This window comes from Mesorhizobium sp. M1078 (assembly GCF_040318615.1).
In the GTDB taxonomy this organism is placed as follows: domain Bacteria; phylum Pseudomonadota; class Alphaproteobacteria; order Rhizobiales; family Rhizobiaceae; genus Mesorhizobium.
Genome location: NZ_JAMYMP010000044.1, coordinates 1 through 40,659, shown reverse-complemented (window position 1 = coordinate 40,659; position 40,659 = coordinate 1). Strand labels below are relative to the sequence as shown.

Here is a 40,659-nt window from a genome sequence, read left to right as displayed (position 1 = left end):
CGTGCACAGCGTCGAAGGTGTCGTCAATGTCGAGTACGATCCGCTTCGGCACTTGCCGGAACGAGGCGCAATAGAGATCGACCATCGCCCGCCCCATCGCGACCAGCTCCCGCACCCCGGGTAGGTTCTCCAGCCGGCACAGCGTCGATTGCGACGCCAGATCCCGACCCGACGGCAGCGCATCCTGGGCCATCTTGAAGACCGGATCGCGGCGCAGCCGGTTGGCGTCGTTGCCGTCATCGTAGCCGGCGGCGATCACCTTCATGCGAAAGTCGATCATGTCCGCCAGGCTGTGGACGACCTGGTCCGGGCAGCACGGATCGTCGATGCAACGCGCCAGACGCTCGGCCACCCGCAACTGCTTTTCCACCTCGGCCAAGGCCAGAACGCCGCTGTTGGACGACAGCATGCCGCCGTCGAAACGGGCGACGACGGACTAGCCGCCGACTGATGACAAACCGCTCAGCGGCAGCGCAAGATCGTTCATGGTGCGTGTGGTCTCCGGGAAATTTCGGATCGGCTTAAGCAACCAAATCCTACGTCATTTCAACGGGCTTGCGCCACATCCACCAACCCCCATGAATTTTTCAGGCTGGCAGAGAGGGTGCTTGCGGTGCACTCACTGACACGAGATCGCAAATGGAGGCGCGTGACCACCAGAACTGGCGACACCCAAGGTGGTCCGCTGGACCCGCAGGAGGAACCACAAGGTGTCAGCGGGCAGAGCGCAAGCGAGTGGCTACTTCGATCTTTCTAGAAGCGCGCCGGCAGCCTGGGCGGGGGGCTTGGGGGTCAGACTGCCGGCGCACGCCACTCACGAAGAGCGGCCCCTTTTCCTGGTTCGAACGCCCATAGTCAACCCGGAAACGTCAGGATGCCCGCCATGTTACTTTCAGAGCGGCGCGACTTCGCCATGGTGGACGATTCAGCCTAGGAGTAGCCACTCTCGTAGGCCGAGTTGATGCTCAAGCCAGCATCGCCTTGCCGAACTAGGAAGAGTTCGCCGTTAGTCCTTCGTCGCGAGCCGATGCCGTCGTGCACGTTTCGTAGCACTCCGGGCAGCTATATCGCTTTGTTGTTCGGTGAGCTGCGCCAGAAGGCATCGCATCAATCGAATCAAGCGTCGACATCAGCCGCAAGCTTCACATCACAACAGCTAGTCCACCCATTGCAGATCATCCGATCTGTTCAGGCGGCGTCCGAAATGTCCAACTCCGACTCAAGAATTCCCACAGGTATGGAAAGCGATTTCGCTATCCGATCCCGATAGCCCTTGCTGTACCTCAGACCTCGCTCGATGTTTTGGATTTCCTCAGCGGCCAGCCCGCACGCGACCGCCAGGTCGTCGATCGAATATCCAAGGTGCTCGCGATAAGCGCGGACGATGTGGGTTCCCTGGGACATAGCCGTCAAGACTGGTTCGGGAATGCGCGAATCCTTCATAAACATCTCCAAGAACTGGGAGCTCCCTCGGAGATTCCTCCCCGAGGCGCACACTTAGCAATAAAAAAAATTGGTCGTCCATTCGGCCGAACCGGCCTCATGCATGGGATGGGCCGCTGAATTGGCCGGGCCGGAATATGGCGGCTCACCTCCTTCTGATCAAGTATCAAGGCTGCCCGTGCTGAGAGCCTGGTCGGCGTAGCGCATGCGACCTGCGATCCTTCGTGGACCATTCTCGCCGATGGCTTTCTTGAACAGCAACTCGAACTTTCGGCAGGACACTGCTTCCTTCGGCCAATCTCCACCGGCGAGGCAGCGAAAGACCCGCTCGTAACCGCTACCGAGTTTCGCAATTGCAGCAAACAATGGTCATCTGGTTTCATCCGGGCTTCGGATCCAGACAAGGGGTACCGCTTTCCTGGAGGCGCATCGCCACCTGTACAGGTTCACAATCATTCGACCGTGACCGATTTTGCGAGATTGCGCGGCTGGTCTACATCCGTCCCCATGAAGAGCGCCGTGTGGTAGGCTAGAAGCTGTATCGGGAGCGAGAAGATCATTGGCGCGATAATCTCGTCGACAACCGGCAGCACGAGCGTGTGCATGGTTTCGAGTTTCGATACGGCTGCCCCTTTTTCATCGGTGATGAGGATAATCCGCCCTCCACGGGCAGCCACTTCCTGCATGTTGGAAACGGTCTTGTCGAAAAGACGGTCATGGGGCGCGATGACGATCACCGGCATGTTCTCGTCTATCAAGGCGATCGGCCCGTGCTTCAATTCACCCGCTGCATAGCCCTCGGCATGGATGTAGGAAATCTCCTTGAGCTTCAGCGCACCTTCCATCGCTAGCGGGAAACTGGTGCCACGGCCGAGATACAGGACGTCACGACACTTTGACAGTTCGCGCGACAAGAACTCGATTTCCGGCTGGATGCACTCGAGTACGTGGCCCATCACGCGCGGCAATTCGGCGAGGCTCCTGACGAGCGCCTGCAGCTCGTGTTCGGGGACGGTCCCGCGGGCTCTGGCCGCGCCGATGGCGAGTGCTGCTAGAACGGCAAGCTGGCAGGTAAAAGCCTTGGTAGAGGCGACGCCGATCTCCGGTCCGGCAAGGATCGGGAAAACCGTATCGGCCTCCCGAGCGATGGTCGATTCGCAGGCATTGACGATAGCGCCAATTTTCAGCCCACGCTCCTTGCAGTACCTCAATGACGCAAGCGTATCGGCGGTTTCGCCGGACTGCGAGATGAAAAGAGCCGCCGACTGCGGCGGCAACGGGATCTCGCGGTAACGGAATTCGGACGCAACGTCGATTTCAACCGTCAGGCGCGCATAGCGCTCGAACCAGTATTTTCCGATCAGTCCGGCGAAATAGGCGGTCCCGCAGGCAGAGATCGCCAAGCTCGGGACCTTGGCGAAATCAATGCCAGGAACCATGTCGCGACTGTCTATGATGTTAATGTAATGACGGAGAGCATGGGCGATGACCTCGGGCTGCTCGTAAATCTCCTTCTCCATAAAGTGGCGATGGTTGCCCTTGTTGGCGAGATCGGCCGCGGCCGTGGAGATATGGCGCGGACGCTCGACGGGACGGCCGTCGACATCGAAGATATGGGCGCCCGAATTGCCGACAACGGCCCAGTCGCCGTCGATGAGATAGGTAATTTCATTGGTGAAGGGAGCAAGGGCGATCGCGTCGGAGCCCAGGAACATCTCGCCGTCGCCGTGACCGATCGCGAGCGGTGGTCCGTTGCGCGCCGCCGTGATGGTCGACGGTTCATCTTCGAAGAGGATGGCAAGCGCATAAGCGCCCTTGACGCGTTTCAGCATGGCACGCGTGGCCTCTTGCGGCCTCATGCCCTCTCGGCGGTATCTTGCCAAGAGATGCCCAACGACCTCGGTGTCGGTGTCGGTCTGGAACTCGGCGCCATCCGCCGCCAATTCGTCCTTCAGCTCGGTGAAATTCTCGATGATGCCGTTATGGACTACGGCGACACCGTCGCTAAAGTGCGGGTGCGCATTGCGTTCGGTCGAGGCCCCGTGGGTTGCCCAACGCGTGTGGCCGATGCCGACGTTGCCGCTCAGCGGCTCTTCCTTCAGTCGCGTCTCGAGATTGACGAGCTTGCCCTCGGCGCGCCGGCGGTGCAAGGCACCCTCGATGATCGTCGCAACGCCGGCGGAATCATAGCCGCGATATTCCAAACCCTTCAACGCGCCGATCAACCGATCCGACACCGGCTGTTGCCCAACGATGCCAACAATCCCGCACATGTTCGTCTCCGCATCTTTGCGGGCAGCACCAGCCCACGCGAGACGGATACCCGTCCGGCCGCTTTAAGTGGCGGCCTTGTAGTAGAATTCCATAATATTGGTAAAATTGATTGTTGTGATAACTACCATCCACCCGATGGATAGGTCGGCGGCTGTGGAGCCACGACCCAAACTTCTATTCGCGCCTGACGCTCTTATGAGGATCGCAAACTCACACCCGCGGCAGGATCACGGCCTCGGAAAGGCCAGGAGGGCTTGGACAGTGGACGGACGACGGGCCTGCGACCCTTTGTCAGGCAGTCGGCATCTAGGAGCATGGTGCCGCCGACTTGGGCATCGGCGATGGTCTGTCTTGGCGACAGCCTGAGTTCGCTTCAGGACCGTCGTCGTCTCGCGCGGCTGCCGGTGTCAGTTGACGATAACAAATGTCCGCCGGGGGCGAGCGCCTCGCGCACGGCACGTGCCAGCCGCGGTCGGTCCGGGACGCCGTCGAAGGCGTTGGCCGTGAAGACTCGACGGGGCGTGACACCAGAGTAGCGAGTTCGTAGCGCGTAGCCGGCGACGAATTCGCAATTGGTCGCGCCGGCGCCGGTCAGCCGGCGCTGCGCGGCCTCCAGTTGGTCGGCGTAGTGCGACGACATGGCGGGCGATCGTGGCGATCGGCACAGCCGCCCCGCAACAGAGGTCGACCACCTCCATGCCCGGCTTCAGCCCGGTTGTCGCAAGCGCCATCTTCGCTGCGGTCGCGCTTGTCATGCTGCTCTTTCCTGGCCTTTGCAAGAACACGAACCTCGGCTTCGGTCGGAATGGCAATGTGGCGAAGGGCGACCCGATCTGCGTCAAGCTCATCGCCAGGGAAGAGGCGAATGATGGGCAGCCCCACTACCGCCTGATCACCACCGGCGGCCGCCGATGTTCCCAGCATTCGCGTTCCAAGGTCGGCATGTCGTGCTCCTCGCTGGCATAGCCGAGGCAGAAATAGCCGATCAGCGTCCATTCGGGCGGCGTGTCGAGAATTTCGGCCATCTCGGTGGCATCGAGGATCGACACCCAGCCCATGCCGATGCCCTCCGCCCGCGCCGCCACCCACAGTGTGTGCACCGCCATGACGGCCGAATAGTCGATGGTCGCCGCCATGGTCATGCGACCGAGCCCATGGCCTTGTCGGGTCGTGCGGTCGGCGAAGACCGCGAACTGACAGGGCGCCTCGTCGAGCCCGGCAAGCTTCAGCCGGGCATAGAGTGCGGCGCGCTCTCCCGAAAAGCGCGTGAGCGCCTCGGCATTGCAGCGCTCGAAGCAGTCTCTCACGGCAGTGCGCCGCTTGAGGCTCTCGACGACTACGAAGCGCCAGGGCTGGCTGAGGCCAACGGAGGGCGCAGTGCTGGCGAGCTCGAGCAGGCGTTCCAGCGTACCCTCCGGCAGAGCCGTCGGCTCGAAGCGCCGCACATCCCTGCGCCAGCGCAGCAGCGTGATCAGCCCGGAGCGAAAATCGTCGGTGAAATCTGGAGGTGACGGCATGGCGGTCTCGTTAGGTATGTATTGGACACTAGGGAGTACAGTGTGGACAGCCTACTGCCGATTGCCAAGCTGGCTTGTTGCGTCCGACAATCGCGTCATGCGGCCCCAACCGCAAACGATAGAAAAATGTTTCCTGATGGGCGGCGCTATTAAGATGCAATCGACCAAGCCAGTTTCGATCAGCTCGCACGGCGGTGAATCGCGTACCAGGCCGTTGGTAGATGCGCCATTGACACTCAGGCGCACCCGTATCGCTCACCAGGCCTCGGAATGCGGAGAACGTCGGCCTGGAACGCGGAGACGGCGACAGGCGTCTCAGCTTGCATATACTCGTTCCTGCCGCATCGCCTGCAACTCAGTTTGCTTCCGACCACGTCGGCCTCGACGTCCCCGAAGATTCCCCAGGTCATTCGGCCGATACCATCGTCTGACATCATAGTGCCGCAGCGGACAGCACCAGCTGCCCAATTTCATTTGGGGCATCGCTGAGCTTCCAGTCGCCACCGCAATTTCGTCTTCCACCAGCGTCAGGCCTGACCCAAATTGCAGCTCATCCCTCTCACAGTCAATTCGCGCTTGAATTATATGTTCTACTTTCGTTCACTGTTCGGACGACACATTAGAAAGAGCTGGAATGGAATCTATCATCAGCCCTCGACAGCCGCCAAAGGTGGCCGCTGTTCAAGCCCGCCGAAAAGTTTGGATGCCGTTCACAAGGGGAGAGCATTGGTGGGACCATGCCGGCGCCATCTACCTCTTTGTTCTTCTCGGGGAACATCGCCCGGGCCAGTGGTCTCAATCGTGACCGGAGAGTAAAAATAACGGACGCGCATCAGGGCTCGCGCACGTGGAACGCAATGAGCATCCCCAGTTACTGGCACATTCTACAATCAGCTACCAACTGACAAACGTATGGCAGGAGACGGATGAGACGTGGACGGTGTTCGACCGTCGTACCGCAGAGTCGCCATAAGTCGCATTTAGGAGGTCCTGATATTTGATGCAAATGGCTGGGAACGTTGCTCACCCTCAACTCGGAGGTGACCGTTACCATAAACAGCGGATGGGCTGGTGCCGTCATGAAGTTGGAGGGCGACTTGCCTCCTCTAGCCGTTTTCGCAACCTATTCCGTCGCCGTCTCGGTCAAGATCATAGATATCGGTGCCTACGACAGAGACCGGCCCGTGTACGTATGCGGGACCATTGCCCTTTCCGGAGGAACAGTCGACATCGCTGGCGATTGGAACACAGGCGCCTGTGTAGTTAGGGTCGCAGGATTCTTGGCCATGAGCGCTGCTGATGAAGGACGCCAGACCCAGAGCGACCGCGCCTAGACGATGAAACCGCATCAAACACCCGCCAGCTAACACCCAAGAAATCTTAGCGGGCATTTTAGCTCCATGCAATATTAGCACTGGCTTGAGCGCCTATATATCACCACCAAGCTCCAAAGAGATAAGTTATTGCCCCACTGCAATGATCAAGATCGCGTTGAGGGTCGCGCGATGGCGGGCTACTTGATTTCGGTTTGGCAGATGCGTGGCCAAAGACCGACGCGTGCTGCCAGGCATATGCATCTTCGGCGGGGTTTGACTTTTGATATTGCTAGGCAGGAAGGTCGCTAGCTGTACAGACCAGCTTATTACCGAGGTCGAGAATCCTAGTACCGATCGGTGGTAGTGCATCCACAGCAGTCTGATTTGACAGCCGTCGTCGAGCCGGAGTTCGCATCGCCCTCTGCGGTGAGGCCTCCGTAAGCGTCTGCGACGACCGACAGAGTCGACAAGCACGCGCTTCGTTCAGCGCCCCGAGGTGATCATGGCTGAAAGCGGCCCTACAAGGGCGGCCGATAGTAGCCTTCAAGGCCTACAAGAGGCAAACGCTGTGGAATCGTGTGCAGGGCGAGGTCGGCGGTCCCGAAGGAGCATAAGAAGAACAAGGCCGAATGGCTGAAGCCGGGACTGGTCCGCCGGTCACGAGGTCGGAGGGCGAAGAGAAGCTGCGCCTCGCGAGGCTACGGATTTCTGGGAGGATAACCAAAGAGCGCGGCCAGTCTTAGGTATATTGTACGATTGTTACCCAAGCGGCGGCCGCATGGACTCTCATCATCTTGGAACTACATTGCCAGAATGGCACAGCTCTTTGAATCCGCCCCAATGAGCGCTTCATTTCAGATGATCGTGGACCACTATGAGACAGCGGTTTCACTCCAGGAGCGCATTGTAACTCGCGCTCGACAAGTCGGCTTGGCGACCAAAAGCGATGACGAATTTCTGGAGCATCTGAATGCCGCGTTAGAGCGGGTGCGCCAAAGCTTGGCTCGGGCGATTAACGTAATTGATTAAAAAATGGGACATCCGCGGTCGGCAGGCATACAGTGTGCCATCGACGGCAACTCTAAGGGCGTCCGTCGGCTGTGAGCGATCAACATGCTTCCGCCCCAATAGGGAGAGGGAGCTATGACAGACTCCAGTTCACAAACTCACACTGCCGCGCAACGCGACACCGGCCAAAATTCGATCTATCGCAATTCGCTGCTGCTACGAATGTGCTCGGCAGATTTGGCATTGCTGCAACCTCATTTCGAAAGCGTCTCCCTTGGGCTGAAGACGCATCTCGAAGTGGCGGGGTCACCAATCAGCACCGTGTACTTCTTCGAGAGCGGTCTCGGGTCAGTGGTGGGCGAGCTGCGGCCTGGTATCGAAGCTGAGATCGGAATCATTGGTTGTGAGGGCATGACCGGCTCAGCGCTTATCATGGGCGATGACCGGTCAACGCACGATTGTTACGTCCAATTAGAAGCCCGAGCCTTTGTTATCGACGCGGGCCTCTTCACCAAGGCGCTTCTGACAAGCCCAACCTTGCGAACCTTTCTGCTCCGCTACGTTCACTACTTTCACCTCCAGGCAAGCTTCACCGCGCTCAGCAATGCCCGGATGAACATAGTCGACAGGCTCTCAAGATGGCTGGTGATGTGTGATGATCGCGTCGACGGGAACAGCTTTGCGATTACGCACGAGTTCTTATCAGTTATGCTCGGTGTCAGGCGGCCCGGCGTCACCATAGCGCTGCAAACCTTGGAGGGCCAAGGTCTGATACGCTCAATGCGAGGAGAGGTAGTCATTCTTGATCGCGCGCGTCTAATTGCGCTGGCAGATGGGTCATATGGCAGGGCTGAAGCCGAATACGCTCGGCTAGTCGGCAAACTGCATTGATCGCAGGTGCCGCGGCGTCCGTAGCGCCGCGACGGTGATCGCCAACGAATGTGCTCGACAGGAGATGGTCGATCTCCTGCATTGGAGTCACGTAAGCCGCCTAGACAGAGCCTTCACCGCCGACGTTGCCGAGCATCGGGATCCAAGACGAAGCTGTCATGCCGGCACCGCTGCATGCGCCCCGCGAGGAACAAACCGCCCCTCGCCTTCGTTCAGGATCCCGAAGCACGATACGGCTGTGCACCACCTTCCGGCCACTCAAAGGAGACCCGAGACGACTTGGTCCGTAAAGGAGGTTTTCGAAGAGCATCTGAGGCTTCGCGCGGCAGGCGATATCGAGGAGGATCTCTTGGGCGCACTGCCATCTAACCTCGATTAAACAGGCACTGATGCGCTGGCTGGAGCAATGGCGAGACTCATTGCACCAGCCAAGTTCAGGGCATGTGCAGACAACCGCTTTTGGCCCGGAACAGATCGATTGGCGGCATAGCCTTATCTTTCCCTCACAACGGGAAGGCTGTTTCGGGACTTTTCGAAATCAGCGGATCACAGGCTCGCCATGGAAGCGGCGGCGCGATGGAGGAGAAACGCCGAAGCCAACTTCCATCATCAGCCGTGGCCTGTGCGACGGCACGGTGCCCATATGGAACCCGAACGGATCCTCGACGAAACCGAAACCGGCCTTGCCGGTCAGCGTGACCGGACTCTGCTTGCCGTAGACGTTCAGAATCTCTTGCGCTGGATGGCCGACGACAAGCGTAAATTGGTGCTTGAGGGCGCGGCGATCATGGCTGCCGCGAACATAGATATGCGGGCCGGTCCCCTCGTCGACGGGCACCAGATAGAAAAAGAACTTCAGCATCCGCCAGTCGTCCAGGTCGAAGTGGTATTTGCCGAGCGAAGCCAGGTTCTTGTCCGCGTCCGACGCCTGGCCGGTCGGGAAGCTCCACCAGACGCGCGTCGTGATCAGCGTCGCCTGGCCGCCGAGATAGTGCGCCGCGATATCCATGAGCAGCGGATCGTTTTGGATGGCAACGGCCGACTTACAGCCCAGAATGCGCTCGAAATAATGGCCGCTGAGCAACGGACGGCCAAATCGCGCCTCAGCCTCCGCATGCTCCGCCGGCATGAACTCGAGTCGGCGATCGAAATTGCCGAAACAAGGTGTGCACCTGGCGAATGCGGCTACATCTTCAGCCACCATTGCAGGCAGGACAAGGCCGGGAAAAAGCCCATCCATCCGCAGCGCGTCGACAACGTCGTGGCAATTGACACCGGCAAACATCGTGTCCTGGGCTCTTTGCGGCCTTCGGACCGGCTTTGCACCACGCCAGTGCATTCTCCGTGCCGGCATGGTGCGCGCCAACATGAACATGGGCAGCCACGCCGGGTTCTCGCGAATATCCGACAGGTAGGTCGGAATGCGTACGGCTATGCGACGCAGCATGCTGCCGTTTCGCGCGATTGTCTCAAGGCTTGCAGCGCCGGCTTTGTCGGAGTTCATAACGGTCATCGGGGTCCTCAGGTCATGAATGCACTTATCGACGAAGTTGGGTCCCGGTGTTTCGCCGAAACCCGATTCGCCGCGGAAGAACTAGGCGCTTGCCACGTTTTGTGCAACGCACCATTGCAGTGAGAAAATGGAGGTTGCGCGTTCGTATAAGACAATCGCAACCACTCCAATTACCTCAGGAACTGTCTGTAGCCGCCGCCCATCAGGTAGCGGCCGCGTTGGATGGCGCGACGTACCTGATCGCGAAGATGGCCGCCTGGATGACGCCAATCTTCTTCGACACGGCGTCTCCCGAACAAGGCAATGGCGACCTCCTGATGAGATGCTCCCGCCAGCGAGCCATCCAAAGCCTGCAGTACAATACGCAGACGCGCTCCGCGGTGTTCCGGCGGAAAGCAAGCAGCTGACACGCGGCGGCAATCATTGATGTCGTTCAGGAACTGAAGGGCAGCGACATGGAACTTGAGGTGCTGCGGCTGAAGGATTGCGTCGACATATAGCCGCAACGGGCGGAGGACGGACGCACCGGAAACGGCGATCTGCAGACTCCGGCAGTTCTCCCTCAGCAGCACGTGCTGCATGCCCGCAGCTGTCAGCAGGATGTCCTTGCAGCATGAGAGCGAAGAAAGGTGAAGCGGTTCAAAATCGTGGTCGAGCCCCAGCGGCTCCGCGGCCGCTCGTAGAATACAGGCGCAATCGCGCGGATCCCAAAAGACCCTCGCCGATGTAGCGTCCGACTGTGGCGCGTCCGCGAAAAAGGAGGCTCCATTGTCTTAGGAAAGCTGATTCTGTCGTCAACTCGATTATCTTCATGTCGGCCTGGGTTCCGACGAAGCAGGCGGACGGTGCCATTTTGGCGTGGTCGCGCTGGAATTGTGGATTGCGCCGAAGAAACTCCCAGGCCCAGCCAGTGCGTGGCAATCGTCTGGCGTAGTGGTAAGCGTCCTGGCGACGCCAGTCCGGCCAGCATACAAGGCCGACCGTCGCTTCCTTGGGCAAACCAGCATCCTTCATGGCACAGGTGTCCACAATGGCGCTATGCTGACGGGCCTAGAACCGGTTGCCACAGTACCGGTCCGCTCAGACGTCCCCTGCTGCGGATGCGCAAAAGGCTCGCGTGGGAAATCTCGAGAAACCCAGCCACCGCCTCCGTTTTGCCGACGCACTTGGGTTCTCCGATGCGCGACAATGGCCACGTAGCAAGGCGGAGGATCCGCTCCATGCGCGTGTCCGTCACCGTTACGATCCGGGTCAGATCCTTGGCCAAGCCGAACTCGATCATGCCCGCGAAGAGCTCGTAGGTCGCCTGAGCCAGCCCGCCCGCTGCCTTGGGCGCCGACGGAGGAAGATCGAGCGCGAAACGACTGCTCTCCCATATGTCGGTGGTCGAGGGCACGACGTCAGCACCCAGCAGCACCGGGAAGGTGTCGCGCAACATTGTGGGTCCGGTGCTGGGCAAAAGACGCACGCAACCGCGAATTCGCCAGTCGGATCCTTTGAGGAGCAGATAGACAGGCTTGAGAGCATCAAACGGATCGGATTCCATCTGGTCTTCGGTATCAACTTCCCAATCGAGCCTTTCCTTGAACACCCGAAACCTGAGCCCGTGCATCTCTTTGAGCTCGCCTGCAAAATCACTGTAAAAGTCTGGTGCTATCAGTTGCATCATGGTCGCCTCCATGTGGGATGTGTTCCCGCCATCGAAGGGCAAAGCTGACAGCGATGCAGCCTGTAGAGGTTTACAGGTATCGTGGCTGAGAATCAGGATCTCGTCAGGCCGGAGGCAGCCATTCGTGCAACGGCTTGGTTGATCGTTCGAACGCCAAACTTTGCCTTGGCGTTTTCCAGATGAAAGGTCACGGTGCGCTTTGAGACGCCGAGAAGCTGACTAGTATCCCAAGCCGACTTGCCGCGCGCCGCCCATTTCAGGCACTCGAACTCCCGCGGGGTGAGCGTTACACCATCCACCACGCGATGATCGGCGAGCCTTCGCCGGACATGGATATGAAAGTTGATGGCCACCAGCTGCAATGCTTTTTCGTAACGTGCCAGTGACCGCAACAGAGGCGGACGGGACTCGTCGGAAGCAAAGGTCAGGGCAGCAAACCGGCCGAGATGATCATGCATGGACATCGTCAGGCCGCCGCAGATGCCAAACTCAGCCGCACTCTCTAGAATTTGTTGCTGCGAATTCGGCAGACCGTGCCGAGCGCGATCCACACCCCAATCGAATGTATCCCAGCCTTGCAGCCCGCGCAGGATGACCGGATCGAGACTGTGGTACCGCTGTTGCAGATAACGTGACGTCCAGGATGAAGGATAGTTTGAAATCAATTGGGGGGCGTCGCCGGAGGCTGACGGGTAGGTGAAATAGGCGAATAGCGGGAAGTCGAAGCCGGCTGCAGCGGAGGCCATTGCCTCACCGAGATCGGCAGCATCAACACTTGCAGACAGTTGCTCGACGAAGTTCTCAAACACGCGATGCATGTGTCCTGTGCGTAACCTCCGTAACGCTCAATGCCAGGCAGAGACCTTGTTTTAGATGATCCCGGACGAATACGGCGCGTGCCGAGAACGTGGCTAATCTGTTGAACCAATCCGAAATAGTCTGACGTTGTCTATGAGCCGTGTGCCGCCGAGCCAGGCGGCGGCAAGCAACCGTGCCGGTCGATCGAGGCTTGTTATCGGGTGCAGATCTGCCTCATCGCGAAGTTCCAGGTATTCGACCTCGCGATAGCCTGCAGCCAGAATTGCTGCGCGAGATTCTGCAAGCGTTGGCAGGATGGGTGAGCCGCGCTCAAGCCGCTCAGCCGTCTTGAGCAGGACCGATGATAGCTTGGGAGCAACAGCGCGTTCCGCTGGCGAGAGCCGCACATTGCGCGATGATAGCGCAAGACCGTCGGCTTCACGGACTGTCGGACAGGCAACAATGGTGATTGGAATATCCAGATCCCGGGCCATGCGCCTGACCAGGTGAATTTGCTGAAAGTCCTTTTCGCCAAAGAAGCCGAAGTCAGCGCTGGTCTGCAGGAAGAGCTTGGCGACGACGGTCGCCACGCCGTCGAAATGCCCCGGCCGGAATGTACCGCACAGGCCTTCGCTGACACCGCAAACCGAAACGGTGGTGGCGAAGCCCGCCGGATACATCTCCTCTGCATCTGGCGCATAAAGCAGGTGCGCGCCAACCGGTGCCAGTTTGGCGGCATCCTCGTCCTCGGTGCGGGGATACGCGGCAAGATCGGCCTGGCTGTTGAATTGCTTCGGGTTGACGAAGAGCGTCACTATCACACGGTCTGCCTTCTCGAGTGCAGCGCGCACCAGGCTGAGATGGCCCTCATGCAGGACGCCCATCGTTGGCACCAGGGCTATCCTCACACCTTCGCAGCGCCATGCGGCGACGCTTTCGCGAAGCTGGTCAACGCTCCTGACGATCGGCACGCTCACGCTGCTTCTCCGCTCTTGGTGGCGTCCGTGTCGGCGGGCTTGGGCGCATCGGCAAACACGTGCTCTGCGGCGGGAAACTGGCGCTCCTTCACCTCGCGCGCATAGGAAGCGATCGCAGCCGCAGCCGCCTCCCGGAGTTCAGCATAGCGCTTGACGAACTTGGGCCGGAAGTCGCCGAAGAGGCCCAGCATGTCGTCGACGACGAGAATCTGGCCGTCACAGGCTGCCGAGGCACCGATGCCAATGGTCGGGGTCGCCACCTCCTTGGTGATCCGGCGGGCGAGCGCCTCAGGAACCTTCTCCAGGACGACCGCAAAGGCGCCCGCTTCGCCCACCGCAATTGCGTCGCGCCTGATGCGCTCGGCATCCCCGCCCCTGCCCTGTACGCGGTAGCCACCGATGGTGTTGATGGCCTGCGGCGTCAATCCGACATGGGCCATGACGGGCACGCCGCGTGCGGCGAGGAAGCCGATCGTCTCTGCCATCGCTTCGCCGCCTTCGAGCTTGACGGCCGTGCAGCCGGTCTCGGCCATGACGCGCGCGGCATTGCGGAAAGCCTGCTCTGGGCTTTCCTCGTAGGAACCGAACGGCAGGTCGACCACCATCAGCGCCTGCTTGATGCCACGGCGCACCGCCTGGCCGTGCGTGATCATCATCTCCAGCGTGACGCCGAGCGTCGAGGGCAGGCCGTGGAGAACCATGCCGACGCTGTCGCCGACGAGCACCACATCACAATGGGGATCGACAAGCCGGGCGACTGGGGTGGTGTAGGCGGTAAGGCAGACGAGCGGCGTCCCACCTTTGCGCGAACGAATATCCGGCGGTGTGATCGCCCTGGTGTCACCATAAGCGCTCATGGGACCCTCCTTCCCCTACGTTACCAGCTGCGGCTGTCGCCTTTGGCACATTTTTGTGCAGGTGCGAAGAGCAAAAAAATGGCCATGCAGCTGCGGGGTGTTGACGTGCCAATTGGCACGCTTACACTAAATCGATTAAGGTGCCCCCGAGTTGGCCAAATAATGGACGATCAGGCAATAGGACTCAGGAAAGACAGAGCCGCCGGCAAGGCCGACAACGTCAAAGTGGACTTGATCGCCTTTGTGGTCGCCGTAAACGGCAGTCAACCCTGTGTCCTCACCATCGGCCAGGCGGACACCTTGCCCTCCGGTCCCTTTGCGCTTGAGCACCGATCGCTGCAATCCGGCTTGAGGGGGTGGGTCGAGCAGCAAACCGGCCATCGGCTGGGGTACATTGAGCAACTCTACACGTTCGCGGATCGGGATCGCATCGGCGCCGAGCGCCAGCAGCGCGTCATCTCCATCAGCTATCTCGCATTGACGCGCAAGGAACAGGCAGCGGGCTCGCCCAAGTGCGGATGGCAGAGTTGGTATGAATATTTTCCATGGGAGGACCACCGCTCCGGCACGCCTGCGGTCGTGCTGGACGTTCTGCGGCCGCGCCTGATCGAATGGGCAAACGGGGTTGGCGATTCGGCCACGCGACGTGAACGCTGGCAGCGGGCGACGATAGCCTTTGGCTTCGACGACCGCCTTTGGAACGAGGAACTCACGCTTCAACGCTATGAGTTAGTCTACGAAGCAGGCCTGGTCCAAGAGGCCGTTAGAGGGCGGGACGCAGGACCCCCGCCGCTGGTGCCCAGCAAGTCCATGGTCGCCGATCATCGCCGCATCGTGGCGACCGGCATTGCGCGGCTGCGCTCCAAGATCAAATACCGCCCAGTCGTCTTTGAGCTGATGCCGCCGGTCTTCACGCTTTTGCAGCTGCAGCGAACCGTGGAGGCGCTCGCCGGCAGGCTCATCCACAAGCCGAACTTTCGCCGACTGATCGAACAGCAGGAGCTGGTCGAGGAGACCGGAGAGGCCACCACTGAGACCGGCGGCCGACCAGCGAAGCTTTTCCGTTTCCGCCACGCCGTTCTGGACGATAGGCTCATCGCCGGGACAAAATTGCCGCTGGCGCGGGGTTGACATCCCTTATACTCACAGCAAGTATATGCTGGTTATTTTCAGTTAGAGTATAAGCGGGAGGGGGTCGATGGGCGCCATGCTGCCTACGGCCGCGTTGCTCTACGAGCGCGTCCGACGAGTGATCCCGCCGATTGAATGGCCGGCTTTCGCCGAGGATATCGAGGCGATCCTTGCGCTGAAGCGCGAGCGCAACGCGATCATCCTGGCGCACAATTATCAGACGCCCGAGATCTTCCACTGCGTGGCCGACATCGTCGGCGACAGCTTGGCACTAGCCCGCACGGCTGCGACGGTCGAGGCGCAAGTCATCGTGCTGGCCGGCGTCCATTTCATGGCCGAAACGGCCAAGCTCCTCAATCCGGGCAAGACCGTGCTCATTCCGGATCTCAGCGCCGGTTGCTCGTTGGCGGACTCAATCACGGCAGAAGACGTGCGCTTGATGCGCCAGCGTTATCCCGGCGTTCCGATCATCACTTATGTAAATACGTCCGCCGAAGTGAAGGCCGAGTCGGATATCTGCTGTACATCCGGCAACGCCAAGGCGGTCGTCGAATCCCTTGGGGTTCTCCGGGTGATCATGTTGCCGGACGAATATCTGGCCCAGAATATCGCCGCCCAGACAGATGTGCAGATCATCGCCTGGAAAGGGCGTTGTGAGGTGCATGAGCGCTTTTCACCGGCCGACATCCGCGAGTTGCGCGAAAGCCATCCCGGCGTGGTCGTGCTCGCCCATCCCGAATGCCCGCCCGACGTCGTGGCTGAAGCCGATTTTTCCGGCTCGACGGCTGCCATGTCCGACTATGTCGAAAGGCAAAGGCCGCCACGTGTCGTGCTGATGACGGAATGCTCAATGAGCGACAACGTCGCGTTAGCCCACCCAGAGGTCGAGTTCATCCGGCCCTGCAATTTGTGCCCGCATATGAAGCGGATCACGCTTGCCAACATCCGCACGGCGCTCGAGCAGAACCACCATGTCGTAACCGTCGAACCCGGGATCGCCGGGCGCGCGCGGCTAGCGGTCGAACGGATGCTGGCAGTTTGAGCGCCGACCCCCGCAGCTTCTTCGGGCGGCCCATCATCATCGGCGGCGGCATCGCCGGACTGATGACCGCGCTTCAACTGTCGCCGGAGCCGGTGCTTCTTCTGTCAAGGTCGCTGCTGGGAGCTGACAACTCGAGCACCTGGGCCCAGGGGGGCCTGGCTGCAAGTTTCGGCGAAGACGACGATCCGGCAATGCACCTGGCCGATACGGTTGCCGCCGGGGATGGTCTCTGCGACAGAGACGTGGCGAGCCGCATCCTCCAAGCCGCGCCTAAGGCCATAGAGGGGCTTGCGGGCTTTGGGGTTCGCTTTGACCGCACGCCGGAAGGATCACTGTGCCTCGGATTGGAGGCCGCACACAGCCGACGTCGCATCGTTCATGCGCATGGGGACGGCACCGGGCGTGAGATCATGCGTGCGCTGATCGCGGCTGTGCGTTCCACTCCGTCGATAGTTGTCGTGGAGGGCGTGGAAGCGCGCCGGCTCGCCGTGCGAGAGAATGCGATCCGAGGCGTCTGGGCGAGCTGTTCGATCGCACCTTTCTTCTTCGGCTCACGGCGGGTCGTCCTCGCCACCGGTGGCATCGGGGGACTGTTTCTCGACACCACGAACCCTTGGGGCAGTTGCGGACAAGGCCTTGCGCTTGCGGCCCGCGCTGGAGCTGTCCTAGCCGACCTCGAATTCATTCAGTTCCACCCGACCGCGCTTGACGGCCCAGAACGCCCTATGGCGCTGGTCAGCGAGGCTGTGCGAGGCGAAGGTGCTGCCCTGATCGATGAAACCGGCCAGGCTTTTCTCCAGAGCGTGCCCGGGGCGGAACTTGCGCCTCGCGATGTCTTGGCCCGCGCCGTGTGGAACCATCTTGCGGACGGCCACCATGTTTTTCTCGATGCCCGACAACGGCCAGGCCCGGCATTCGCTCGACATTTCCCGACAATCGCATCAGCCTGCCTTGGAGCGGGCATCAATCCCGCGCGCGATCTCATCCCCATTCGTCCGGCCCAACACTACCACATGGGTGGCGTTGCCGTGGACAGCTCGGGCAGGACCTCCGTCAAGGGGCTGTGGGCCTGCGGCGAAGTCGCTTCGACAGGACTGCATGGCGCCAACAGGCTCGCCAGCAATTCCTTGACGGAGGCAATCGTGTGCGCCCGCTGGGTCGCTGAAAGCGTCGCCGGAACGCCTGCGCGCAGAACAAGGCCTGCGTTTGCGAACGTTTACCCACCGCCCGCTCCGATAGCCGTGCGCGTTTTTCTGTCGCGCGCACTCGGCATCGTCCGGGATGGTCAAGCGTTGAAAGCAGCCGCGCGTGCCTTATTGCCGCTCGCCGAAAGCAAGGATGCGGCCTCGGATCCGGCGGCTGTCGGGCTAATGATTGCTGTTGCCGCCTTGTTGCGCGAAGAAAGCCGCGGCGCTCATTACCGGACAGATTTTCCTCATCATGCGACTGCCGCCCGACGGTCCGAAATCACGCTCGAAGCCGCCTTGGCGGCTGCGCGGGAACTCGGACACTCGCCAAGCTCCGAAGGTGCAAAGTGATGATGCTCTCACCGCTCCCCACGGTCCTGCTTGAGCCGCTTGTACGGGCATCTCTTCTTGAAGACCTTGGCAGAGCCGGCGACTTGACCACGGACGCCATCGTCCCGAAGGAATGCCAAGCGGGAACCGTGTTGGTGGCGCGACAGTCCGGAGTTGTCGCCGGCATCGATCTGGCGATGCTCGCTTTCGGCTTGATTGATCCTGGTGTCGAAATCTCCGTGGAGCGGGCAGACGGCTGCAATGTCGTGGATGGAGAGGTCATTGCATCAGTGGTTGGCCCGGCCCGGGCCATTCTCACAGCCGAAAGGACGGCACTCAATTTTTTGTGCCATCTGAGCGGCATCGCCACAGCAACGGCATCGATGGTCGCTGCGGTTCGTGGATATGGCGCGAAGATCGTCTGCACCCGCAAGACGACGCCCGGATTGCGGGCAGTCGAAAAGTATGCCGTGCGCGCAGGTGGCGGGTCCAATCACCGCTTCGGCCTGGACGATGCAATTTTGATCAAGGACAACCACATCGCCATCGCAGGCGGCGTCCGGCCAGCGCTCGAGCGAGCACGAAGAGCGGCCGGTCATCTCGTCAAGATCGAAGTCGAGGTCGATACTCTGGCCCAGTTGGAGGAGGTACTTGGCTTCGCTCCCGATGCGGTTCTGCTCGACAACATGTCCCTCCCCGATCTTCGCCGCGCCGTCGCAATGGTCGGTGGCCGCGCTATCACCGAGGCTTCTGGCGGGATCACGTCGCATACAGCGCGAGCGGTTGCCGCGACCGGCGTTGATCTGATTTCGGTCGGCCGACTCATCCACAGCGCGCCGATCCTGGATATCGGCCTCGACCATCGGGGCTCATGATTGTCTGAGTAACGAACAGGATTGGGTCACTGTCCTTTCCGATCATCATAGTCAGATAGCAAAGACCCGCAAGACAGACCGGAGGAACAGCATGGAGATGCAAACGGCAAGTTCAACGCAGACACCGCCACAGGCCAAATCTCTTGACCCCCCTGACCCTGGAGCGTGGACCTTGGAGAAGGCTCAGGCACTTTACCATGCCCCCTTCAACAATCTCCTCTTCCTGGCGCAAACGGTGCACCGCCAGAATTTCGATCCAAACAAGGTCCAGCTCAGCCGGCTGCTCAGCATCAAGACCGGAGGATGCCCGGAGGATTGTGGCTATTGCAGCCAGTCGGCGCGTCACGAAACCGGGTTGGAGGCGTCCAAGCTGATGGATGTCAGGCGCGTCATCGCCGAAGCGACCAAGGCGCGTCATGCCGGCGCCACCCGTTATTGCATGGGCGCGGCCTGGCGAAACCCCAAGGCGCGCGACATGGATGCGGTGGTGGCGATGGTCGAAGGCGTCAAGGCGCTGGGCCTGGAGACCTGCATGACACTCGGCATGCTCGATCTTGAGCAAGCCGCTCGACTGAAGCAGGCGGGCCTCGACTACTACAACCACAACATCGATACGTCAGAACGCTACTATAGCGAGATCATCGGTACGCGGAGCTTTGCCGAGCGGCTCGAGACGCTTGACCACGTTCGCAAATCCGGCATCAAGGTCTGCTGTGGAGGCATTGTCGGCATGGGGGAGGAGCCGGTGGACCGGATCGACATGCTGGTGACGCTGGCCAATCTGCCGGAACATCCGCAAAGCGTTCCGATCAACATGCTGATCCCGATCGCCGGTACGCCGCTTGCAGACGCCAAGCCCATTGAGCCGATCGAATTCGTGCGCGTGATCGCGCTGGCGCGCATCATGATGCCGAAATCGCATGTCCGTCTGTCCGCCGGCCGCACCGCGATGACCGACGAGATGCAGGCGCTGTGCTTTTTTGCCGGCGCCAACTCGATCTTCTTCGGCGACACGCTGCTGACGGCGGACAACCCCGGTGAGGACAAGGATACCCTGCTGTTCCGGCGCCTTGGCATCGATCCGATGGAACTCGAGGCGCGATGAACGGGGCGCCGCTTGCCCGTTTTGATGCGACCTTGCAGGGGCTAGCGCGCAAGGACCGGCTGCGGACGCTTTCGCCCCGCGCCGGGCTGGACTTCTCGTCGAACGACTATCTCGGGCTGGCCGCGTCCAGAAGACTTGGCGATGCGGTTGTGGCGGCGATTGCGCGGGGCACGCCGGTTGGCGCCACCGGGTCGCGGCTGTTGCGCGGCAATGCACCGGAACACGAGCAGCTCGAGGCAGATGCGGCGGCATTCTTTGGAGCCGACCGCGCGCTGTTCTTCGGCAGCGGCTACATCGCCAACTTCGCTCTGCTGAGCGCCCTGCCGCAGAAGGGCGATCTTTTGGTCCTCGATGAGCTCGTCCATGCCAGCATGCATGAGGGTGCGCAGGCCGGGCGCGCGCAGTTCGTGCTGGCCGCGCACAACGACGCCACCGCTGTCGAGGATGCGATTACACGGTGGCGCGTCGCAGGCGGCATGGGATGCGTCTGGATCGCGGTGGAAAGCCTTTACAGCATGGATGGCGACTGCGCGCCTTTGGAGAGCCTGGTCGCGCTTGCCGATCGGCACGGCGCATTCATCGTCATTGATGAGGCGCATGCCACCGGCGTCTGGGGACCGGACGGCCGGGGACTTGCCGCCGCTTTCGCGGGCCGCGACAACATCATAGCGCTCCACACCTGCGGCAAGGCGCTCGGCGCATCTGGTGGGCTCGTGACCGGGCCGAGGGCACTGTGCGAATATCTGATCAACCGTTGCCGGGCATTCATCTACGCGACCGCGCCATCGCCACTGATGGCGGTCGTGGCGCGCGAGGCACTCGCAATGCTCGCCGACGAGCCTATGCGGCGTGTTCAGCTGCATGAACGCGTCGCCAGCGCCGGCCGGTTGGTCAATCGCTGGGGTGTGACACCAAGTGGCTCTCAGATCCAGCCCTTAGTAATCGGCGATGTCAGGCGCACCATGGCAGTGGCGGCGCGCCTGCAGGCCCGCGGCTTCGACATACGCGGCGTTCGTCCTCCGACCGTGCCCGAGGGCACGTCGCGGCTGCGCATCTCACTGACGCTCAATATTGGCGAAGCCGACATTTCCGCCATGGTCGAGGCGCTGGTCGAGGTGTTCGCCGAAACATCACCGGAGGCGATATGACCCAACGCATCGTCATCACCGGAACGGATACCGGAGTTGGCAAGACCGTGTTTGCGGCTGGGCTCGCCGGTTTGCTGGACGGCTTTTACTGGAAACCGGTGCAATCGGGCCTCGACGGCGAGACCGACAGCGAGGTTGTCGCGCGGCTTGCCGGCTTGCCCTCAGAGCGCGTGCTGCCGGAAGCCTACCGCTTGCGGAGCCCGCTGTCGCCGCATCGTTCGGCCGAGATCGACGGCGTGGCGATCAAGGCTGCCGATCTTGCTTTTCCCGTCCTACCGACGCCGCTCGTCATCGAAGGCTCCGGCGGCCTAATGGTGCCGCTCAACCGGCGCACAAGGTTAATCGACATCTTCGCTGAATGGCGGCTGCCCGTTATTCTGTGCGCCCGCACCACACTCGGCACCATCAACCACACCTTGCTATCGGTCGAGGCGCTCCGCGCCCGCTCCATCCCGTTGGCGGGCATCGCTTTCATCGGCGATGAGATGGCCGATACGCAACGGACCATCGTGGAATTCAGCGGTGCCCCGCAGCTCGGCAGGCTGCCGCACCTCGATGTGCTGACGGGCAAAACACTGAGGGACGCAATGGTTGCCGGCTTCGCCTTCGCCTCGATTACTGGAGGTGACTGATGTCGCAGTCTCATGTGTGGCATCCCTTCACCCAGCACGCACTCGAGCCTGCGATCCCGGAAATCGTCCTGACTGAGGGCGCCTATCTCCACAGGGCCGACGGCGCCCGCATCCTGGACGCCATCTCCTCCTGGTGGGTCGTCACACATGGCCACCGCCATCCCCGCATCATGAAGGCAATCGAGACAACCGCGTCGAGCCTCGACCAGATTATCTTTGCGGGCTTCACGCACGAGCCGGCAGAGCGCTTGGCCAAGGCGCTTGTCGGCCTCGCTCCCGCTGGACTCGACTGGGTGTTCTATTCCGACAGTGGCTCGACCTCAGTCGAAGTCGCGCTGAAGATGGCGCTCGGTTATTTCCGCAACATCGGCGCGCCGCGCTCGCGCATCGTCGTCATGGAGCACAGCTATCATGGTGACACGATTGGAACGATGAGCGTCGGTGCGCGTGGCGTGTTCAACGCCGCCTATGAACCCTTGCTGTTCGAGGTCGACATCATCCCCTTTCCGGCCGCGGGGCACGAGCAGGAGACGCTGGATCGTTTCGAGGCTGTGACCCGCGATCGACGAGCCGCAGCCTTGATCGTCGAGCCGCTGGTGCTGGGCGCCGGCGGCATGCTGATGTATCCAGCATCGGTTCTGGCCGAATTGAAGAAGATCACTGAGGCCTCCGGCTCGCTGCTGATCGCCGACGAGGTGATGACCGGCTGGGGACGCACCGGAACCATGTTCGCCTGCGAGCAGGCATCGATTTCTCCAGATATCCTGTGCACCTCCAAAGGCTTGACCGGCGGCACCATCCCGCTGGCCGTAACGCTTGTCACCGATGCCATCTTCCGGGCGCACTATTCCGAGGACCGGAAGAAGACGTTTTTCCATTCGAGCTCCTACACCGCCAATCCGATTGCCTGTGCGGCAGCACTCGCCAATGTCGAGATCTGGCGCGACGAGCCAGTGGCCGGGCGGATCACGGCCTTGAGCGTGATGCAGGCCGTCGGGCTGCAACGCTTTCGGGACAATCCATATTTTGCCGACTGTCGAGCCACGGGAACGATCGCGGCGCTCGACCTGCGAACCGGTTCAGCAGGTTATCTCGCCGAGATTGGTCCGAAGCTGCGCGCTTTCTTCCTCGAGCGCGGCCTACTTGTGCGCCCGCTCGGCAATGTCCTCTACCTTCTGCCACCCTATTGCATCGCAGGCGACGAGCTCGAACGACTCTATGACGCCATCGAGGAGGCCGGGGAACGCTTCGGGTCAAGGCCATGAGCAAGTCGTCGCGCATTCTCGGACTTGGCCATCACGTGCCTGGGCGCAAGGTGGCCAATGCCGAGATCGAGAGCAATCTCGGCCTCGAGCCGGGCTGGATCGAAAGGCGTACCGGAATCCGTTCGCGCTTCTGGGCAACGGACGAAGACACGCTGTCGGGTCTTGCCACCCGGGCTGGCGACATGGCGCTGGTGAACGCCGGTATTGCGCGCCACGACATCGGTCTGCTGTTGCTTGCCACCTCGACGCCCGACCATCTTCTGCCGCCAAGCGCGCCGCTGGTCGCACACAAGCTTGGCCTTGGCCGCGCAGGCGCGGTCGATCTGACCGGCGCCTGCGCCGGCTTCATCTATGCGCTCATGTTTGCGGACGGGTTCACCCGCCTGCATGGCAAACCAGCGCTGGTCATCGCCGCCAACATCCTCAGCCGCCGCATCAATCCAGCCGAGCGCGCGAGCTCAGTCTTGTTCGCCGATGCCGCCGGCGCCCTGGTGATCGGTCAGTGCGATGATGCTGATCGGGGCATTCTCGGTGCCTCGGTGGCTTCGGACGGCTCGCGCTACGGGCTGATCCAGATTCCCGCAGGAGGAAGCAACACGCCGTTCCATGGCGACCTCGACCTCGGGCAGACCCGGATGACGATGACCGACGGGCCCGAAGTGTTCGCAAAAGCCGTCGAGATGATGACCGATTGCTCGACAGCCGCGCTAGCCACTGCGGGAGTGCGGCCACACAATGTCGGCCGGTTTGTGCCGCATCAGGCCAATACTCGGATTTTCGGCGCGGTCGGAAGAAACCTCGGCATTGCGGACCAAGCAATTGTCAAGACGATTGCCGAATACGGCAACTCTTCGGCCGCGACGGTCCCGCTGTCGCTCTCGCTCGCCAACCAGATGAAGCCATTCCAGCCAGGAGAGAAAATCCTTCTGGCGGCGGCGGGCGCGGGTCTCAGCGGCGGCGCTCTCGTGGTTGGAATCTAGCCGGCCGGCTCACGCGCGCAGGATTGGTCATGAACGGCAATAGGAGCAACAGAACCAATGCCAAAAAATGGCCTTCTGAAGCTCGACATGACCAAGCTGACGCAGCACGACCCGTGCGAGCCTCTGGATGAGTTCAAATGCAACACCCGTTGCACCAATCGTACCATCTGAATAAAGCTCAATTACAAAGGGTGAGCCGCCCCATATATGTCGGATACCCGACATTGTTCACATAAAAGGCTCGATGCTTACACGCTCTTTGCTGCCTGCTCTTTGCTGTCTTCTCTTTTCTCTTTGCTCTTTGCTCTTCCGTCTTGACTAGCAGGAGCCTGCGGCTTATCTCATTGCCGCGTTAGCACTCGCTTCGGCTGAGTGCTAGGCATGCTCCGGCAACGGAGCACCGTTCAACATCCGCACCAAGGAAATCCAAAAATGGCAAAGTCGAATTTCCGGCCGCTGCATGACCGCGTGGTCGTACGCCGGGTCGAATCCGAATCCAAGACCGCCGGCGGGATCATCATCCCGGATACGGCAAAGGAAAAGCCGCAGGAAGGCGAGATCATCGCCGTCGGCTCCGGCGCTCGCGACGAAGCCGGCAAGCTGGTCCCGCTGGACGTCAAGGCCGGCGACCGCATCCTGTTCGGCAAGTGGTCGGGCACCGAAGTCAAGCTCAATGGCGAAGACCTTCTGATCATGAAGGAATCCGACATTATGGGCATTATCGGCTGATCATCGGCCTCACCGTCAACTAATTTCGGGCTTGATCGCAAGCCCCTGCCAGGAGCTAAAAAATGGCTGCCAAAGACGTAAAATTCTCCCGCGACGCCCGCGAGCGCATGCTTCACGGCATCAACATCCTCGCCGACGCGGTGAAGGTGACCCTCGGTCCCAAGGGCCGCAACGTCGTCATCGACAAGTCGTTCGGCGCACCGCGCATCACCAAGGACGGCGTCACCGTCGCCAAGGAAATCGAACTTTCCGACAAGTTCGAAAACATGGGCGCGCAGATGATCCGCGAAGTTGCTTCGAAGACCAACGACATCGCCGGTGATGGCACCACGACCGCGACCGTTCTGGCGCAGTCGATCGTCCAGGAAGGTAACAAGGCCGTTGCCGCCGGCATGAACCCGATGGATCTGAAGCGCGGCATCGATCTGGCCGTCACCGAAGTGGTCGCGGCTCTCGGCAACGCTGCCAAGAAGATCAAGACCTCCGAGGAAGTTGCCCAGGTCGGCACGATCGCCGGCAATGGCGACGAGTCGGTCGGCAAGATGATCGCCGAAGCGATGCAGAAGGTCGGCAATGAAGGCGTCATCACGGTTGAAGAAGCCAAGACCGCCGAGACCGAGCTGGAAGTCGTCGAAGGCATGCAGTTCGACCGCGGCTATCTCTCGCCCTACTTCGTCACCAACGCCGACAAGATGGTTGCCGAGCTCGAGGACGTCTACATCCTCCTGCACGAGAAGAAGCTGTCCAACCTCCAGGCCATGCTGCCGGTTCTCGAAGCCGTCGTGCAGACCTCCAAGCCGCTGCTCATCATCTCGGAAGACGTCGAAGGCGAGGCTCTGGCCACGCTGGTCGTCAACAAGCTGCGTGGCGGCCTGAAGATCGCCGCCGTCAAGGCGCCGGGCTTCGGTGATCGCCGCAAGGCCATGCTGGAAGACATCGCCATCCTCACCGGTGGCCAGGTCATTTCGGAAGACCTCGGCATCAAGCTCGAGAATGTCGGCCTCAACATGCTCGGCCGCGCCAAGAAGGTGTCGATCTCCAAGGAGAACACCACCATTGTCGACGGCGCCGGCAAGAAGGACGAGATCCAGGGCCGCGTTGCCCAGATCAAGCAGCAGATCGAAGAGACCACGTCGGACTACGACAAGGAGAAGCTGCAGGAACGTCTGGCGAAGCTCGCGGGCGGCGTCGCGGTGATCCGCGTCGGCGGCGCGACGGAAGTCGAAGTCAAGGAAAAGAAGGACCGCGTCGATGACGCCCTCAACGCGACCCGCGCGGCCGTGGAAGAAGGCATCGTTGCAGGCGGCGGCGTCGCTCTCCTGCGCGCTTCGGCCAACATCAAGGTCACCGGCGTCAATGCCGACCAGGCTGCCGGAATCAACATCGTTCGCCGTGCACTGCAGGCTCCGGCCCGTCAGATCGCTTCGAACGCAGGTGCTGAAGCTTCGATCGTTGCCGGCAAGATCCTCGACAACAAGGGCGCGACCTACGGCTACAACGCCCAGACCGGCGAGTATGGCGACATGATCGCCATGGGCATCGTCGACCCGGTCAAGGTCGTTCGCACCGCTCTCCAGGACGCGGCCTCGGTCGCCGGCCTGCTCGTCACCACCGAAGCCATGATCGCGGAGGCTCCCAAGAAGGAGTCGGCCGGCGGCGGCATGCCTGGCGGCATGGGCGGCGGCGGCATGGGCGGCATGGGCGGCATGGGCGGTATGGATTTTTAATCCAGCCCCTATCAACTTACAGCGGACAGGGCGGCAGCAATGCCGCCCTTTCCTTGTGTGCCGAACATGATCGAAACCTTGGAGTGCGTCCCGAGGATCTCGTTCGAGCCTCACCGCATGGTCGAGAATTAGGATCTTGTCTGATCGAGCAATTCGCGGGCTCAACCTGGTCAAACCGGCGCCCCCTACGAACTGCCCGGTCCTTGAGGATTCCGCTGCGCGACAATCACGATGATTCATTCAGTTGGTAGCTATAGGCGGTGAATCATGAGGGGCATTGAGGATCGTGGCAAGGCGCCCATCTCGGCATTTAACTCCATCGAGCGTGATATCAGGGACAATTCTCTCGTCGGAACCGGCGTCTGGCGTTGAAGGACCCGGTGAATCATCCTGATCTATAGTGGAGCAGACGCGCTCTGAGCCTCAAGAGCGTTTCCTCCTCTGAGTATCCTTGATCTGCCGCTGGACATTCTCGTTGATATTGCTGAGCGGCTCAGCCCGATGGATCTGCTGAGGATTTCGCACACAAATCAAGAGCTGCGTGTCGCCGCGATGATAGTCGCAACGCCTCAAGAAAGGCGGATTCAGGTTCAGGCCATCTGTGGCAGCCCTTGCACCGGGCTCCAGCAACGTCTCGTCGTCGTGGCCGAGGGGCCTCGTGACCCCGACGACTGCGCTTCGGCCTTGTGGGGCCTCGGAGCGGGCGTGGCAGCGCTTGCACCCGAGCTCCAGCGGCGTCTCATCCTCCTCGCCGAAGACCATTGCCCTGGAGGGCCTCGGAGCAGGCGTGGGTGGCGGACATAGCAGCCTGTCCCATACCTATGAATACGTTTGGCTGAAGCAGACCGATGGCTGCGCGTCGAAGCCGAAGCCGTCGAGTTCGCGGACAAACGGGAACTGCGCGATCTTGCTCGACATGAGCGTGTCGAGCTGGTCCCGGATCGCCGTCAACTTCAGCCGATCCAGGATTGCGATCAGCAGGTCATGATCTAGGGTCGTCATCACCAGCTCCCTCCGGCCACCGCTCCGCACTCGGCGAGTGGCCGCAGCAAGGTGGCCGGGGGTGATCTTGATCCGCTCGGCGCGCACCGGCCCTTCGAAGCCGGCAACGCCGACAAAAGGCTCTGTCGCAAACCTGGAAATGGGGTTGTGAACGGCCATTTCGGCCTGTCCGTCAGGCAGCGAGGAGATCGAAACAGCGATCGACAGACTTGTAGGCATACCTCGCCTGTCGCTTGCCCATCATGTGGATCATCTCGATGCCGGAGAGGATAACCACGTCGTTCGCATGCGACTTGAAGCCGAGCATGGATCGAATGCGGCTTGATACGCCGGTGATCCTGTTCGATCCGATTGTTGAGATGCCGGCTATTGCGGAGCGGATCGGCTTCAGCGGTCGCCGCGATCGCTGCCGCAGCCGGCTTTCAGCGTCGCAGGAAAGGATTGCTTCGTAATTGGTCGGGCTGCCGTCGATGACGATGCGCTCCGGCCGGCCATGGCGCGTCAGCGCCTTGCGGAGGAAGCGTTGGGCCGCCACCTGGTTACGGTTTTCGCTAAAGAAGAACTCGACCGTATCGCGGAGGATGTCGATAGCGCGGTAGAGATACCGCCGCGGACCTTGATGTACGTCTCGTTTGCTGCCGACCACACGCTTGCGCCGGTTGAAGCGCTCCAGCAGCTGCGGCGAGAAGTGGGCGACCCAGCGATGCACAGTGGAGTGGTCGACCTCCAACGCGTTCGGCCATCATCTCTTCCAGATCGCGCAGGCTCAGAGTGTAGGCCAGGTACCAGCGCACGCACAGCAGGATCACCGACTGGTCGAAATGGCGGCCCTTGAACATCACGTGCTCCTCCACAGCTGAGGCGTTTTTCTTGCCATGCTCGCTTACAAAAAGGTTTGCGACAGAGCCGTTCGAACCGCATGCCGACACCATCGTCAAGGGCGGCCGCGGTGTCCATTATGGCCACAAGCTCAACCTGACGACGGCAGGCAGTCTGTTCTTTCAATTTAGACCAACTATGCGGATGCCGCCTCAGTCAATTCAAGAATGTAACCAATGCCGCGCATGGTCGTGATACGTGGCGTTGCACCTGACCTACTCAGGTGTCCACGTAAGCGATAGATTCCGACTTCAAGCGCGTTGGCAGATACCTCGTCGTTGAACGAATAGAGGTGATCTTCCAACTGCGCACGAGGCACGATGCGGCCTGCACGGATAAGCAGATGCTCTAAAATACATAGTTCGCGGCGTGCGATCTTCAGAGGATGACCCGAGACGGAAACCTGTCGGCCGATCGGATCGAAATTGAGATTGCCAAATACAACGATGGGGTCGGTCACCTGTGTCGACCGGCGCAGAATGGCTCTCATTCTGGCGATGAGCTCATCGAAAGAGACGGGCTTGAGCAGAAAGTCGTCCGCGCCACCGTTGAAGATTGCAATCCGCTTCTCGAGATCGTTGATGCTACTCATAATGAGGGTTGGAACTGAATGCCCGTTGCTCCTTAGCTGTCTCAGCCAGCCCAAGCCATCGCCATCTGGCAGAGCCAACTCCAGCAGGAGAATTTCATAGGTTGCGCAACAAAATGCCCTCGACGCCTGTTCCAGGTTGCCAACTACATCAACGGCAAAACCGCTATCCCCGAGCGCAACTCGCACAGCGCGCGTAAGATCCACATGATGATCAATGAGCAGCGTTCGCATTTCACGTCCTATCAAGGTCGGACAGGTCACCGTCCGCTGTAAGACCGGGGCGACAGCGGAAGTCGCGCAACTCTTCGTAGTGTTCGTAACGCTCTTTCCGATGGGTGATCGCGGGAGCATGCAAGCCGCACGCCTGCAATAGTCGGGGATGGAACACGTGAAGACCTGTTGACGGGCTGAAACCGTCGGTCGGCCAGCCCACAATGCCACCGACTCTGCCTGCGATTTCTCTGCGCATCGATCCTCCTATGGGTTGCGTCGCAAACTCCAGCTGAGGTCGCAAGGGCAGGTTGCGGCTTTGTTCATTGAGAGGACCCCCTGGAGGCAATACCAGGAGGATTCCCTATATGGCACTTCCCGATTTACCACCGGTCATTCCGAACCACGTTCGGCGGCTTTGAAGACATTCATTGAGCGCGGCTAGGTAAATCAAGGGTACGACCTGCCGGGTGTCGATGCCGCTTTTGAAGCAGGCATCGGCACCAGCTCGGTGAGCGTCGCCCGCGCAATTCAGCGGACGCGCTCGATACACCCAGTCGAATCGTGCCGCGACTTGCCGCGCCGACAGGGCGCCCGAAGACTTCAGACTTGTGACCGAAGGTCTACGCCCAGCCCTCCTCCCATTATCCACCTCCCTCAAATCAAAGTGGACGTTCAATCTGAACAAATTACGCCATCGTATCACAAACGACTTACCGTTCCCCGACGTGCTCTAGCCTTAGTGCTTGTTAAGAAGGTCGGCTACTGTCTCTCCGCGTCGCCGGGCATCGGCGGCGAGCCACACCTCCCCCACCTCATACACGTCGCCGTGGGTACTGAACGGCACAATGACGTCAATGGCAGCCGACAGCAGGTCAAGAAGCGTGTGGTCTTCCACAGCAGCTCCTTGCGGGCTGCTCTTGACGAGTGAAAAGAGCTTTTTAAAGCCTTGGACCGGATCCGCCCCATGAATCGTTGATATTGATCCCGCATGGCCGGAGACGACTTCGCTAAGGTAGGCCCAAGCAGCATCATCGCGCATCTCGCCAAGCAATATTCGATCAGGGCGCATGCGCAAGCTGGCTTGCAACAGTTGCTCGGCTGTCACCGCACCTACGCTTGCTCGGTCCTTCGGATAGAGTAATCGGACATGGTTCTCGTGCGGGATTGCAAGTTCGAGCGTGTCCTCGATACTTATCAGCCTCTCTTGCGGGGGTATAGCGTTGATCAAAGTCTTGCTCATTGTCGTTTTGCCGCTTCCAGTAGGTCCGCAAAGCAGCATCGTGAGCCGCCCGCAAACGCATGCTCGCAAAAATTGCTCCAAGTCACCATGGTCGTAGTGCTGAAGAATCGTTTCGTCCTGCCGCTCTTGGCGCTCCTTTCCTGACCGCCATTGATTCCAACGCGAGTATTCGTAGCGAGAAGAAACTTCCTTGAGTTCGGTCACACGACTTGAGGGACGCCGTATCGTCAGGCTTATTGTTCCTGAGGGAACAGCGGGCGGCAAACAGATCTGCAGCCGCTCTCCGTTCGGCAGCTCAGTCGCACAGAGGGGGCTTTGCGGTCCGACATCTTGCTTGCGCAGCGCTCCAGCGAGGATCGCGATGTCCTCCAGATCGTCATAAGATAGCGGTAGCGGATGTTTCGTGAAAACGCCGGCCTGTCGGACAAAGGCTTCCCCAGGCCGGTTGATAGCGACCTCTTCGGTCCTTGGCTCCTCAAGCCATTTCAAAACAGGGTTGAGAAGCAAACGCAATTGAGGGTCAGCCTCCGGTCGCATTGTTGTCTCTCCGGCGTTGGCGATGTTGGGGGGCTGGCGCCACGGCGATCGGTCTAAGATCGTATACATCTGAGAAATCGAGGTCCCGAGCCACAAAGATCGATACAGCATCTCCCTGGTTTTTCTTCAGAGTTGGCGGAACGTTGATCGTTGCTCTAAGGGTCGTGTCAACGGCTTGTCCGGCGTTGCTCTGGAAGCTGTTGATGCCGCTTCCTCCACCTGAGCTGCCAGCGTATTGACCGGCGGCCTGAAACGCGCCTTGAATGACGCTCATGAGCATTGCTCCGCCAAAGCGCTGCCAGAAGTGATTATCCACCGTGCCAGGCATTCCGGAGCGGCCGAGCTCGTCAGCGCCCGGCGACGCTAGCGAAACGAGGGCATGGTCAGGCGTTTCGATGCGCGTCCACAGCACGAAGACACGCGCATCCCCCTGTTGGAGACCACGCTGGATCTCGCCAATCACGGTCGTCCCGCGATCCAAAAGCACCACGTTGTTGGTGGCGCCGCGGACGTCTTTAGGTAAGACGCACTTCACATAACCCGGTAAATTTGTGTCGACTGCCGTTTGCAAAATGCAGGGTATTATCGTTCCTTGGGTAATCACGAGATCAGGGTGCGGCAAAAGTGTGGCCCGGCTTGGCTCCTGTATATCTGGCTTCAATCGCCTCGTCAGATCGCCAGCCTCTGAAATCTCATGCGAGGTCGCGGGAGCATCCCTATGGTTGTCTTCGCTCCGCTGACCGTCGTTGGGCATTTGACCGCTGCCACTGTAGGCGAAAATTGGTGTTTCCTCCGGCGGCGGATCAGCTGGCGCCGGAGGCGGCATGGATGGCGCAGGATCTCCTGCCTGCGCCGCCTGTACGGGTGCTGGAGCTTCGGGAGCAATCTCAATCGGCACGGGGCGGAATGGCTCGGCGTCGGCGGCAATTGCAGGTTTTGGCTGAGTTGGCTCGTCTTGTGTACTGGGACGACCGCCGAGCCAGATGAGCGATAGAGATGAGATGAGAACAAGTGCAGCGATGGCCAACTTCTGCAATCCCGAAACATGCCGGCGGGCCGGCTCCGAGACCATCGATCCTGAGGCATGGACATCATGTCCCGACTGTGGGCCGGTTTCATTCATCGGCCGGGCCTTTCAAAACGCGCCACACGTCGGGTGTCACTGTACCGGTCCCTGGCGCTCGTCCCACAGGGTCATAAGCCCTGTTGAAAATGGACAAGACCGTATTGCCATCTCTCAGACGCCATTCCCGGGCGACTGCGGATACTTCAACATAGTCTCCTTTGACCGTGTAATTGGCAGCGGCTTCCTTGCCGTCGGGATTGATAATGTAGAGGGAGGGTATGCGGGAATTGCTTGCGAAGCCAAATACGGTGGTAAAGCCATTATCGAAAACTTCCAGCGGCGCCAGCGATCGATCGCCCTTTGCGACGTAGTGAAAATTGCTTTCGTCCGGACTGGTAGTTGCGGCGGGCCGATTCAACAAATCCTGAACTCTCTCGTCGCGCAGCACTTTCGCCCGGGCCTGACCAAGAATCGAGCGCCTTTCTGCGTCCTTTCTCTGAGCAGCAGCGTCATCAGCAGGATAGGTGAACTGCACACTGTAGTATAGGTCAGGTTGTTTCTCATCGAGTTTTGGCATCGCTCTCGTTGAAATACTGAAGACGTATCTCCGTGTACCGGACTCACTCTCGGCCAGCACGATGACCGGCTGCGGCGGGAGCATCCGGCTAGCCTTAAAAAAGAGATAGTTGGCGCGCGGGAGCGCAGCCAGGTCTTTGCTATTGGAAACGGCCACGGCTGCGACTGTCTCGTTGGCCGCGAATGTGACAACCAGCGTTGCCCCCACTGCGGTAGACAGGCGCACCACTTCGTCAGGACGGTAAGCCAGGTAGCGCATGCGCGCATCATGCTTGCCGGCAAGTGGTGTGTCTTCCGCGGACGCTTCCATCGTTAAGAAGAGTGAACAGACCAGCGCGAGAAACGCTCTTTTTGTCATGGCTGCACATAGCCCAGGTTCGATACGCTATCTTCCGAGCTTTGATAGGAAGCGACGAGTAGACCTCCCGGATTGGTGAGCCTCGATTGCCCAGGCAGACCCGTCAAGCGCTCGTAGCGGATGGTAGCTGTCCAGGTGGTCACTATCGGCATCTGCCCATCGACAACAAGCGTACGTTTGTAACGGATCTGTTGAACGTCCGGACTGATGTCGTTTGAAGAAATATGCCCGACCTCGAGCTTGCCGCGTTTGCCGACCGTGACTTGCGGCGAGGTGGGATTCGGATAGTTGAAGAAATCTTGATATTGCTGTCGCACAGCCGGCGCGCTGAAACTGGATACGAGGTCATAGGCGTATTGGGCTGTATCTGCTGTGTACCCCTCGCGCAGGCGTACATATTCCCACAGCGAAGCATTTATGACGGCTCGGTCTTGGGTTGCCGGCAGTCGAGAGACTGACACTTCGCTGTCGACGGTCCCATCCGGCCGGACCCAGAGGAACACAGGTACGAGCTTGGCCAACGGGACCATGGCAGCAATGGTAAATGCCTGGGCAACATTTCCTAGGACCGCCGCTGCGGCAAAGGCTATCAGGGCCTTTGACAGGCGCCGCGCAGACTTCGCTCGTGAAGTTTGAAACGCTTCCACCTTCTTATAGTGGGCGGCTAGCGTTTCTCTCTCCACCAGAAGGGCATGTTCAGGAACTTTCACTTTGGCTCTTCCGCGCATTCGACCCGAAGATCCTCAGGGGTGGTTTCCCATTGTCCCACGTTCAGTTGGAATGGGGCACCCGCGCACGTCGCAAGCCCATGGCTCGTCTTGCAGGCGGCCAAAGCGAGGATTGACAGAAGTAGGCAATATTTCATGTTTTTGGCACCGAGCTTGTCGATTGATTAACCACCCGCCGTTTTGGCAAAGTGGCGATTGAGGCTGTTAAGAGGTCGGTTCGCACCTCCCCAAGAGCCGCCGGCGATGCTGCTGGCGATCGTCGGAAGCGCGACGATCAGAGCGTCACCAGCTAGGAAAAGCATGTCGAGCTCGTAAAGCCCGATGATCTTGGCTGCTGTCGTGCCCGAGAATTTGATCATCAAAAGCATGGCTGCCAGCGAGACTGCTTCGGCAGCGATTACTATCGTTGCAACGATGTTGAGGAGGAGAAGCAGCAGCCCGTACGAGAGCAGTTGGCCGATCCATCTGGTGGCTATGTCTCGAGTGTGATCAAAAAGGTAGCCTACAAGGACCAGGGGGCCGATCGTCAAGAGCACCTTCGTCAGAATTCCAACGGCATCGTAGATCTCGAACGCTGTCCACAGCGCGCCGTAGAAAATCCATTGCGCTCCCTCGAAAGCAAGTATGTCCTGGCCGTTCATAGGCCCAATTTCGGAAGCAATCAGCTGAAAGACATACTGGCTTGAAGCAAACATGAGATCGAGCTTCTGGGGGATTCCGATGAAGGGCAAGTCGCTGCCACTGATGTCGTGAGCCAACCTCGGAATCGTGTCGTCGAAGAGCGCTTCAATGTACTGCTGATAGTTGGCCTGCCCTAAGATAAGGGCGACGACAATCGACACCATGATTACGCGCGAGATACCCCCGCGCGCATCGACTTGACCACGCATGACCAGACAGCCTTGGATTATTATCCAGAGCGTGACACACGCAACCAGAGGCGCACTGACCGCCGCTTGGACGTTTTCAAGCACTTTGTGCAGCCCGGACGTGAAGGCCCCATGAAAGATCGTGTGTATAGTCGTGAATGGCGCGGGAATTTTGAAATTCATGGCGTGAGCCTGATGTGTCCCTGATCAGCGCAGCTGAGCCTGATGAACTCTGTGTGGTTTACGGGAGGATGCTAAACATATTAGCGGTGTCCTGATGTTCGCGACGCTGCGTGGCGGCCTCCTCCACGGCGTGAAGGCTCCCTTGTGCAGTGGCCATTGTCAGGAGACTCGTGGCCTGGACATTTTGGATCATTGCATCGTGAATCTGCTTGAGGACCAGACCGTTGGTCACGGTGGCCTGCATAATATTTCCCGAGCGGGAAAGCTGACCAAGCGTGCCGGCGTTATCCTTAAGGCGCTTGTCCATCATGCCCAAAGTGTCGGCTGCAATAGCTGCGGCATTGGCGGCCCCGGCGATTTGTCCCTGTAACAGTTTCGCTTCTGAATCGGTGCCGTTGACTATCCGATTTGGGTCCTTCGCAATGTTACGGGCCATAATCGAAGCTGGCGCCCGAGCATCAAACATCTGCTCCTCCAGCTTATTGCTCGACGGGTAGTGATTTCCTTGGTTCAGTGAGCTTAGCAGTCCCGTGACAGCGAATGACGACGTTAGAATTGTCACCATTTCAATCGTGGTAGCGAGCGTCTCGATTGACCTCTCAAGGATCGCCGCATTGGAAAGCGCTGTTAAGGTCGCTTGTGTTTCTGTTACAGGGTCGCTGACGATAAATTGCGAACGGGCCTGTCCGTGAAGCAGAAGGGAAGCAGCAAGGGTCGTTACTGCAAGTTTGGCAAATTTCATGAATATTCCTCCGTCAGTCTTGAACTTCGTGGTACCGGGCCATGAACTTGTCGAGCCACCCACTTGGGGCGTCTCCGTGCTGGTTACGAAGCTGGTCGGCAAAGCGCACTGTGTTGGCCCGCCCCGAGAGTACGGCTACGTACTCGCGCATCTGCCCAAGATCGAATTCGCAAACAATACTCCCGCTATCGCGCTTGAGCAAAAACTTGCGGCTGCCGATTGCCATTCCCTGGCGGATTGCCTCGAACTCCTGCGCAGTGCACTTCAAGCCATCGACATACGCAGAGCGGTCCGCCGTCGGTGATGGGTAGAAAATTTTCGTCATACATTGCGCAACGAGACTAGCTCCGAGAGGCGATTCCAGAACGTGTTCAGGCTGCTGCGTTGCGAGTATCAACATGCCGTTGTTTTTGCGGACCGTGAGCAAGAACTTGTCGATAACGGCCGAGAATTGGGGGTTGAGTAGATAGAATCGAAATTCGTCGCAGCTCATGACGAACCGACGACCATCGACGATAGCGCCCACTCGATGCAGAAGGTATGCGGCGGCCGGTGCACAGACCTCCTCATATTCCAGGAGCTGCGTCATGTCGAAGCCCGTAATGGAGGCATCCAGCCTTACTTCGTCCACGTCGCCGTCAAAGGCCCATCCAAGCGCCCCCCCTCTACACCACCGCTGCAGCCGTGCTCCTGCGCCCTCGGAGGGGCTGTGCAATAGGAACTCGCGCAGGCCCGCAAGTGAGCGCATAGGGGGTTCGAACGAAAGCTGACGAACAATGCCGCGTTCCAGCCGACGGCTTTCCTCCGGCGAGATCGGACCACGGCCGTCACTCTCGATCAGGGCCATCAACCACTCGCGCAGAAAGTCCCGGGAGGCGGAGGTGTTGTCCAGTCCACGCAGAGGGGCCAAGCCGCTCGGAGCGCCTCTGCGCAACGCAAGATATGTCCCTCCCGTGGCTCGCACCAGCAGTTCACCACCCCGATCCTTGTCGAAGAAGACGATCGCACCATTGCGATCGACCAAGCTTTGCTCAAGCATCGCGAGGACAAAGGTCATCAGCGTCGTCTTGCCTTTGCCAACGGGCCCGAATATTGCCGTCATGCCGACGTCATTCTCATGGGGGATGTAGTCGAAAGAAGTTCCACCGTTTGTGCGAAAGCGCGCAACAGCATTGCCCCAGTGGCCGGAACTGGAACCGCTTGGGAAGTTCTCAAATGAGACGAGCCCGGCAAAATTGTGTGAGGTGATCGCCCCCGGGCGCGTGCGCCACCTGTTGTTCCCCGGAAGTTGGGACCAATATGCGGCCTCCATGCCGATGCCCTCTTGGACGATAACGGCGCCCGCGTCGGCCAGCCGTGCGCGGGCACTTGCTGCGCGATCTGCAAGGCTATTGAGGCTGTCGGCATAGACGCACAGGCTCAGATGATGCGAACCCATCACGAATTCGTTGCTTGCCAGTGCGTCCTCTGCCTCGGCAAGTTCATTGATCTGGGTGAGAGCCTTGTCGCCGGCACTCGTCATCTGGCTGGACTTAAGGCTTAGTTTGGCATGAGCTTGTGGGCGAGTGAGGAAGGAAAAGCTCTGGCTCAGGACAAGCGGGAAGTTGGCGGACAGCAAGGAATTTAGCATGCCCGGCCGCGTCGTCGCCGGATATTCACGGAACGAAAACAATGATCCGACGGAGCTATCCCCGGGCCTTCGAATCTCAAGCGCCCGCTTCCCGCAGATGACCTGGTCAGTGTAGATCGAGGCGCCAAGTGAGCCGGTAACCATCGGAACCGGAAGAAACCGGCAAGTCATCATGAGCCGAAGCGCCTCGCCGATTTCCGTGAAGAGCACGTTGCCTTTCTCACGAATGCCCAACCGGCGCAGACCGTAACCGCCGAGTGCGCCAGCAGTGATGTGCCAGAGGTCTTCCAGGCTCCGCATTTGGGTGGCTAGATCGTGCTCATTCCGTCTGCGGGACTTGGCAATCCGCAAGCCGATCTTGCCGATTGCGGTGCGGGGGGACACGATCAAAGTGAGGAAGTGATCGTTGCGAAAGAGCTTTCCCGACAGCACACGACGCTCGTAGGCCTCGCTCAGACTGCCAGCGAATGCACTTTGAAACTGGCGCGGCGCCGGCGCCGGCACATCGTTGTGTCTCACAAGATGAGCGTATATCGAGACATTGTCATCGGCGATGTTGCGCAAGAGAGTGTTGAACGCGCGGCAGCGCGAGTTGCGCATCTCAGCGTCTTCCAAATCAAAGGGCACACCGTTCACATGTGCCATGGCCATGATCGATCCGTCTTCCAGAAGGACAACCTGATCGCTTACGTGACCAACATACGGAAGGTAGATCTCGCCAGACCTCTCGGTCCGGCCGCTGGAGCCGAACATTACACCATTCCTCTTCCGCGTTTCGGCACTCTGATCGGATTGGCGCTGACGCTTGCGCCTCCCCAGACCGGCCCGTCCACGCTTCTGCCGGCCGTCTGCAAATAGAGCAGCACGACGCTTGCCGCGTTATAGTCACGCTCAACAACCAGCCGTGCTCCGAACCAGAGTGGCACGAGAACGATTTCGTAGAGCGGGTTCTGAAGGATAATGATAACAAGCCCAGCCAACATCATGAGCAATCCGGCCAGCGTCAGCGGCACCCCCAGAAACAGTGCGGGGCGCGTCGCCGCCACATAGAGGGTGCTCACTTCCAACCGGTCGCTCATCAGCCGCCGCCTATGAGCGCCTTGCCCAGGAAGCTGGCCCCGAACATGATGACGATCCCTCCAACGACACCCGCAACCAGGCCAAGTGAAGCACGACCGAACATCCAAGAGATACCGATGGCTACGAGCCCGAGCACGGCCAGTGATTGTCCAAAGGGGCCAAGTATGAACGTGCAGATATTCTGGACCATCTTGGCAGGATCCGTCCCTCCGGTCACCTGAGCCGCGGCTGGCCCGCTGTAGAAGACCGTCCACGCCGCGCCTGCAGCAGCGGCCGGTACATATTCAGCCGCCATGCGCAGCATGGAAAAAGGCGAAGGAACACGCGTTTTAAGCGCACGAAGTATCTTGAGTGGCGTCATCATTGCATCTCCATGTTTCAATCGAATACGAGTTTGTTCGGGTTCGCGGGTTCTCGTGCTTTCGCAGCCTGGCTGCCTGTCGGACCGGAGGGATCGGCCCCGGAGCGGTCTGGCTGATACGAGCCCCAGATGTCCCAAGAATCTTGGTTGGGCTGCTTCTTTCTATTGGCCTGTTGGCTCTGCTGGAGCAGAGGCGGCACGGCTTTCCGACCGGGTGCCTCAAGGTGCGGCACATCTCGAGCAGTCGGCTCCGGCGTTCGCTCAAGGAGACTTGAGATGTCCTTTGCGGCCGACTCGACCTTGCGTACATAACCGTTGGCGAAGCCACGCGTGACGTCGCCCGTGTTATAGGCCGAGATGGCACGGCGAAGCGCCAGTTGCTGTGCCACAGCAGTGGTGCCGCCGGCATACCGGCTTTCAAGCAAGTGGGCGGCAGCCGAAAGCGAGGCGCAGGGCTCGAAAGCCCTTTCCGGCGTAAGATTGAGCATGGCAAAGTTCTTGCTGTTTATCTGCATCAATCCAACATCGACAGAATGTTGTGCTTCGAGGCGTTCCTTGATGCCCCGCGTGGCTTCCAGGTGGTCTATCCAGCGAAGCTGCTCACCTGTGGTGTTGTCATGAGCCACCAGCGTGTCAAAGCCACTTTCAATCTTGGCAATCGCGGCGAGGGTGGACGGCGCAACCCAGGGAGCGCATTTGCGCGACAGGCTGCGGAACTCACGCGGAGAAAGTGGCGCGGGCTCGGCTGGGAGTGACATGGATGTCAACAGGACGACGGCCAGCGGCCAAGCTGCAATAAACATTCCCTATCACCTACCTTTCCAAGCCGCCGGACGGGTTCTGGCCCTGTCCGGCACGCGCTTATCGGGGAGGTTTGTTACTGTGTGATGTTCAAGTTCAGCTTTTCGGTTTCAATTGAAGCAAAGACCGTGTTCGTATCAGCGTGGGTAAGCATCTTGCGCATGCGTGGGTGGCGCGGGCCCGATCAGCCAGCGACATCCGGAGCGTCTTGGTACAATGACTCCTGTACAGGATTTTGCTCGTCCCGGCCGTCCGTTGCTCCTGGAGTGTGGGCCGCGACTTTGGCGTCATGGACGGTACTTCTGTCAGCGCCAAGCCAAGGACAAAATGGGGAGCTTGGCGGGCTTGTTCAGGCTCGGGATCACCGTGGGGAATCGACTAAGGCGATAAAGCGGCCCAACTTTGCCGGTATGCTGCCGGTCCTTAAAGAGCAGCCATGCGCGGCCCTGCATACTCAGATCATTGCTTGAGACGCGAGCTCGTCCGCGAAGCTGGCTCGAAGGCGCAAATCCGCGGCGGCGAGGGTCAACTGGGAAGACGTGGCGGCGCAGCCCATCCTGGTGCGAGCCTCGTTCAGCTGTTCGGCCGCCGCCGCCAAAGGGTGGATCATGCACAGTCCCATCGGCAGATAACCGCACGTCATTGACGCAGTCCGACGGCGCAATGGACAAGCATAGTGACACGCTCAAGATGGAGGAGTTGCAGTAACTGAGAAATGTTAGCCCGGACGTTCACCGCAACCGGCGACCTGCCGGTCGCCGAACAGCATTTGAGGCCGCCGGCCACCTTGGACGAAGCCGGCTTGGCAGGAGACACACTATTTTGCACAAGGCCGCTGCAGCGAATCACGGTCTTCTTCCGCCGATCGCCTCTCCGATCAAGCCAAACGCCGCGCTGCTCAACCATGTCCGAGCTGGATCCACGAGCCGGATGATATCGAGATGATCCAGGTCCGCAAACTCCAGGATGACCAGGATGCAAGGGCATAGCAGGAAACTTGGCATCCATGAGGTCGAACTTGGGTGATATTGGCAGGCCTGCACCAACGGGGGAGCTCGAAGCGAAAAAGCGAAGGACCACACGGCAGGGTCATGTCGGCGCTGGGACCTGTCTGGTGGCCACGGGCTGCCTTGGTGCGGTCAATTCGCTGGGGATGAAAAGAACAGGACGAGCACGGCCTCACATTGGCCGCACGCAACGGCGAGTGGTATCAAGGAGCAGCTGTTCTGGGTCGGTGCCCCAGGGTTGCTCGGCAACAGGTTTAGACAAGGGGATTCAAGATTGAAGGTGTGCCGTTGAAACATGTTCTTGTCATTGACGATGATGCCGCAATGCGGCGCCTCATCGCCGAGTATCTCACGATGCATGCCCTGAAGGTAACCGCAGTC

Annotated in this window: 37 protein-coding genes and 3 pseudogenes; 14 read left to right on the top strand and 26 right to left on the bottom strand. The window is 60.0% G+C overall.

Features of this window, described 5'->3' with window-relative positions:
- The 5 genes and pseudogenes from NKH38_RS30185 to bluB form a co-directional block, all read right to left on the bottom strand.
- Nucleotides 1–487, bottom strand: a pseudogene (locus NKH38_RS30185) (transposase); the annotation flags it as partial.
- Nucleotides 488–1,188: 701 nt separating this feature from the next.
- Nucleotides 1,189–1,443, bottom strand: coding sequence for a helix-turn-helix domain-containing protein (locus NKH38_RS30180; RefSeq protein WP_031197535.1), 255 nt, complete (start codon nucleotides 1,441–1,443; stop codon nucleotides 1,189–1,191).
- Between the two features lie 452 nt (nucleotides 1,444–1,895).
- The gene (glmS, locus tag NKH38_RS30175) at nucleotides 1,896–3,716 is read right to left on the bottom strand and encodes a glutamine--fructose-6-phosphate transaminase (isomerizing) (RefSeq protein WP_023731596.1); all 1,821 of its coding nucleotides are present in this window, start codon (nucleotides 3,714–3,716) and stop codon (nucleotides 1,896–1,898) included.
- A gap of 374 nt (nucleotides 3,717–4,090) precedes the next feature.
- Nucleotides 4,091–4,357, bottom strand: a complete 267-nt coding sequence (locus NKH38_RS30170; RefSeq protein WP_198031538.1) for a class I SAM-dependent methyltransferase — start codon at nucleotides 4,355–4,357, stop codon at nucleotides 4,091–4,093.
- A gap of 241 nt (nucleotides 4,358–4,598) precedes the next feature.
- Nucleotides 4,599–5,234, bottom strand: a complete 636-nt coding sequence (bluB, locus tag NKH38_RS30165) for a 5,6-dimethylbenzimidazole synthase (RefSeq protein WP_023685561.1) — start codon at nucleotides 5,232–5,234, stop codon at nucleotides 4,599–4,601.
- Nucleotides 5,235–6,253: 1,019 nt separating this feature from the next.
- Here bluB and NKH38_RS30160 point away from each other — a divergent pair.
- Nucleotides 6,254–6,568 carry a hypothetical protein gene (locus tag NKH38_RS30160; protein WP_023685563.1) on the top strand — a complete coding sequence of 105 codons (315 nt, stop codon included), beginning with the start codon at nucleotides 6,254–6,256 and terminating at the stop codon, nucleotides 6,566–6,568.
- Between the two features lie 1,125 nt (nucleotides 6,569–7,693).
- Complete coding sequence (locus NKH38_RS30155; RefSeq protein WP_023731597.1) at nucleotides 7,694–8,449, top strand: Crp/Fnr family transcriptional regulator; 756 nt, start codon at nucleotides 7,694–7,696, stop codon at nucleotides 8,447–8,449.
- A 538-nt stretch (nucleotides 8,450–8,987) separates the two neighbouring features.
- Here the strand turns inward: NKH38_RS30155 and NKH38_RS30150 are convergent.
- The 7 genes from NKH38_RS30150 to panB all read right to left on the bottom strand — a co-directional run bounded on the left by NKH38_RS30150 (nucleotide 8,988) and on the right by panB (nucleotide 14,263).
- Entirely contained in the window at nucleotides 8,988–9,962 is a 975-nt protein-coding gene (locus tag NKH38_RS30150; protein ID WP_352765327.1) for a hypothetical protein, read from the bottom strand.
- Nucleotides 9,963–10,132: 170 nt separating this feature from the next.
- A complete protein-coding gene (locus NKH38_RS30145; protein ID WP_023673629.1) occupies nucleotides 10,133–10,543 on the bottom strand; it encodes a DUF2285 domain-containing protein in 411 nt (136 codons plus the stop codon).
- 58 nt (nucleotides 10,544–10,601) lie between these two features.
- Nucleotides 10,602–10,976 carry a transcriptional regulator domain-containing protein gene (locus NKH38_RS30140; protein ID WP_352461172.1) on the bottom strand — a complete coding sequence of 125 codons (375 nt, stop codon included), beginning with the start codon at nucleotides 10,974–10,976 and terminating at the stop codon, nucleotides 10,602–10,604.
- Nucleotides 10,977–10,998: 22 nt separating this feature from the next.
- A complete protein-coding gene (locus NKH38_RS30135) occupies nucleotides 10,999–11,631 on the bottom strand; it encodes an acyl-homoserine-lactone synthase (RefSeq protein ID WP_023707030.1) in 633 nt (210 codons plus the stop codon).
- A gap of 92 nt (nucleotides 11,632–11,723) precedes the next feature.
- On the bottom strand, nucleotides 11,724–12,449 hold the full coding sequence (locus NKH38_RS30130; RefSeq protein ID WP_023708081.1) for a LuxR family transcriptional regulator: 726 nt from the start codon (nucleotides 12,447–12,449) through the stop codon (nucleotides 11,724–11,726).
- Between the two features lie 93 nt (nucleotides 12,450–12,542).
- The gene (panC, locus tag NKH38_RS30125; protein WP_023740408.1) at nucleotides 12,543–13,406 is read right to left on the bottom strand and encodes a pantoate--beta-alanine ligase; all 864 of its coding nucleotides are present in this window, start codon (nucleotides 13,404–13,406) and stop codon (nucleotides 12,543–12,545) included.
- Nucleotides 13,403–14,263, bottom strand: a complete 861-nt coding sequence (gene panB, locus NKH38_RS30120) for a 3-methyl-2-oxobutanoate hydroxymethyltransferase (protein ID WP_023707031.1) — start codon at nucleotides 14,261–14,263, stop codon at nucleotides 13,403–13,405. The genes panC and panB overlap by 4 nt, the downstream gene beginning before the upstream one ends.
- Nucleotides 14,264–14,425: 162 nt before the next feature.
- On the opposite strand from panB, the gene NKH38_RS30115 reads away from it, so the two are divergent.
- From NKH38_RS30115 to groL, 11 genes are all read left to right on the top strand, one after another.
- Entirely contained in the window at nucleotides 14,426–15,394 is a 969-nt protein-coding gene (locus NKH38_RS30115) for an NUDIX hydrolase (RefSeq protein ID WP_023673634.1), read from the top strand.
- Between the two features lie 67 nt (nucleotides 15,395–15,461).
- Nucleotides 15,462–16,436 carry a quinolinate synthase NadA gene (gene nadA, locus NKH38_RS30110; RefSeq protein WP_023697792.1) on the top strand — a complete coding sequence of 325 codons (975 nt, stop codon included), beginning with the start codon at nucleotides 15,462–15,464 and terminating at the stop codon, nucleotides 16,434–16,436.
- On the top strand, nucleotides 16,433–17,974 hold the full coding sequence (locus tag NKH38_RS30105) for an L-aspartate oxidase (RefSeq protein ID WP_352765331.1): 1,542 nt from the start codon (nucleotides 16,433–16,435) through the stop codon (nucleotides 17,972–17,974). The genes nadA and NKH38_RS30105 overlap by 4 nt, the downstream gene beginning before the upstream one ends.
- Nucleotides 17,974–18,828, top strand: coding sequence for a carboxylating nicotinate-nucleotide diphosphorylase (gene nadC / locus NKH38_RS30100; protein WP_023673637.1), 855 nt, complete (start codon nucleotides 17,974–17,976; stop codon nucleotides 18,826–18,828). Before NKH38_RS30105 ends, nadC begins: the two co-directional genes overlap by 1 nt.
- 91 nt (nucleotides 18,829–18,919) lie before the next feature.
- The gene (gene bioB / locus NKH38_RS30095; protein ID WP_352546061.1) at nucleotides 18,920–19,933 is read left to right on the top strand and encodes a biotin synthase BioB; all 1,014 of its coding nucleotides are present in this window, start codon (nucleotides 18,920–18,922) and stop codon (nucleotides 19,931–19,933) included.
- Nucleotides 19,930–21,081 carry an 8-amino-7-oxononanoate synthase gene (locus NKH38_RS30090; RefSeq protein ID WP_352546060.1) on the top strand — a complete coding sequence of 384 codons (1,152 nt, stop codon included), beginning with the start codon at nucleotides 19,930–19,932 and terminating at the stop codon, nucleotides 21,079–21,081. Before bioB ends, NKH38_RS30090 begins: the two co-directional genes overlap by 4 nt.
- A complete protein-coding gene (gene bioD, locus NKH38_RS30085; protein WP_023673640.1) occupies nucleotides 21,078–21,713 on the top strand; it encodes a dethiobiotin synthase in 636 nt (211 codons plus the stop codon). The genes NKH38_RS30090 and bioD overlap by 4 nt, the downstream gene beginning before the upstream one ends.
- On the top strand, nucleotides 21,713–22,978 hold the full coding sequence (locus NKH38_RS30080) for an adenosylmethionine--8-amino-7-oxononanoate transaminase (RefSeq protein WP_023673641.1): 1,266 nt from the start codon (nucleotides 21,713–21,715) through the stop codon (nucleotides 22,976–22,978). The genes bioD and NKH38_RS30080 overlap by 1 nt, the downstream gene beginning before the upstream one ends.
- Nucleotides 22,975–23,958, top strand: a complete 984-nt coding sequence (bioZ, locus tag NKH38_RS30075; RefSeq protein ID WP_023685574.1) for a 3-oxopimeloyl-[acyl-carrier-protein] synthase BioZ — start codon at nucleotides 22,975–22,977, stop codon at nucleotides 23,956–23,958. The genes NKH38_RS30080 and bioZ overlap by 4 nt, the downstream gene beginning before the upstream one ends.
- A 432-nt stretch (nucleotides 23,959–24,390) precedes the next feature.
- Nucleotides 24,391–24,687, top strand: coding sequence for a co-chaperone GroES (gene groES / locus NKH38_RS30070; RefSeq protein WP_019863563.1), 297 nt, complete (start codon nucleotides 24,391–24,393; stop codon nucleotides 24,685–24,687).
- Between the two features lie 62 nt (nucleotides 24,688–24,749).
- Nucleotides 24,750–26,414 carry a chaperonin GroEL gene (groL, locus tag NKH38_RS30065; protein ID WP_286460910.1) on the top strand — a complete coding sequence of 555 codons (1,665 nt, stop codon included), beginning with the start codon at nucleotides 24,750–24,752 and terminating at the stop codon, nucleotides 26,412–26,414.
- 843 nt (nucleotides 26,415–27,257) lie between these two features.
- On the opposite strand, the pseudogene NKH38_RS30055 reads toward groL, so the two are convergent.
- The 14 genes and pseudogenes from NKH38_RS30055 to NKH38_RS29990 all read right to left on the bottom strand — a co-directional run.
- Nucleotides 27,258–27,416 (bottom strand): annotated as a pseudogene (locus NKH38_RS30055) (ATP-binding protein); the annotation flags it as partial.
- A 172-nt stretch (nucleotides 27,417–27,588) separates the two neighbouring features.
- Nucleotides 27,589–28,125 (bottom strand): DDE-type integrase/transposase/recombinase, encoded by a 537-nt coding sequence (locus tag NKH38_RS30050; protein WP_352765546.1) that lies wholly within the window; start codon nucleotides 28,123–28,125, stop codon nucleotides 27,589–27,591.
- A 306-nt stretch (nucleotides 28,126–28,431) separates the two neighbouring features.
- Entirely contained in the window at nucleotides 28,432–29,118 is a 687-nt protein-coding gene (locus tag NKH38_RS30045; RefSeq protein WP_023679590.1) for a response regulator, read from the bottom strand.
- Between the two features lie 718 nt (nucleotides 29,119–29,836).
- Nucleotides 29,837–30,877 (bottom strand): P-type DNA transfer ATPase VirB11, encoded by a 1,041-nt coding sequence (gene virB11 / locus NKH38_RS30040; RefSeq protein ID WP_352765545.1) that lies wholly within the window; start codon nucleotides 30,875–30,877, stop codon nucleotides 29,837–29,839.
- Nucleotides 30,861–32,000 carry a type IV secretion system protein VirB10 gene (virB10, locus tag NKH38_RS30035; RefSeq protein ID WP_352765544.1) on the bottom strand — a complete coding sequence of 380 codons (1,140 nt, stop codon included), beginning with the start codon at nucleotides 31,998–32,000 and terminating at the stop codon, nucleotides 30,861–30,863. The genes virB11 and virB10 overlap by 17 nt, the downstream gene beginning before the upstream one ends.
- On the bottom strand, nucleotides 31,993–32,877 hold the full coding sequence (locus NKH38_RS30030; RefSeq protein WP_023690639.1) for a TrbG/VirB9 family P-type conjugative transfer protein: 885 nt from the start codon (nucleotides 32,875–32,877) through the stop codon (nucleotides 31,993–31,995). The genes virB10 and NKH38_RS30030 overlap by 8 nt, the downstream gene beginning before the upstream one ends.
- Nucleotides 32,874–33,587, bottom strand: coding sequence for a type IV secretion system protein VirB8 (locus NKH38_RS30025; protein WP_023707035.1), 714 nt, complete (start codon nucleotides 33,585–33,587; stop codon nucleotides 32,874–32,876). The genes NKH38_RS30030 and NKH38_RS30025 overlap by 4 nt, the downstream gene beginning before the upstream one ends.
- The gene (locus NKH38_RS30020; protein ID WP_081726271.1) at nucleotides 33,584–33,742 is read right to left on the bottom strand and encodes a type IV secretion system lipoprotein VirB7; all 159 of its coding nucleotides are present in this window, start codon (nucleotides 33,740–33,742) and stop codon (nucleotides 33,584–33,586) included. Before NKH38_RS30020 ends, NKH38_RS30025 begins: the two co-directional genes overlap by 4 nt.
- 27 nt (nucleotides 33,743–33,769) lie before the next feature.
- Nucleotides 33,770–34,657: a type IV secretion system protein gene (locus NKH38_RS30015; RefSeq protein WP_023762840.1), complete on the bottom strand. Its 888-nt coding sequence runs from the start codon at nucleotides 34,655–34,657 to the stop codon at nucleotides 33,770–33,772.
- 58 nt (nucleotides 34,658–34,715) lie between these two features.
- A complete protein-coding gene (locus NKH38_RS30010; RefSeq protein ID WP_023673704.1) occupies nucleotides 34,716–35,399 on the bottom strand; it encodes a TrbJ/VirB5 family protein in 684 nt (227 codons plus the stop codon).
- Between the two features lie 13 nt (nucleotides 35,400–35,412).
- Nucleotides 35,413–37,782, bottom strand: coding sequence for a type IV secretion/conjugal transfer ATPase VirB4 (virB4, locus tag NKH38_RS30005; protein ID WP_352765541.1), 2,370 nt, complete (start codon nucleotides 37,780–37,782; stop codon nucleotides 35,413–35,415).
- Complete coding sequence (locus tag NKH38_RS30000) at nucleotides 37,782–38,108, bottom strand: type IV secretion system protein VirB3 (RefSeq protein ID WP_023673706.1); 327 nt, start codon at nucleotides 38,106–38,108, stop codon at nucleotides 37,782–37,784. The genes virB4 and NKH38_RS30000 overlap by 1 nt, the downstream gene beginning before the upstream one ends.
- Nucleotides 38,108–38,413, bottom strand: a complete 306-nt coding sequence (virB2, locus tag NKH38_RS29995) for a pilin major subunit VirB2 (RefSeq protein ID WP_023673707.1) — start codon at nucleotides 38,411–38,413, stop codon at nucleotides 38,108–38,110. The genes NKH38_RS30000 and virB2 overlap by 1 nt, the downstream gene beginning before the upstream one ends.
- 74 nt (nucleotides 38,414–38,487) lie before the next feature.
- Nucleotides 38,488–39,273 carry a type IV secretion system lytic transglycosylase VirB1 gene (locus NKH38_RS29990; protein WP_352765539.1) on the bottom strand — a complete coding sequence of 262 codons (786 nt, stop codon included), beginning with the start codon at nucleotides 39,271–39,273 and terminating at the stop codon, nucleotides 38,488–38,490.
- A gap of 1,293 nt (nucleotides 39,274–40,566) precedes the next feature.
- On the opposite strand from NKH38_RS29990, the pseudogene NKH38_RS29985 reads away from it, so the two are divergent.
- A pseudogene (locus NKH38_RS29985) lies at nucleotides 40,567–40,659 on the top strand (DNA-binding response regulator); the annotation flags it as partial.

Bases quoted from the DNA above. Each gene is read 5' to 3' on its own strand.
- NKH38_RS30145 (WP_023673629.1), bottom strand. From the start codon at position 10,543: ATGCAGCACGTGCTGCTGAGGGAGAACTGCCGGAGTCTGCAGATCGCC.
- NKH38_RS30010 (WP_023673704.1), bottom strand. From the start codon at position 35,399: ATGAAATTTGCCAAACTTGCAGTAACGACCCTTGCTGCTTCCCTTCTG.
- NKH38_RS30135 (WP_023707030.1), bottom strand. From the start codon at position 11,631: ATGATGCAACTGATAGCACCAGACTTTTACAGTGATTTTGCAGGCGAG.
- bioZ (WP_023685574.1), top strand. From the start codon at position 22,975: ATGAGCAAGTCGTCGCGCATTCTCGGACTTGGCCATCACGTGCCTGGG.
- NKH38_RS30045 (WP_023679590.1), bottom strand. From the start codon at position 29,118: ATGCGAACGCTGCTCATTGATCATCATGTGGATCTTACGCGCGCTGTG.
- glmS (WP_023731596.1), bottom strand. From the start codon at position 3,716: ATGTGCGGGATTGTTGGCATCGTTGGGCAACAGCCGGTGTCGGATCGG.
- groL (WP_286460910.1), top strand. From the start codon at position 24,750: ATGGCTGCCAAAGACGTAAAATTCTCCCGCGACGCCCGCGAGCGCATG.
- nadC (WP_023673637.1), top strand. From the start codon at position 17,974: ATGATGCTCTCACCGCTCCCCACGGTCCTGCTTGAGCCGCTTGTACGG.
- NKH38_RS30115 (WP_023673634.1), top strand. From the start codon at position 14,426: ATGGACGATCAGGCAATAGGACTCAGGAAAGACAGAGCCGCCGGCAAG.
- groES (WP_019863563.1), top strand. From the start codon at position 24,391: ATGGCAAAGTCGAATTTCCGGCCGCTGCATGACCGCGTGGTCGTACGC.
- virB4 (WP_352765541.1), bottom strand. From the start codon at position 37,782: ATGTTCGGCTCCAGCGGCCGGACCGAGAGGTCTGGCGAGATCTACCTT.
- NKH38_RS29990 (WP_352765539.1), bottom strand. From the start codon at position 39,273: ATGTTTATTGCAGCTTGGCCGCTGGCCGTCGTCCTGTTGACATCCATG.
- bioD (WP_023673640.1), top strand. From the start codon at position 21,078: ATGACCCAACGCATCGTCATCACCGGAACGGATACCGGAGTTGGCAAG.
- NKH38_RS30170 (WP_198031538.1), bottom strand. From the start codon at position 4,357: ATGTCGTCGCACTACGCCGACCAACTGGAGGCCGCGCAGCGCCGGCTG.
- NKH38_RS30150 (WP_352765327.1), bottom strand. From the start codon at position 9,962: ATGACCGTTATGAACTCCGACAAAGCCGGCGCTGCAAGCCTTGAGACA.
- NKH38_RS30030 (WP_023690639.1), bottom strand. From the start codon at position 32,877: ATGACAAAAAGAGCGTTTCTCGCGCTGGTCTGTTCACTCTTCTTAACG.
- NKH38_RS30015 (WP_023762840.1), bottom strand. From the start codon at position 34,657: ATGAATTTCAAAATTCCCGCGCCATTCACGACTATACACACGATCTTT.
- NKH38_RS30020 (WP_081726271.1), bottom strand. From the start codon at position 33,742: ATGAAATATTGCCTACTTCTGTCAATCCTCGCTTTGGCCGCCTGCAAG.
- bluB (WP_023685561.1), bottom strand. From the start codon at position 5,234: ATGCCGTCACCTCCAGATTTCACCGACGATTTTCGCTCCGGGCTGATC.
- virB10 (WP_352765544.1), bottom strand. From the start codon at position 32,000: ATGAATGAAACCGGCCCACAGTCGGGACATGATGTCCATGCCTCAGGA.
- bioB (WP_352546061.1), top strand. From the start codon at position 18,920: ATGGAGATGCAAACGGCAAGTTCAACGCAGACACCGCCACAGGCCAAA.
- NKH38_RS30000 (WP_023673706.1), bottom strand. From the start codon at position 38,108: ATGAGCGACCGGTTGGAAGTGAGCACCCTCTATGTGGCGGCGACGCGC.
- nadA (WP_023697792.1), top strand. From the start codon at position 15,462: ATGGGCGCCATGCTGCCTACGGCCGCGTTGCTCTACGAGCGCGTCCGA.
- panB (WP_023707031.1), bottom strand. From the start codon at position 14,263: ATGAGCGCTTATGGTGACACCAGGGCGATCACACCGCCGGATATTCGT.
- virB11 (WP_352765545.1), bottom strand. From the start codon at position 30,877: ATGCGACCGGAGGCTGACCCTCAATTGCGTTTGCTTCTCAACCCTGTT.
- NKH38_RS30180 (WP_031197535.1), bottom strand. From the start codon at position 1,443: ATGAAGGATTCGCGCATTCCCGAACCAGTCTTGACGGCTATGTCCCAG.
- virB2 (WP_023673707.1), bottom strand. From the start codon at position 38,413: ATGCTGCGCATGGCGGCTGAATATGTACCGGCCGCTGCTGCAGGCGCG.
- NKH38_RS30080 (WP_023673641.1), top strand. From the start codon at position 21,713: ATGTCGCAGTCTCATGTGTGGCATCCCTTCACCCAGCACGCACTCGAG.
- NKH38_RS30130 (WP_023708081.1), bottom strand. From the start codon at position 12,449: ATGCATCGCGTGTTTGAGAACTTCGTCGAGCAACTGTCTGCAAGTGTT.
- NKH38_RS30140 (WP_352461172.1), bottom strand. From the start codon at position 10,976: ATGAAGGATGCTGGTTTGCCCAAGGAAGCGACGGTCGGCCTTGTATGC.
- NKH38_RS30155 (WP_023731597.1), top strand. From the start codon at position 7,694: ATGACAGACTCCAGTTCACAAACTCACACTGCCGCGCAACGCGACACC.
- NKH38_RS30090 (WP_352546060.1), top strand. From the start codon at position 19,930: ATGAACGGGGCGCCGCTTGCCCGTTTTGATGCGACCTTGCAGGGGCTA.